The following is a 55753-nucleotide window of genomic DNA, read 5'->3' as shown; positions in this document are numbered from 1 at the left end:
GCGGTCGGCGGGATGAAGCTCACACCGACGCGGTGCTTGGCCAGCATGGCGAAGGCCCGTTCCGGGTCGAACTTGGCGAAGCGGTGGGCCAGCACGGGCGTGCCGTAGTACCAGGCGGGGAACAGCGCGTCGTAGAGGCCGGCGATCCAGGCCCATTCGGCCGGCGTCCACATCACCTCGTTGCCGCGCGGCCAGTGGCCGAGCCATTGCTCCACCGCCGGAATACAGCCCAGCATCATGCGATGGGCATGGAGCGCGCCCTTGGGCTGGCCCGTCGTGCCGGAGGTATAGATCAGCAGCGCCGGATCCTCGGCCGCGGTGTCGACCGTGGCGAAGCGGTCGGAGGCGGCGACGAGCAGCCGGTCCCAGTCGAGGAAGGCGCTGCCATGCGCGCCGGCGCCGATCACGATCACCGTCTTGAGATGGGGCAGGCGGTCGCGCACGGCCAGCAGCTTCGGCAACTGGCTCATGTCGGTGATGACGGCCGAGGCCTCGGCATTGGCCAGCCGGTACTCGATCGCCTCCTCGCCGAACAGGGTGAAGAGCGGCAGGACCACGGCGCCCATGCGGTAGCCGGCGAGATGGCAGATCGTGAGTTCGGCGCCCTGGCTGAGGAACACCGCCACGCGGTCGCCCTTGCCGATGCCGCGAGCGACCAGCGCATTGGCCAGCCGCGAACTTGCGGCCAGGAGTTGGCCGAAGGTCCAGTTGCGCACCGAGCCGTCGCCATTCTCGACGATCATCGCCAGCGAGTCGGGCGCGTGGCGTTCGCACACGGCGCGACCGATGTTGAAGCGCTGAGGTTTGGGCCAGCGAAACTGCCGCATAGCGTCGTCGTAGCCGAGACCGCGAGGGATCATGCCCGGAGAACCTTCATTGGCGAGTGACGCGTTGCACGACGCGGCCGGCCAGCAATTCCTGCGGCGTCGGCGTCCAGATCTCGTTCGGCGGCGTATCGATCACGCGCTGCGCGAACTCGGGCGTGACGCCGCTCGCGACCAGGAAGCGCCGCATGTCGCGGTTGCTTTCGTACAGGTCGTTGGACCCCAGGCCGGGGAAGCTGCCCTGGTGGAAGCCCAGGCGTCCGCCGGGTGAGATCGAGCGATCGTTGCCGCCGAGGAAGGCGATGGTGCAGGCGGACGCGCATCCGGTCTCGACGCGCGTCGCCAGCCGGCGATTGCGGATCATGCGGTTGATCTCGAACGCCGTGCCGATGCGCCCGCCCGGGCCGGCGAGGACCACGCGACGCACCGAGGGATGCTTGTCCAGCGCGCGCCGCACGGCGTCGGCGCTGCCGGTGCCGTAGGCGCCCTCGACGCTGAGCGCCGTGCCGTCGGGACTGACGGTCACGGCGAGCGTGTCGAGCGCCTCGTCGCCGGTATAGATCGCCCACAGTTCGCCGATCGAGGGCACCGCCCGTTCGTAGAACAGGGCGCCGATGCCGGCGATCGACAGAGCCGCAGCGACGAAGATGCCGAGGGCGATCGCGACCGGGGCTCGCCGTCGCGCGGCAATCGCAATCAGGCAGACCTGCACGAAGGCGAAGGCGGAGGCGCCGAGGCAGAGCAGGGCGGGGCCGAGCACGTGCAGCAGGGTCACCTGGCCGGGACCGAACACGGCGAGCGTGATGCTGCCGAACCCGACCAGCAACGCCATCGCCGCCCAGACGCCACGGTAGTAGAGCGTGAGATCGAACGGCGCCGCGCCGTCGCGCCACAGCGGCACGCCCAGCGCCTCGAGATGGTCGATCATCCGGGCGAGCTTGCCGCTGCGGATGCGCTTCACGCCGTCGCGGTAGCCGAGCGAGGCGGCGAGGTCGGGAGGGACGCTGCCGTCGGCAAGCCGCACCTCGCGCAGGCCGATCGCGCGCGCGGCCATCTCGGCGAAGGCGATCAGCGCGCGCGCCACCTCGGTACGTTCGCCACCGGACGCCGTTACCAGGGCGCCGATGGCCAGATGGCCGGCATTCTGCTCCAGCAGGACGGCGCCGAGCGGGGCGGTCTCGCCGTCGATCAGGAAGATCGCCCGCGTATCGCTCGTCGAGGCGAGGGGCGGGAGGCTGGGGAAAAGTCGGGCGACGCCCTCGGCATCGGCGGCGACGGCGCGCCGCACGGCGCCCACGGAGACCCGAGCCTGAGAAAACACGCTGACTTTCCACTCCCTGAGGCGGCTTTCATGGCCGATGACCGGTCTGTATGCTGCGGCACTTCTCGTGGAGCGTCCAGATGTCCCCCGACGATCATGCCTACCCGCCGATCGCCCGCGCCAGGAGCGGGGAGGCCGGCACGACCACCGTGCCGTCGGTCTGCCCGCATGACTGCACGAGTACCTGCGCGCTCGACGTCGAGCGGCTGAGCAGCTCCAGGATCGGCCGCGTCCGCGGCTCGATGCGCAACGACTACACCGCCGGCGTGATCTGCGAGAAGGTCGCGCGCTACGCGGAACGCATCCATCATCCCGACCGGCTGATGAAGCCGCTGCGCCGGGTCGGTCCGAAGGGCTCGAAGCAGTTCGCTGAAATCTCGTGGACGGATGCGCTCGACATCGTGGCCGAGCAGTTCATCGCCAAGGCGCGCCAGCACGGCAGCGAGACGATCTGGCCCTATTACTATGCCGGCACGATGGGGCTGGTGCAGCGCGACGGCATTAATCGCCTGCGCAACGCGATGAAGTACTCGCGCTATTTCTCGACCATCTGCGTGACCCTGTCGGACACGGGCTGGATCGCCGGCGTCGGCGCAAAGCGCGGTGCCGACGTGCGCGAGATCGACGAGCATGCCGAGCTGGTGGTGATCTGGGGCGGCAATCCCGTGAACACCCAGGTCAACGTGATGACTCACGCGATGAAGGCCAAGAAGCGCGGCGCCAGGCTCGTCGTCGTCGATCCCTATCGCACCGGCACCGCCGACCAGGCCGACATCCATCTCGCGGTGCGTCCGGGCACCGACGGCGCGCTGGCGGTCGGCGTGATGCACGTCCTCTTCAAGGAGGGCTATGCCGACTGGGATTACCTGCGCAAGTACACCGACGCGCCGGACGAGCTGGCCGCGCATGTGGCGTCGCGCACGCCGGAATGGGCCTCGAAGATCACCGGCCTGTCCGTCGAGGAGATCGTTTCCTTCGCGCGCCTCTACGGACAGAGCAAGGCGTCGTTCATCCGCTGCCATCACGGCTTCAGCCGCAGCCGCAACGGCGCGGCCAACATGCATGCCGTGACCTGCCTGCCGGCGGTGACGGGTGCGTGGCAGTACAAGGGGGGCGGTGCCCTCTACGGCCACACCGGTATGTATCCCGTCAACAAGACGCTGATCGAAGGGCTCGACATGGTCGATCCGTCTATCCGCGATCTCGACCAGTCGCGTCTGGGGCCGGTGCTCACCAACGATCCCGAGGCGCTGAAGAACGGTCCGCCGGTCACCGGCCTGCTGATCCAGAACACCAATCCGGCGATGGTCTGTCCGGAACTCGAGCTGGTCCACAAGGGCTTCAAGCGGGAAGACCTGTTCACTTGCGTGCACGAGCAGTTCATGACCGAGACGGCTTCCTTCGCCGACATCGTGCTGCCCGCCACCATGTTTCTGGAACACGACGACTTCTACACAGCCAGCGGCCACACTTTCTTCCAGGTCGCGAAGGCGGTGATTGACGCGCCGGGCGAGTGCCGCGAGAACCACTTCGTGATTTCTGAACTCGCAAAGCGCCTGGGTGCCAAGCATCGCGGCTTCGACATGACACCGTGGGAGATCATGGACGAGACGCTCAAGGTCTCGGGCATGTGGGACGCGGAGACCAACTGGCAGAAGGGTGGCCAGGACTTCCACCTGGGCTTCGAAACGTCCCATTTCCTTGATGGCTTCGCCTGGCCCGACAAGAAGTTCCGCTTCAAGCCCGACTGGGCGGCCTATGGACCGCGCGGCAAGGAAATGCCGGTGCTGCCCGACCATTTCGACGTGATCGACAATGCCACCGAGGACAAGCCGTTCCGGCTGGTGGCGGCGCCGGCGCGCACCTTCCTCAACTCGACCTTCACGGAGACGCCCAGCTCGCAGAAGCGCGAGGTCCGGCCGACGGCGCTGTTGAATCCCGACGACTGCCTCGTCCTGGGCATCGTCGAGGGCGAGCGGCTGGAAATCGGCAACGAGCGCGGCAAGACCATCGTCAATGCCAAGCCGCGCGACGGCCAGCAGAAGGGCGTGGTCGTGGTCGAGGGCATCTGGCCCAACCGCAACTTCGAGACCGGCATCGGCATCAATGCGCTGACCTCGGCCGATCCCGGCTGGCCCAATGGTGGTGCGGTGTTCCACGACACCGCCGTCTGGATCCGCAAGGCCCAGTGAGCGAGGGGTTCCAACCAGCGCCCAATCCGAGCATCGCCCAGACGCAGGCCGCTCGGATCGAGGGCCGCGGCCACGTCCTCGTGATCGGCAACGAGAAGGGCGGCTCGGGCAAGTCGACGACGGCGCTGCACATCGCCGTGTCGCTGATGAGGGACGGCGCGCGCGTCGCGACGCTCGACCTCGATGCCCGGCAAGGCACGCTCAGCCGTTACATAGAGAACCGGGCGTCCTATGCCGCGAAGAAGGGCATTGACCTGCCCATGCCGATGCATACGCCGGTGATGATCTCGACGCTGAACGATCGCCGCGAGGCCGAGGCCGACGAGCGTGCGCGGCTGGCGGCGGCGCTGGAGCCCGCGGTCGGGGCGGCCGATTTCGTGATCGTCGATACGCCGGGCAGCGATACCCATCTCAGCCGGCTGGCCCATACCTGGGCCGATACGCTGCTGACGCCGCTGAACGACAGCTTCATCGATCTCGATCTGCTGGCGCGCGTCGATCCCGACACGCTGAAGATCGTGCGGCCTTCGATCTATGCGGAAGCCGTCTGGAAGCAGCGCCAGATCCGCGCCGTCGAGGGGGGGCGGCCGGTCGACTGGATCGTGATGCGCAATCGCCTGTCGTCGCTGGCGGCGCGCAACAAGCGCGACATGGGCAATGTGATCGAAGCGCTGGCCAAGCGGATCGGCTTCCGGGTCGCCGCGGGCCTGAGCGAGCGCGTGATCTACAAGGAGCTTTTCCTGAGTGGTCTCACGCTGCTCGACCTGAAGCGCGGCGGCGGCGGTGGGCCATCCCTGACCCTGAGCCATGTCGCGGCGCGCCAGGAAGTCCGGGATCTTGTGGCGTCGCTCAACCTGCCGGGGGTCGCTCCTGCAGAAGTGGACGCGCCCGTGACAGAAGAAGCCACAGAAGCCCCGCCACCTGCAGAATGAAGAGCAGGCCGAACGACCAGGCGTAGCCGTCCGGCGCGTAGCCCGTCGCGGTGCGCGGCCACAGGTCGACGACTTTGCCGATCGCCCACTGGCCGCCGAAGATCACCGTGAACACCACGAGATTGCAGCTGGTGCTGACCCGACCGGCATATTGCGGCGGGAACGATCGCGCCAGCAGCGGCATGTACTGGATGGGATAGGCGCCGAGGAAGCCGAACAGCAGCCACGCCGCCACCGGGTAGAACCACGGCAGGAAGGCGAGCCAGGCGCAGACCAGGGCGAACAGGGTGCTGATGAAGTTGGCCGAGGCGAAATCACTGATGCCGACGCGGCGGAAGGCGCCGGCCAAAACGCCGCTCAGGGCAAAGCCCGCGGTCATCACCGCCGTGGTGTAGAGCTGGATGTCGGCCCGGGTCTCGGTGCTGGCGAAGCCGCCGACGTCGCGCAGCCAGGGGCCGATCCACAGGGTGATCGCGGCGATGAACGCCATCTGCTGGAAGGTCAGCAGCGGCTGGATGCGCCAGAAGAAGCCATTGGTCAGCACGATGCCGGTGATGCGGAACTGGTCGCGCAGTGTCCCCGAGGCTGGCGGAGTGCCGCGTTCCGGCACCACGGTGAACAGGATCGCGGAGACGACGAGGCAGACCCCGGCCAGCCAGAAGAACAGGCCCTGCCAGCTGATGACGGAGAGCGACCACTGGATCGGCAGGGTCGCGGCCATCGCGCCCAGGCCGCCCGCCATCATGTGGAAGCCGGTGATGAGTCCCCAACGCTCGGGCGGATACCACAGCGTGATCGCCTTGATGGCGGCCATCAGCCCGCCGGCGAAGCCCAGCCCGATCAGCACGCGGGCCACGATCAGCTCGCCGAGCGACAGGCTCAGCCCGAACAGAGCAGAGCCGATCGCCGCCATCGCCAGCAGCACCGCCTGCACGCGGCGCGGCCCGTAGCGGTCGAGCATGACGCCGAGGATCGGCTGGCAGCCGGCGAAGAACAGGAAGAAGGCCGAGGTGAGGAGGCCGAGGTCTCCCGCGCTGATGCCGACATCCCGTTCGAGGTACGGGAAGATCACCGCGTTCACGCCGCGGAAGATGTACGAGAGGAAATAGGCAAGCGCGAACGGAACGAAGACGCGCAGCAGCAGCGTGGCGAAGGTGGGGGCGTTTCCGGTCATGCTTCAATGTTGGCGCGAACGCGCGGCTGCACCATATTGAACGCATCGCAGAGGGTCAAAGGACATGGCCGAGGACCGAAATCGCAACGTCCCGTCTACCGCAGGTGCGAATGCCGTGGATGCGTTCGTGCGCGAAGTCGGCAGGCTGCCGGTCGATCGCGCGCCGGGCGGACGTGGCCGGCTGCTGTTCGCCATGGACGCGACGGCGAGCCGCGAACCGACCTGGGATCATGCCTGCGCGATTCAGGGCGAAATGTTCGTGGCGGCGGATGCGCTGGGCGGGCTCGACGTGCGGCTCGCCTTCTATCGCGGTTTCGAGGAGTTCAAGGTCAGCAAGTGGACGTCCGATGGCCGAGAACTCGCACGCCTCATGACTGCGGTGCGGTGTGCGGCCGGCCGTACGCAGATCGCACGGCTGCTGCGCTACGCCGGAGAGCAGCGCCGCGAGAGCCGGCTCGATGCCGTGGTCTTCGTGGGCGACTGCTGCGAAGAGGATGTCGACGCTATTGGCCACGAGGCGGGCCAGCTCGGGTTGCTCGGCCTGCCGGTTTTCGTCTTCCAGGAGGGCGGGGACCGTACGGCGTCGCGGCTGTTTCCCCAGATCGCGAAGCTGACGCGCGGGGCCTACTGCAGGTTCGACCGGTCGAGCCCGGATCAGCTCAGGCGCCTGCTCGGCGCCGTCGCCGCCTATGCCGCCGGGGGACGCTCCGCGCTGCTGAAGTACGGCAAGGACCAGGGCGGCGTCGCGGCCCTTCTCACCAACCAGATGAAATGACCACGGACCTGCTGGCTGCCGTCGAAGGCTTCTTCGACAAGGAGATCCTGCCGCGCCATCGCGAGTGGGCGGCTCATGTCTCGGCTCGAAAGGGCACTCCCCCGTTCATGGCCGAACTGAAGGAGAAGGCGCGCGCCGCCGGCCTTTGGAACCTCGGTCTGCCGGACCGGATGAGCAACCGCGCTTTTGCGCCGATCGCCGAAATCATGGGGCGTCTGCCGTGGGCGCCCGAGGTGTTCAACGCCCAGGCGCCCGACGTGCCCAACATGATCATGCTGCAGCATGCGGCGACCGCCGATCAGAAGAAGCGCTGGCTGGAGCCGCTGCTGGAGGGGCGCGTGCGGTCGGCCTTCGGCATGACCGAGCCCGACGTCGCTTCGTCAGATGCCACCAACATCGCCACGAGCCTGCGGCGCGAGGGGGCTGAGTGGGTCGTGAACGGTCGCAAGTGGTACATCACGGGCGGCGCCCATCCCGATTGTGCCTTTGTGATCGTGATGGGGGTGTCGCGGCCCGACGCTCCGCGCACCGGCCGGCATTCCTGCGTGATCGTGCCGATGCCGTCGCCCGGGCTGCGGGTTGTGCGGGAGCTGCGCTTCCTGGGCTGGGAGGACAGCATCGCGCCCATCGCCGAGCTGGACTTCAGGGACGTGCGCGTGCCGGCGGCGAATCTGCTGGGCGACGAAGGTGAGGGGTTTGCCGCGGCCCAGGTGCGGCTGGGGCCGGCGCGGCTGCATCACTGCATGCGTGCGATCGGCACCTGCGAGGTTCTCGTCGAACTCATGATGGCGCGTGCCGCCGAGCGCCGGACGTTCGGTCGGGCGGTGCTCGACTACGACTCGACGCAGCAGGCGATCGCGCGCTCCAGGATCGACATCGAACAGGCCCGCCTGCTGGTGCTGCGCACGGCCGAGCGGCTGGACAGCGACGGGCATCAGGCTGTCTGGCGCGACGTCTCGATGGTGAAGGTTGCGGTGCCGGAGATGGCTCAGCGCATTGCCGATCGGGCGATGCAGCTGTTCGGTGCGATGGGCGGGAGCGACGACGCGCCGATCCATCGTGCCTTCGCCGTCGCGCGCATGCTGCGCATTGCCGACGGGCCGGACGAAGTCCATCTCCGGCAGATCTTCCGGCAGGAACGGCCGGCCCGCTGGACCGTCTCGGAGTCGCCCTATATTACGCCGGGCGATGACTGAGAACGGCCGCAAGCGACTCTACACGATCGTATTTGGCCTGATCCTGACTGGGGTCACGCTCGCCGGCCTCGAGGTGCTGGCCTCTTTCGCGGCGCCGTCGTGGCCCGCGCGGGCACTGCGCTCGACGCCGCCGGGCACCGTCCAGTCGAGCGACTTTGCCGGATTGGCCGACAAACCCTGGGTTTTCGAGCCGAACAATTCATGGGGTATGCGCGACAAGGAACGCAGCATCGCGAAGCCGGCGGATGGCGGCTTCCGCAGCGTCTTCATCGGCGACAGCTATCTCGAGTTCCAGCTCACGCGCCTCACCGTCCCGGGGGAGGTCGAGCGGCGCTTCATCGAGGCCGGCCAGCCGAAGGCCGAGATGATCAATCTCGGTATCTCCGCGACCGGCCCGCGCAGCTACTACTACCGCCTGCGTGACGTGGCCTTCGCCCTGTCGCCCGACGCGCTCGCGGTGTTCTTCTTCTCGGGCAACGACTTCGTCTTCGACGGGCAGGGCTATGGTCAGGGTATCCTGCCCGATCTGGTCAGCGAGGCGCCGGGCGGTTCGATCCTCGGGAACGTCATGCCGAACGCCAACTGGCTGCTGGTCAACCGCCTGCGCCTGTCGGAGATGCTGACAACCAACAAGCCGGTGCCGCAGGAGTTCGACACGCTGACGAAGATCGCCCGCCTGCCGGCCGCGGAGCGCACATCGGCACTCGCACGCCACATCAAGCGCTACTATCACCCCGACCTGACCGAGCAGCAGATCGTCGCCATCTTCAGCCGGGATAGGGAAGCGTTCTGGCAGGCTTTCGCCTCCGGGAAGGCCGACGACGAGTCGGTGCAAGGTTGGCTCGTGGACCTGATGACCAAGTCCGAGGTCGAGATGTCTCCCTATTTCGAGGCCACGACCCGGGAGCAGGCGGCACGTCTCGTGAAAGACGTCGATATCCAGGCCACCTTGTCGTGGCTGACGGCGATGGATCGTGCTGCTCGCGAGCGCGGTGTGCCGCTGGTCCTGTTCATCGTGCCGCCGGGCAGCGTCGATCCAGACTATGTCGACTATTGGAAGCCCTGGCCGCGCTTCTATGCCTTTAACGTGATTGCCGACTACAGGCAGGACAGGCTGCTCGAGGCATTGAGCAAGACCTCCATCCGCTACGTCGATCTGCGCAAGGATTTCGAGGGTGTGCGGGGCGCCTACCGCCGCAGCGATGCCCACTGGACGGACAAGGGAGTCGAGATCGCGGCGAACCGCGTCTTCCAGGAACTGCGCCGGCTCGAACGCCGCTAGGCGGCGCCCAGCAGCCGAGCCGTCCAGCTGCCCGGCAGGATCGACCCCAGCCAGACACCGGCCTTGGTTCCGATCGGGAAGGCGATGCGCGGCTTGTTGGCGGCAAGGCCGCGTCGGATGATGGAAGACGCCCGCGATGCGGTCATCATGAAGGGCATGGGAAAGGGCGCCTCGGCGGTGATGCGGCTGACGACGAACCCGGGGCAGATGACACTGACGCCGATCCCGTCCTTCTTCAGCACGTAGCGGATGCTTTCACCCCACACGCGCACCGCGGCCTTGCTGGCATTGTACGAGGCCGAATAGGGGAGGCCGATGAACCCCGCCAGCGAGGAGACGATGCCGATCTGGCCGCGCTTGCGAGCGATCATCGGTTGGAGAAGCGGCTCGACGGTGTTCAGCACGCCGTTGATGTTGACGTCGAGCGTCTTGCGGATGATCGAGAAATCATCGAGCGAGGAATTGTCCTTGTCGATCGAGATGCCGGCATTGGCGATCACGAGGTCGACGGGATGCGCCGCGTCGAAGGCGGTCAACCAGGGCAGGAAGCGCTCGCGATCGGTGACGTCGATCGTGCCCGCGACGACGGTGGCACCTTTTGCCCGGCAGGCGGAGGCGACGGCTTCGAGGCGTTCGGCATCCCGGCCGGTCAGGGCCAGTGCCACGCCCGGAGCGGCGTAGTCGAGGGCCAGAGCCTCGCCGATGCCGCTCGAGGCGCCGGTGAGCACGATGCTGGAGAAGGTCTTCATGTGCGGGCGCCCTACTGTTGGGATTTCGTGCGCCAGCCCCAGGTGCTGGCCATTTCATGCGCCATGCGGGCCGCCATCAGCGAATAGCCGCGGCTGTCCATCAGCTCCCGCTTGGGATGGATGTCGTCGCTGTAGATCGTCACCTTCTCGTCCTTGAAGACGTCGAGCAGGCTGCGGACCTCGATGTTCCGTTCGCGGAGGGCGAGAAGGCGCTGGACGATGTGGGCATAGCGTTGCCCATAGCTGGTGTCGGGCGTCGCACGGCTTTCCTCCGGTGTCAGGATCTTGTCCACGGCGGGGACAGGCTGCAGGAAGAACATCGACCTGATGCCGAAGTCGCGGGCCGTGAGGTCCATGACCCGGATGTACTTCGCGTACTGCGCGATCTGCCAGTCCATGTAGGTGGTGGGAGAGTCCGTGATCTTGCTGGGGAGGCTCATCATGGTCGAATAGGTTTTCGCACCGAAGCCAGCGTTGTCGTCGGCGGGCTTCGAAGCCATGGCGGAAGCGAGCAGATAGGCGGCATGCGAGTGGCTGGTGAGGCCGGTTCCGAGCCAGCCGGCGATGCGGCCCATGAACCAGCTGAGGGCGAGGTTGCCGAAGCCGTCCTTGGCGACGATCGGGTTTACCCCGAGATAGTTGGCGGCCGGCATTTCGAACCGGACCTTGAGGCCGGGCTGGATCAGGTGCTGTTCGTTGTAGCCGTCGAGTGTGACGACGGCGTCGATGAAGTCACCGTAGATCGCCAGCAGGATCAGCTGCTGTGGCTGTTTCCAGGCGCCAAGTCCCCCATTCAGCACGAGGAAGGGCTTCCCGGTCGGGCTGACATAGTGGCGGTTGAGTTCTTCCTCGATGAAGCTCCGACGGCCCGGTTCGACGAGTTGGCTGATCTGCGAGGCGACGGATCCGCCGGCGAGGAGGATGACGAAGCGGTCGGGATTTCGGGCAACCGGATAGTTGTCGCCCAGCATGCCTATGTCGTTGGCGCTGGGAACGCCGCAGGGATCGTCGCGATGATGGACGAAGGCCAGGTAGGGGTGCGGGAACATCGTGTCGATGTACCGGCAGGTGCTGCCGCCGCTCCCGGTGATGTCCTGGATGTAGGTGTTCCGTGACGTGGCGAACAGCTGCTTGGCCGGGGTGTAGTGGCCGTCGCGGATTGTCAGCCATGCCGTCGAGAGAATCTCGAGGCCCACCAGGGCCATGACGAGCCCCACGCCCAGGGCCGCGACCCTGAGGCCCGTTTGCCGTGAGGAAGTTTTGTTCACCATGACAAACGTCGCCTCAATAGCCGATTGAATCGAATTGCCGATCCACTTAAGGGTTTACGGTGCCCACGAACAGGGCAGGGGGCAACTTGATCGCAAGTATGACGGGATACGCCCGGGCGCAAGGATCGGATGATCGGCGGCGCTGGGTCTGGGAAGCGCGCAGCGTCAACGGGCGGAACCTCGAAATCAGGTGTCGCGTGCCGCCGGGCTTCGACCGGCTGGAAAATCCCGCTCGGGTCGCCGTCGGCGGAAAGATGAAACGCGGCAACGTCTCGCTCACCCTCACTGTCACGAGTGAGCGCAGCGCCAAGCCGCTCACTATCAATCGCACCTTGCTGGCGGAGCTGGCAACGCTGGTCGACGAAGTGCGCCGGAGCACCGGCGCGGCGGCGCCGTCGGCGGACGGGTTGCTGCGGGTGCGTGGCGTGATCGAGGAAGAGGACGCCGGCGAGGCGAGCGAAGAGGCGCTGGGGCTTCTGGACAAGGAGCTGCAGGCGACCCTCGATGAGGCGCTGAAGGCGCTCGTCGCGTCGCGCGCCGCCGAAGGCAAGGCGCTGGCCAGGGTCATCGAAGGCCATGTCTCGGAGATCGAGGGCCTGTGCGGCCGGGCGACGGAACGGGCACTGGCGCAGATCGGCACCGTTCGGGCGCGCTTCGAGGCGCAGCTTGCCGAACTGCTGGGCCGCGTGCCCGCGCTTTCGGAGGAGCGCTTCGCCCAGGAAGTGGCACTGCTGGTCGGCAAGGCCGACGTGCGCGAGGAACTCGACCGGTTGTCCGCCCACATCGCGCAGGCGCGCACCTTGCTCGCCGATGCGCGCGCCGACAATCCGGTGGGCCGGAAGTTCGATTTCCTGTGCCAGGAATTCAATCGCGAGGCCAACACGCTCTGCTCCAAGTCCGCGGACATCGAGCTGACGCGCATCGGCATCGATCTCAAGGGCGCCGTCGAGCGCATGCGGGAGCAGGTCCAGAATGTCGAATGAGGTGGATGCCGGCCAGATCCAGCGGCGCGGCCTGATGCTCGTCCTGTCGTCGCCTTCCGGCGCCGGCAAGACGACCCTGTCGCGGCAGCTCCTCGACAACGACAAGCAGATCCAGCTCAGCGTCTCGGCGACCACGCGTGCTCGCCGAACCGGCGAGCGGGACGGCGTCGACTACCAATTCGTCGATACGGCGACCTTCAGCGGCATGATCGAGCGCGGGGAGTTCCTCGAGCATGCGCGGGTGTTCGACCATTTCTACGGCACGCCGAGCGCGCCGGTAGAGGCCGCACTGATGGCCGGCCGGGACGTGCTGTTCGACATCGATTGGCAGGGTACGCAGCAGCTCAAGGAAAAGGCGGGCAGCGACCTAGTGACGGTCTTCATCCTGCCGCCGTCGACGCGCGATCTGGAGCGGCGGCTCATCACCCGCGCCCAGGACTCGATGGAGGTCGTGCAGAAGCGGATGGCCAAGGCCGCCGACGAGATGAGCCACTGGGCCGAGTACGACTACCAGATCATCAACCGCGACATCGCGACCAGCCTGATGGAACTCAAGTCGATCCTGACGGCCGAGCGGTTGAAGCGCGAACGCCAGGTCGGCCTCTCGAACTTCGTCAAGGCGCTCCGCGAGGGGCGGTGATCGGCGCGCCGATGCCCGCCTGTCCCTGCGAGCGCAGGACGAGCTGGCTCGGCCGATAGGGACGGCCCGCGAATTCGGCGATCAGCCGGTCGCTCGCGGTCTCGATCGTCTCCTCGAGGCGGCGCATGAAGCTCTCCTTGTCGAGGCCCGTCTCGATCGCCGGGAGGAATTCGACGGCGGCGCAGCCGGCCTTCTTGCGCCAGTCGCGGCGGTTCCACACGAGCCCCACCGACGTGGCGACCGGCGTCACCGGCAGGCCGAGGTCACGGTAGAGATAGTAGATGCCCGACCGGTAGCGCTCGCGTTCGCCCGGCGCCATCAGATTGCCCTCGGGGTAGATCGCGATGTGCCGGGCGCTGTCGTACGCGCGCTGGGCGAACTGGGCGAGGTTCTCACGCTCGCGGCCGCCGCCGCACGTATCGACGCGGATCATCTGCAGGCGATACAGGATCGCGCCGATCAGCGGGTAGCGGAAGAGTTCCTGCATGGCCACGAAGGCAATGCCGCGGATCCTTGCCGCCAGGAGGATACCATCGCTCTCGCTGTGGTGCTTGTTGGCGAGCAGCGCGGGGCCGCTGGCGGGGAGGTGCTCGAGGCCCCTGTACTCGATCTGCATGCCGCCGATCCAGCGCATGCCCCAGACGACGGCCCGCGCCCAGTGGAAGAGCAGGCCGCGCAGCAGGACCGGGGTGGGAACGGGCACCAGGACGATGCCGACGACCGCGACGAGCAGGGTGCCGACGTAGAAATAGGCGTTGAAGGCAATGGATCGTATCATAAAGTCAATATTAGTGAGCGCTCACTCACTGTCAAGAGCGCCTGCCAGCCTGACAAAGTCATCGACCGAGAGTTCCTCGGCCCGGGCTGTCGGCTTCAGGCCGAGTCGCTCGAGCGTGGCCACCGGATCGGCATAAACACTCGCCAGAGAGCCGCGCAGCATCTTGCGGCGCTGGCCGAAGGCGGCGGCCGTAACCCGCTCCAGCGGTCTCAGATCGGCCAGGCGTGCCGTTTGGGGCCGGGGCGTCAGTCGCGCGACGGCAGACGTGACCTTCGGGGGCGGCACGAACGCCGTCGGCGCGACATCGAACAGGCGGCGCACCTCGCAGACATGCTGGGCAAGCACCGAGAGGCGGCCATAATCCTTCGTCCGCGGCACAGCCACCAGGCGGTCGACGACTTCCTTCTGGAACATCAGGACCATGTCGGCGATGTCGTTCGCGGCATGAAGCCAGCGCACCAGCAGGGCGGTCGACACGTTGTAGGGCAGATTGGCGACGATCCGGAGGGGCGCGGCGCCGAGGTCCCGGGGCTCGATCTTCAGGGCATCGGCTTCGACCAGATCGAGCCGCCCATCGGCCGCAGCCTGCAACTCGAGCAGGGGCCCGAACGCCCGGGCATCGACCTCGACCGCGACGACACGGCCGGCGCCTTCCAGGAGCAGTGCACGGGTGAGGCCTCCGGGACCCGGGCCGATCTCGATAACGGTCCCTTCGCCGAGCGGTGCCGCGGCGCGGGCGATGCGGCGCGTCAGGTTGAGGTCGAGCAGGAAATGCTGGCCGAAACGCTTTCTCGCATCGAGGCCGTGCGCCGCGATGGTCTCCCGCAAGGGCGGCAATGCGGCGACGCCGTCCATGTTCAGTGCCGGCGCCGGCGCGCCATCTCGTCCGCCATGTCGATGGCCGCGAGAAGGCTCGTCGGATCGGCGCGGCCGGTCCCGGCGATATCGAGCGCGGTGCCGTGATCGGGCGAGGTGCGCACGAACGGCAGTCCGAGCGTGACGTTGACCCCGCCGGCGAAGTCGATGGTCTTGATCGGGATCAGCGCCTGGTCGTGATACATGCACAGCGCGACGTCATAGGCCGGCCGCGCCGCGGCATGGAACAGCGTGTCGGCCGGCGCCGGTCCGCTCGCCTCGATCCCCTCGCGCCGCAGAGCCTCGATGGCGGGCATGATGATGCGGCGCTCTTCGTCACCCATGGCGCCCTGTTCGCCGGCGTGCGGATTGAGGGCGGCCACGGCCAGCCGCGGACGCTCGATGCCGAACAGCGTGCGCAACCCCAGGGCCGTGATCCGGCCCGCGCGCACGATCGCCTCCTCACGGAGGGCGCGCACCGCTTCGGCCAGCGACAGATGGATGGTCACCGGCACCACCCTGAGCTGGGGGCATGCCAGCATCATCGCGACGTCGACTCCCCCGGCGAGTTCGGCCAGAAATTCCGTATGGCCGGGATGGCGGAACCCCTCATCCTGCAGTGTCTTCTTCTGGATCGGATTGGTGACGATCCCGGCGACGATGCCCTCCTGGGCAAACCGCACGGCCCGTTCGATCGCCTCGATCGTGGCGGCGGCGTTCGCGACGTCCGGCCGGCCGGGCGTCGAGGGCGCGCCGAGGCGAACCGCGAGCACGGGCAAGGCACCGGAGAAAACCGAAGCGGCTTCCCCGGGACCGGAGATCTCGCGCAAGGGCACGTCGATCCCGAGCCTGCGCGTAAGTGCGGCAAGGCGGTCCGGATCGTCGAGCACGAAGAAAGGACGGCTGCCAGTGCGTCGCGCCTGCCAGGCCTTCAGGCTGAGTTCGCCGCCAACGCCGGCCGGCTCGCCCATGGTCACGGCGAGCGGCGCTGTTGCGGTCATGGCCGATTCATCAGCCGCGGCGTCACGACTTGATGTCGATCGTGGCCTGGCGGCGGAGATCGCGCATGTACCGGCGTCCGGCCGCGTCGAGCTTCTGGATGAGGAGCTGCTGGGAGATCGCGTCGCGGGTCGGCAGGCCGTCGCCGCCGGACTTGCTGCACAGCGCAACCACCTGCAGGCCCTCGGCGACCCGGAACGGGCCGGCCGTGCCGCCGATGGGGAGGCGCGGCAACTGCTCGTACATCTGTGGGTTTGCGGCTAGATCGCCGACCCTGAGACCGTTCAGGTCACCCGACGTGCTGCCCTTGACCTGGCGGGCCTGGACGTGAAGGTCGGAGCATTGGCGGACGCCCGACATCGCCTTCTGGGCCTCGGCGGTCGCCCGGCTGGTTTCTTCCGGTGATGCGTTGGTGGGCAGGGCCAGAGTCATCTGGACCAGGTTGAGCTTCACGTCGTCGGGCCGCGCCGCGGCGAAAGGCCGACGATCGACGACATAGAGGATGTGCCATCCGGATGCCGAGCGGACCGGGTCGGAGAAGGTCCGGGGCTGCACCCTCTCGATCGCCGCCTCGAGCGAGGGATCGAGCGCGCCCGGCAGAACCCAGCCAAGGTCGCCGCCGGCCGCCGCGGAGGCGCCCTGCGAGAATTGCTGCGCGACGGCGGCAAACGGAGCGCCGCGCCGCAACTGCTCCATGATACGGTCCGCGCTTCGCTTCCCTTCCTCCACCGAATCGGCCCGGTCGACCGGCACGAAGATCTCGGCGACGCGGGTTTCGGTCTTGCCGACATTCGAACGCATGCGACTCATCGCATCGTCGACCTCCGCGTCGGAGACGTCGACCTGGGAGCGGACCTTTCGGCGGATGATCTTGGCCCAGGCGATTTGCGCCTCGATCTGCTGCGTGGCGATGTCGGGGGTGATGCCGACGCTTTGCAGGTATTGCCGGAACTGGCCGCGGCCGAGGCCGGCGGCGCGCTCGATTTCCGAATAACGGTTCTGAATCTCGGCATCCGTCGGCTTGACGCCGAGCTTCTTCGAATCCTGTACCTGAAGGCGTTCGTCGATCATCTGCCGCAGCATCTGCGGCGCCATGCGCTGGCGCAGGTCAGGACTGTCCTGGAGGCCCGACGTCTTGATGGCGAACAACACCCGCTGCGACAGGTCGAAGTCGGTAATGGCGTCATCGTTGACGCGGGCCAACACACGCGAGCCCGGGCCGGGCGCGGTCTGCGCTGCCGCTCCTTGAGTCGTCGGCCTTTGGGCGGACGCCGCAGCGGGCAGCAGCAGGATCGTGAGGACGACGAGAGCGCGGGGGAGAGGCGCGAACATTTCACCGGCGGCGTGTGAGAGGGACATTCATTATATTTCCGCAGCACGTTAGCTGCAATGGACGCCACTAAAGACAGAAAATGGCAACACACAGGCACGCTTGACGCTTGGCGGTGGGTACGTTAGCCGAACGGTCGCATAGTTGGGGGCAAAAAGTTCAGGCATGAGAGCGGCCCGCCGTTCGATCAGCGTTGCCGGCGCCTGGGAACGGGTTTGCTCCGGCATTGGCTATCATCTCGACAATATGGGCCGCTGGCTGATCGTGCGGGCCCCCACGATCGGTGCTGCCTATGCCTCCATCCTGGCGCCAGGCACCCCGCGGCTCGAGCCGCGGCCCGGCTGGCGGTTTGCCGAGGAATATTACGACCATCGGCGCTGGTTGGCCTGCCGGCGCGGTGCCCTCTGGGAAGCAGCCCGTGAAAAGGATCTGGCGGTCCCGCTCACCGTGCGCTGGCACGGCGGCACGACGGTGGATGTGACGCTGGGCAACGACAACAGCCTCTGCCTCTATGTCTGCGGCTCCTTCGAGCCCAACGAATTCGCCTTCGTCGATCGCGTGCTGAAGCCCGGCATGGTGTTCATCGATGTCGGCGCCAACGACGGCTATTACACGCTGTTTGCCGCCCGTCGCGTCGGCCCCGCGGGCAGGGTGATTGCCGTGGAGCCGAGTTCGCGCGAGCGCGCGCACCTCCAGCGCAATCTCGGCCGCAACGGCCTCGACAACGTCCAGGTGGTCGCCGCGGCGCTCGGCGCCGAGGCGGGGTTCGTCGACCTGCATCTCGCCCATGGCGTCCACGCCGGCCACAACACGCTGGGCGACTTCGCGCATGACGACGTCGTGCGCGCAAGTTCGGAGCGCGTCCCGCTGGACACACTCGATGCCGTGGTGGCGAGGCAGGGATTGTCGCAGGTCGACATGGTCAAGATCGATGTCGAAGGCGGCGAAGCCGGTGTCGTGGCCGGTGCGCGCAAGGTGCTGGCGACAACGAGGCCGGTGCTCCTGATGGAACTGAACGAGCGGGCTTTGCACGCGCAGGGCCAGAGCGCGGAAACCCTGCTCGCGGTGCTTCGGCAGGAGCTGAACTACCAGATACTCACCTTCTCTCAGGCCGGCGGCTGGCCCGAGTGCGCCGTCGAGGGAGCGCCGCTGTCCCCCAACGTCGTGGCCGTGCCGAAAGAACGTGCCGACTCTCTGCTCAAAGCATAGGAACCCGCGCTCAGCGCGTGTCCGGAGTTGAGCCTGATGTTCCAGGATGTTCGATCAGCTGCGACGTTCATGGTGTCATGGATGCGCGAGCAGGCCCTGCCTCTTTGGGCGACGTCGGGATTCGATGCGGAAGCCGGACGTTTCGAGGAAGGCCTGACATTCGGAAGAGAGCCCCGTCGGCAGGTTCCGATCCGGCTGCTCGTCCAGGCCCGCCAGATTTTTGTCTATGCGCTTGCGAAGCGCCGGCTATGGCATCCCGGCTCGGACGAACTCGTCGAACGCGCGTTCGCCGCGATGAAGAGGGACTATTTCCGGCCCGATGGCCGCGATGGATGGGCGTTCTCGATTGCCCGGGATGGAAGCGTCGTCGATGCCACGCGCGACTTTTATGCGCACGCATTCGTCCTTCTGGCGGTTGCGTCCTACGTGCAGGCAACCGGCAAACAGGAGGGACTGGCCGTTGCCCGCGACACGATCGCCTTCCTGGACCGTGAAATGACAGCACCGCAGGGGGGTGGCTATCTCGAGACCGTGCCCGCGCGGGAAGGGCCTCGCCGGCAGAATCCGCACATGCATCTGTTCGAGGCCATGCTCGCCCTATGGGAGTGCTCGGGAGACCGCCACTTTCTGGAGAGAAGCGGAAAGCTGTTCGACCTGTTCCTCTCGAGGTTCTTTCAGGATCGGCCGGGCGTGCTTCTCGAATACTTCGACACCGCGCTGAGGCCTCTCTCCGGCGCTGGCGCGATCGTCGAGCCGGGGCACCATTTCGAATGGTGCTGGCTGTTGCGTCGTTATGAAAGGGCGAGCGGCGACAGTCGCGTCGGATCGATCGTCGAGAGGTTATACGAACACGCCGGTCGCGCGGGCTTCGACGCGGACGGGCTGCTCGTCGATGAGGTTCACCAGGATGGCGGGCTCGCGAAAGCCTCGCGTCGCTTGTGGCCGATGACCGAGGCGATCAAGAGCGATCTGGCCGAAGCGTTGCGCGGGCGGATGGGCGCCATGGAGAGGGCCGCGGCATCGACGCAGGCGCTCCACCGGCGCTTTCTGGAGCCAGCCCCGAAAGGTGGATGGGTGGATCGCCTCGATCAGGACGGAACGCCGCTCGGCGAGTTCATGCCGGCGACAAGTCTCTATCACCTGGCCGGCGCGGTCGATGAACTCTCGGGATTCCCCGGCGAGGCAGGACGCTGAGGGAAGGCGGTCAGCCGCCCTGGTCCCGTACCGAGACGATCGGATCCTTGACCGGCCACCAGATGTTCAGGGCCGGGTCGTTCCAGACCAGCGTGAACTGGCCCGATCGGTCGTAGTCCGTGGTCTGCTTGTAGTGGAAGATCGCCTGTTCGCTCATGACGACATGACCATTGCCGAACTTGGGCGGCACCAGCACCTGAAGCCGGTTGCTCTCGGACAGGGTGAACGACGTCCACTTCCGGTACTGTGAGGACTGGGGGTCGTTGTTGATCACGACCATGTAGAAGCTGCCCTGCAGGCAGGAGATCAGCTTCCAGGTCTTGTCGTCGCCGTGGATGCCTCGCAGCACATGCCGGCGCGACACCGAAATGTCGTCCTGGATGAAGTGCTGGTCGATCCCGGCCTCGCGGTAGAGGCGTTCGTTGTAGGTCTCGACATACTGACCGCGGAAATCCTCGAAGATCGTCGGCGGCTTGATCAGCCTGACGGAGTCGAGGGGTGTCGCGAAGGTCTCCATGTGAATTCCCGTCGATTTCAGGATTGCGGCAGTGTTTCGAGCTGGCGGTAGACGATCGTCGATCCGGTGAAGTCGATCCCCGCCGGCACGTGGAGAAGATGGGAGAGGGCGGCCCGGACCCGCGGCTGCTTCTCGGGCGGCACGATGAACGCCATGAAACCGGCGCCGCCGGCGCCGAGCAGCTTGCCGCCGAGCGCGCCGGCGGACAGGGCGGCCGAGTAGACATCGTCGATGCTGGTCGTCGTGACGCCGTCCGACAACTGGCGCTTGAGCTGCCAGGCTTCGTCCAGGAATTTCCCGAACGATTCGAGGTCGCCGGAGCGAAGCTGCTTCGCGGCGGGTTCGACCATCGCGTGCATGCGCCGGAGATGGTTGCTCTTCGTGGCGAGATTGGAGACCAGCATCTTGGCGATCGCCGAGGAAAGCCTGGTGGTGCCCGTGTAGAAGAGAAGAAGCCAGTCCTCGAGTTTCTGCTGGTTCTGGCCCGACAGGTCCAGCGGAACGACGTCGATCGCGCCATCGGTTCCAAAGCTGATGACGTTCAGGCCGCCATAGGCGCTGGCCACCTGATCCTGGCATCCCACCGTCTCCTGGAGAATGTCGCGCTCCAGGTGGATCGCGGCGTTGGCGAGATCGCGCTTGTTGATCGTCTGCCCGCGCATCGCGTGGAGGACGTTGATCAGTCCCACGGAAAAGGAGGAACTCGAGCCGATGCCCGAGCGGGCCGGAAGATCGCCCTGGTGATGGATTTCGACGCCCCGTTCGTTGTCGAACTCCATGTACTGCAGTCCCGCCCGAACCGCCGGATGCAGGATCTCGGAGATGGAGTTGACGGTTTCGATGTGGGACCAGACCACCCTGTGGCGGGTCGCGAAGAAGGGGGGCAGATGACGCCCGACGATGTAGCAGTACCTGTTGATGGCCATCGACAGCACGCTGCCACCATGTTCCCGGTACCATTCGGGATAGTCGGTCCCGCCGCCGAAGAACGACACGCGGTAGGGTGTCCTCGACATTGCCATCGACATGTTGTCGCTTGCCGCAGGGCGCTTCATCTTTGGATGCTCTGTTCGGTTCTTCTGGCTATCGCGTCAGGAAACGGTTGCCCTCGACGGCGACACGCTGCCGCCAATAGTCGAGCAGATCGTGCATCGTCTGCTCGAAGGGAATTTCGGGTCGCCAGCCGGTGTGCTGCTCGAACTTCGACGTATCGGGTACCTGGAGATCGGCATCGATGGGGCGAAGCCGGTCCGGGTCGACCTCGACCTTGATTTCCGCACGCTTCGGCGACAGCGCGATGAGATGCTCGAGGATGTTTCCGACGGTGCAGGAATGGGTGCCGCCGATATTGTAGTAGGCGCCCGCGACCGGATCCTTCGTCACGAGAAGATAGTAGGCGCGCACGGCATCGCGCACGTCGGCCACGGTGCGCAGCGATTCCAGGTTGCCGACCTTGACCACCGGCGGAACCAGGCCGTGCTCGATCATTGCAATCTGCTTGGCGAAGGTCGATTCCGCGAACACGTCGCCGCGGCGCGGGCCGGTATGCGTGAACATGCGCGTGGTCATGACCTTCATGCCATAGGCCTCGGCATAGAAGCGGCCGACGAGATCGGTACCGACCTTGGAGATGGCGTAAGGCGAGGCGGGGTGGAAGCTGCATTCCTCGGAGATCGGCAGCTTTTCCTTCGGCACCCGGCCGAAGACCTCGGAGGAAGCGCAGACGTGGATGACGGCATCCGGAGCCGTCGTGCGCAGGGCGTCCAGGACCCGCACCGTCCCGAGGATGTTGGTGTCCATCGTGTCGAGCGGGGAGTCGAAGCTGGTGCGGGGAAAGCTCTGGGCGGCCAGATGGAACACATAGTCCGGCTTTGCCGATTCGACGCAGCGCTGGATGGAGAGAGTGTCTCGCAGGTCGCCGTAGACCAGGCGAACCCGGGAGCCCGAATTGATCGGACCGACGATGGCGCTGAGATTGTCGAGAGGGCTGCGCCAGCGCAGGAGGCCGATGATCTCCCAGTCGGTGTGCTTCAGGATGTACTCGGCAAGGTGCGACCCGACCATTCCAGTGATGCCCGTGATCAGGGCGCGCTTGGCCGACATCTTGAAGTGCCTCTCGCTTGGCTTTGGATCCGTCCGGGCGCCCATGCGGGTCCGGTCGGTGGCCTCAATAGCCGGTCTCGCCTGTGAATGCGACCCCGGGATTACCCCCGGGTCGCCCCACCGGCCGCGGGCCTGCGGCCTCGGGTCAGACGGGTTCCCAGGCGACCATGGAGAAGCACTCGTGGAAGCGGCTGCCGAACTTCAGGCGCTGCACCTTGAGGAACCTAATGGAACCGGCCTTCTCGAGGGCGCGCAGATGAGGCAGGAGACCGCTGAGGTACTTGCGCTGCTGATGATACCGGATGGCCAGGGCGTCGTGTGGCAGGTCCGGATCGTAGAGTTCCAACATGGGTTCCACGTGCACCACCCGCTTCGGGCGCTTCGCCAGGACGAAATCCAGGAAGGGAAGGAACCTGTCGCCGACCTGTTCCAGGGCGCACATGGTGAGCACGGCGCTGTTCGGGGCGAATTCGAAGCTGCTCTCGGGAGCGAAGAAGTCGAACCGCTGGCCGGAGATCTTCATTCCGTGCTGCTCACCCAGCAGGTCGGCGATCTTGACCGCGGCAGGCGCCCAGTCGAGCGCGGTGATCGAAGCCTGTGGGTAGAGTTTAGCATAGGCCGCAACGTTGAAGGCGCTGCCGCTGCCGAATTCGTACAGATGCGACGCATCCGCAAGGTAAGTCCGGAACAGCCAGTCGCGGAAGATTTCGAGAAAGGCCAGTTCGAACCGATCGGTGACTCCCTCGACATAGGCGCCCTGCCAGCGCAGGAGGGCGGTGCCTCCCACGAACCGCGGATTGAGAGCCTCCAGCGCGTGTCCTGACCCGACGAAATCGTCCAAATGATCCTGCCAGGCGTCGCGCCAGATGGAAGCGCGATGCTCCCCGACGACCGTGAATCCGCGAGCGATGTCCTCGGCCACCTTCGTGCGGGCATCTGCCTGGGCCGCCTCGTCGAGAGGGGAGTACAGGAGCGGGGTCTTTTCCAGCAGCGCCTTGGTGCGGTCGTCCAGGCTTCCCGCCGGGATGCCGACCGCGACTTCGAATTCTCTCTGACCCAGGCGCTGATGCGGCGACATTCCCATTTTCCTGTCAACTCGTCGGTTTGCGAGCGTTCCTTAGCACGTCCGGCGGCTCGGTTGACCGAACTGTGCGACAATCTGCCGATCGGCATTTAGGGTCGGCGCAGCGTGCAGGTGACGGAGGAACAGTAAGAGATGACCATTGCAGTGGCGGGTGCAACGGGGCTGATCGGAAGGCACGTCGTCGAGGCGCTTGCTGGCCCGACGGGAGAGCCCGTGGTCGCGACCTACAGGTCGCGCGCGCCCTTTGCCGTCGAAGGCGTCCGGTGGGTCCAGTGCGATCTCACCGATCGGGCCCAGGCGTCGCGAGCCTTCGCCGGTTGCGACACGGTCGTCCTGTGCGCCGGCCGGGTCTCCACGAGCGCCGTCCTGCGGGACGAGCCGGTGGAGTCGGTGCTCGACAATCTGCGCATCGTCACCAACGCCATGGAAGCAGCCGCACGAGGCGAAACGCGCCACGTCGTGCTCGTCAGCTCCTGCACCGGCTATCCGCCCGCCACGGAATTGCTGGAGGAAGAACAATACGAAACCGGCAATCCGCCGGGGCACTGGTTCGGGGTGGGGTGGATGCACCGATACCTGGAAAAGCAGCTCGAATGGTATGTCCGGACGTTGGGCTGGCTGGAGTCCGCCGTCGTCCTGAGGCCGACCCTCGTCTATGGACCGTATGACGATTTCGACCCGCGGACAGGCCATTTCCTGCCGTCGCTCGTCCGGCGCGTCGTCGAACGCGCCCATCCGATACGGCTGGCCGGCGACGGCACCCAGACACGAAACCTGATCCACGCCCGCGACCTCGCCGGTGCCGTAAAGACGGTGCTGCGGCCCCAACGAGGCTTTCGGGCTTTCAATGTGGCCACACAGGACGAGGTCTCGGTCCGGTCGATCCTGCAGGCGCTGCTCGACGCCGACGGCTTCGGCGATGCGCTGGTCGAACTGGAAGGCCAGAATTTGGGGCCTGCGATGCTGCGCGTTTCGGGGCGCCGCTTCATGGAAGCGACGGGCTGGCAGCCGGCAACGTCGATTCAGGACGGCCTGGCCGAGCTGCTCGGCTGGTATCGGGCCAACCGCCATGTTGAATAGTTGCAGGCGTCTCGCTAGGAGAGGCGGCAGTGGCGGCCGGAATGGCCGACTTTCAGGCTGGGGAATGTAGTTTGATGGACAGCGACGAGCGCTACCGCCGACTTTTCCGGACAGCGCTGACGATCAGGCTGGTCGAAGAGCGCATCATCGAGCTGTATCCTTCCGACAGGATTCAAAGCCCCGTTCACCTGTCGATCGGCCAGGAAGCTGTCGCGGTCGGGGTCTGCGATGCCTTGAAGCCGGACGATCTCGTGTTCGCGACCTACCGCTCGCACGGCTTCTACATCGCCAAGGGCGGCTCGCTGCCCAAGATGTTCGCGGAACTCTACGGCCGTGTCGGTGGTGTCTCCAAGGGCAAGGCCGGCTCGATGCACCTGTCGGCCCCGGAAGTCGGGCTGATGGGCTCCTCCGCCGTCGTCGCCAGCTCGATCCCCCATGCGGTCGGTGCGGCGCTCTCGTTCAAGCGCCGGGGCAGCTCGCGCGTGGCCGTCGCAGTATTCGGGGACGGTGCGACCGAGGAGGGCGTCTATCACGAGAGCCTGAATTTCGCGGCGTTGATGAAGGTGCCGGTGCTGTTCCTCTGCGAGGACAACGGCCTCGCCGTGCACAGTTTCAAGAATGCCCGGCAGTCCTACAATCTGCTCGAGCACGCCAGGACCTTCGGCATCGAATGCCGCCGGGTGGACGAGGGGTGGGACATGCTGGCGATCCGCCAGGCCACCCTCGACGCGCTGGCCGTGGTGCGAGCCGGCCGGCCCTTCGTCCTCGAGATCGCGACCGGGCGCTACAAGGAGCATGTCGGCGTCGGCGACGATTTTCATTTCGGGTACCGGAGTGCCGCCGACATCGATGCGTGGAAGGCTCGGGATCCGCTGCTGCTCGACGAGCAACTCGTTGCCGAGCTCAAGCCGGAGATCGATCGCGAGATCGCGGCCGCCGCCGCCTTCGCCGAGAACAGCCCTTTCCCGGGCCGCGACGAACTGCTGACCGACATCATCTAGACAGGGCTTGAAGCATGAACGTCTCTTCGAAAGAGCGTCCGTCGACACAGACGCGCGTCCTGTCCTATGCCGGTGCGCTGCTGGAGACCATGGACGCCGCGCTGGCAGACCATCCCAACGCCTTCATCATGGGCCAAGGCGTCGACGACTTTAAGGGCATCTTCGGTTCGACCACGGGCCTCGCACAGAAGTACGGCGTCGAGCGCGTGTTCGACGTCCCGCTGATGGAAGAAGGCATGACGGGTGTCGCCATCGGGGCGGCGCTGGTCGGGGATTATCCGATCACGACGCATATCCGGGCCGACTTCTCGTTCCTGGCGATGAACCAGATCGTCAACCTAGCCTCCAAGTACAGCTACATGTTCGGCGGCATCATGTCGTGCCCCATGCTGATCCGCCTGGTCGTCGGGCGCAGCTGGGGGCAGGGGGCACAGCATTCGCAGAGCCCGCAGGCGACGTTCGCCCACTATCCCGGCCTGACGGTCGTCATGCCGTCGACCAGCCAGGCGATCCTCGACATGTATCCGCAGATCATCGCCCGGCATCCCGGTCCGGTGGTAAGCATCGAGCACCGGCTGCTCTACAATCTCGACTTCTCGGTCTCCGCCGGTACGCCGTCGAAGCCGATCCCGCTCACCAGCTACGTGGCCCGCGAGGGGAACGACGTGACGGTCGTGGCGACGTCCGTGATGGTGTTGGAGGCGTTGCGCGCGGCCCAGTATGTGGCCGAGAAGGCTGGCATCGAGGCCGAGGTCATCGACCTCAACTCCATCAGCCACCCGGACTGGGAGCTCGTCATCGGCAGCATCCGCAAGACGGGCAGACTGGTCATCGCCGATACGTCGTGGCTCGAGTACGGCGTGGCCGGTGAGGTCTGCCGGCAGGTCATGCTGCGCGATCCCTCGATGCTGCGGCAGGCGCCGGCGATGCTCGGCATGGCCGCGGCGCCCTGTCCGACGGCGAAGAGCCTCGAAGACATCTACTATCCGAGCCAGCACGAGACCGTCGAAGCCATCCTGACCCAGGTCCGCGGCAGCGGCCACGGCATCGAGCTTCCGGTCGAGCGATCGATGACGGAAGGCTACAAGCGCTTCAGGGGACCGTTCTAGCGAAGCGCCGGGCTGGCCGGGTCGTTCCTGTACCAGGCCAGGGTTCGCCGCAGCCCCTCCGCCAGGGACAGCTTTGCCTCGAAGCCGAGCAGCGAGCGGGCGAGACCATTGTCCATCAGGCGCACGGGAACGGTGCTGGGTTTCGACGCGTCGAACGTCACGTGGGCGTCGTCGACGGCATCGACCTCCAGCAACGTCTCGAGGACCTGCCGCACGGCGTAGCCTTGTCCGGCGCAGATGTTGACGGCGAGGAAGGGAAGGTCCGTCGAGACGGCGGCGAGGGTGCCGTCGACGAAGTCGTCCACATAGATCAGGTCCCGGATATCCTCCCCGGTCCCCCAGACCTGGAGCGGGGTTTGACGCTCGGCGACCCGCCGCACCAGGGCGGCCGTCACGTGGCTTACGGCAAAGTCGAACTTGTCGTAGGGGCCGTAGACATTCGAGGGGCGGATGACCACGGTGGGCATCGGGTTCGCGATCTTCTCGGCATAGGTCCGGCAGAGGATTTCGGCGTAGCGCTTCATCCAGCCCGCCGGGAAGTAGACCTCCTCCGGATCGCCGTCGAACATCTCTGCCTCGGTGACGGGCCGGGCGCCCGTGCCCGGGTAGGCAGCGCCGCTCGAGATGAAGCAGACCTTCTTCACCTGCGCCTGGTAGGCGGCCTCGAGGAGAAGAGTGTTGATCAGCACATTCGGCGTCACATGCACGAGAGGAGTCGTCCGGATGACGCCCGCTCCGGAGGTCTGGGCCGAGCAGATGAGGACGACGTCCATCCCCTCGACGACACGGGCGCAGTCTTCGGGACGCCGCAGGTCCGCCTCGACGACCTCGGCGTCCGGAAACGCAACCTGCAGGGGCTTTCGGTGAACCGTCAGGCGCAGCTTGGCCCCCAGGTTGCCCAGCTTCAGGGCCAGATTGGTTCCCAGGAAGCCGGCTCCGCCGGTGATCAGAACCTTTTTGCCCGCAAACTGCATTTCACCCTCGAGACACCGAAAAATCCCTGCTGGAGCAGGGGATTATGCCCGTCAATCCTATTGCAATGCGAAGTGCGCCGCTCTACCTCTCTGGGCGACTTCCACCGACATATCATCCACCACTTTGGCTGGTTTCCGCCAAGGGACCGAGGACAACGGGGCGCAGCGAATGTCGACGCCACACGCCGAAGAAGCCACTGTGCAAGCGACGCCGCCGACGAAGCCGTTGGTCGTCGGGCTGGTCCAGATCAACAATTCCTTCTCCGGCCAGAACTATCTGCCCTATTCGGTCGCCTTGCTGCAGACCTACGTCCAGAAATTCGCAGCCAGGCCCGAGCTCTTTCGGTTCCTGCCGTCGCTCTACAAGCGCGTGCGCATCGCCGATGCGGTCGAGGCCCTGAAGGATGCCGACATCGTCGGCTTCAGCACTTATGTCTGGAATGGCCGGATTTCGCTCGAGATCGCCCGTCGACTGAAGGCGTTGAAGCCGGGCATCGTCATCGTCTTCGGCGGGCCGCACGTTCCGGACCAGCCCGAGTCGTTCATGCGGGCCAATCGCCAGATCGATCTCGCGGTCCACAACGAGGGCGAGCGGACGTTCCTCAAGCTGCTGGAAACGTTCCACGATCGGTCGACGTGGGACACCATCCCGGGCGTCAGCATGGTCAGGGCCGACGACAGCTTCGTCCGAACCAAGAATCTCGACCGGGTTCGCGATCTCGACGAAATTCCGTCGCCGTTCCTGGAAGGCGCCTTCGACGAGATCATGGCGGCGAACCAGACGGAGAGCTGGATCGGTCTGTGGGAGACCAACCGGGGTTGTCCCTTCCGCTGCACGTTCTGCGACTGGGGCTCGGCAACCGCCGGCAAGGTCACCAAGTTCGGCGAGGAGCGGCTCTATCGCGAGGTCGACTGGTTCGCCCAGAAGAAGATCGAGTACATCTTCTGCTGCGACGCTAACTTCGGCATCCAGAAGCGCGACGTCGACATCGCCAACTACGTCGCCGACGTGAAGAAGACGACCGGCTATCCGGTGGCGCTCTCGGTGCAGAACACCAAGAACGCGACGGAACGGGCCTACGAAACGCAGAAGATCCTGTCCGACGCCGGCCTCAACAAGGGCGTGGCGCTGTCGATGCAGAGCGTCGACATGCCGACCCTCGAGGCGATCAAGCGCGACAACATCTCCCTCGGCACCTACATGGAGTTGCAGCGCCGCTTCACGCGCGACAAGGTCGAGACCTATTCGGACCTGATCCTGGGCCTGCCCGGCGAGACCTACGAGTCCTTCGTGCGCGGCGTCGACCAGTTGATGGAGAACGGCCAGCACAACCGCATCCAGTTCAACAACCTGTCGATCCTGCCGAACGCCGAGATGGGCGATCCCGCCTACCAGGCGAAGTACGGCATGGTCACGGTGGAATCCAAGATCATCAACATCCACGGCGAGCGCATCGAACTCGATGACGACGTGCCGGAAGTGCAGGATCTGGTCATTGCCACCGCGGCGACGCCGCTCGACGACTGGCGGCGCACCCGCATCTTCTGCTGGATGACGGCGCTGCTCCATTTCGACAAGCTGTTCCAGATCCCGCTCATCCTCGCGCATGGCATTTCGGGCATTTCCTACCGCGATATGATCGAGGCCTTCATGGCGGCCGATGCCAAACGGTTCCCGACGATCGCAGGGATCAACGCCTTCTTCGAGAGCGAGGCACGGTCCATCCAGGAGGGTGGTTCCGAGTACGTTTTCTCGAAGGAGTATCTCAACATCTTCTGGCCGGCCGACGAGTACATCTTCGTTAAGCTCACGGCGGAAGGGAAGTTCGACGCCTTCTACAAGGAGGCCGGCGAACTCCTTTCAGAGACCGTGCGGGCGCGGAGCGACGGCCTTCCGCTCGAGATCGTCGAAGAGGCGGTCCGGCTGAACCACGCGCTGGTGCACCAGCCCTTCGCCAAGGGCGACATCAAGGTGAAGCTCGACTACGACCTTCTGGACTACTGGAACAAGGTGCGCGGCGGCGAACCCGCTCTGCTGCGCAAGGTCCCGATCGTCGTGGAAGTCGACCGCACCAGCAGGCCCTACGACGATTTCCAGAAATGGTGCCGCGAGATCGTCTGGTGGGGCAACAAGAAGGGCGCTTATCTCTATTCGCCCCGCGCCGTCGAGATCACGCCCGAGCTGGCCGGTCACTACTGACCCTGCGGCCGACGCCATGAAGTATCGTAAGTTGGGCGAGACCGGAATTATGGTCTCGGAGGTGGGGTTTGGCGCCTGGGGCATCGGCGGAAGAACGGCCGGTGCCACGTCCTACGGCGATACGGACGACGCCCAGTCCCTGAGCGCTCTGCACCGGGCGCTCGATCTCGGCATCACCTTCTTCGACACGTCCAGCGCCTATGGGGCGGGGCATAGCGAAGCCCTGATCGGCAGGGCGGTGGCGGGCAGGCGGGACAAGGCCGTGATTGCGACCAAGGCGGGCTACGACGATTGGACGAAGCCTCCGGATTTCTCGCCTGCTGCCATCAGGCGCTCGGCGGAACTCAGCCTGAAGCGCCTCGGGACCGACTATCTCGACGTCCTGCAGCTCCACAATCCTCCCTCGGACGTTCTGACCGCCGGTGAGACCAGGGAGGTGCTCGCCGCGTTGCTCGCCGAAGGGAAGATCCGGTCCTGGGGCGTCTCCGCGAAGAACCCCGCCGGCGCGGTCGAGGCGCTGCGTGTGATGGGAGCCCCGATCGTCCAGGCCAACTTCAACATGATGGACGTTCGCGTCGTCACCGAGGGGCTGCTAGAGGAAGTCTTACGGCGCGGTGCGGCGTTCATCGCTCGGACTCCGCTTTGCTTCGGCTTTCTCACGGGGACGATCGACCGGACGACCGTCTTTGCCGCCGGAGACCACCGGGCGGCGTGGTCGCGCGCCCAGCTCGACAACTGGATCGATGGAGCGCGCGACCTGCTGTCGGCGGTCTCGGCGAACCCGGGACGTGAAGCCGTTCTGGGCGCCCTGCGCTTCTGTCTTTCGTTCGACGGCGTTTCGAGTGTCATCCCCGGGGTGCTTCACCCCGCAGAAGCGGAGACGAATGCCGAAGCGAGCGGGCAGGGGGCTTTACCGGCCGACGTCGTGGAAAAAGTGCTGGCGATCAACGCGCAGAGGAGCTTCTTCGTGTCGCCGGCACGCGCATCCTGACGAAGTCGAGCAGGTTGCCGCCGGAAAACTGATAGCCGGAGATGCCGGCCGCGGCCGCCGCCTGCATGTCGATGTCACGGTCGCCGATCATGAAAGACCCTTCCATGTCGACGTTCCATTCCTTCCGAAGCTTGAGGATCATCCCCGGTGCCGGCTTGCGCAGCTCGGAAACCCGCCGATATCGCTCGACCGCCCCCTCGGGGTGATAGGGGCAGTACTCGAAACGATCCACATGCGCGCCGGCGCTTTGCAGCTCGCTCTGCATCCAGCCATGAAGAGACCTTACGTCGTCCTCGCCATAGTAGCCGCGCGCGACGCCTGCCTGGTTCGTAACGGCGAACACATAGTAGCCGGCATCGTTCAGCCAGCGGATCGCCTCCTTTGCCCCGTCGATCCAGCGTATCTGCTCGGGGCGATGCACGTAGTTATCGTCGTGATTGATCACACCGTCCCGGTCGAGGAACGCAGCCGGCCTGCGCGTGAAGGCCGGCATGACCTGCTGCGAGCGTGCAAAATCGTCGGGAACCCCGATGTCGATGAAGGTGCCTTCCGCGGCGAGCCCCAGGAGTTCGCCCTCCGAGGCGAGCGGAGGGAGAATGTCGTTCTCGAGCGAGCTGGGGACGCTGCGGATCCTCTCGAGGATCCGACGCCGGACGAGATAGATGCCGGCGTTGATGGGGAGCTCGCTTTCCGCCTTGGGCAGGAACCGCGATATGCGGCTCCCGCGGGTTTCGACGCGGCCGTACCGCCCCCCGGCGACACCTCTGGCCAGCGCGAGGTGCATCGTCCAGTCGTCGCGCTCGAGAGCCGGCACGAGGGCCAGCCAGTTGAAGCCGAAGAAGGAATCGCCATTGGCCAGGAAAAAGACCGGATCGAGGGCGTGAGCGGCGTTGGCGAGGGCGCCTGCCGTGCCCAGGGGCGCCGTTTCCACGACCACGTCGATCGACAGACCGCCGACGACCTTGCCCGCATAGTGTCGCACGACTTCGCCGGCATTATGCCCCGCCAGCAGCAGCAATCGCTCGAGGCCGAAACGGTTTGCCTCGTCTATCAGATAGTCGAGAAAGGGCCGGCCTCCGACCTTCAGAAGGGGCTTGGGCATATTCTGGGTGAGCGGACCGAGGCGCGTCCCGAGCCCGCCGACCAGGCAGACGACCTGCCGGACGGTCATGGCACGTCCCAGGCCGCGCGAGCCACGGTCCGTTCCGTCAGGGTCTCGCGGCCCAGGCCCCAGTCGGGATCATTCGTCACGAGGGAAGTGTCGTTCTTCGCATACCGAGCCGCCTTGGCCACGAAGTGGCGTTCGATCGAGGGAGCGAGGATCTCTTCCAGGCCGCGGACGCGGCGCCGGGGATAGTCGAGCCATACCCGCAGATTCATCGCCAGTTCCCGCCGGTGGCGCCTGATCAGATAGTGGTCAAGCCTGAGTTGCCAGTCTTTCCAGATCGTGGTCACGCGCTGGGCATGGGTGTTTCCGTGCACGACCTTGTAGATGCACTCCTCCTGCCAGTGGACCTCGGACGCACCATGCGCGGCCGCGGCATGGAGCGCGATCGAATCGGAATCCAGGCAGAGGACGGTCGGGTCCTTCTGGTAGCCTCGGATCTCGTGCCACCTCGGCGTGGACATCAGGATGAAGTCGCCGCAGGCATTGGTGTGGAGATCCCGCATCTTCCAGTCGATGCTGTGAGTCAGCCGGTCGTTCCTGAGGACGACATGGCGCGCCAGCGCCGCCAGGAGTTCATCATCCGGAAGGTCGAGCCACGACTCGTCCTCCATGCGGGCATCCAGCCTGTCGCAGCGATAGACGCGCCGGTCGTCGAGGTCGAACTGGCCGATCGTCGATACAAGCTTCTCCGAATAGAACGTATCCAGCGCCTTGGGCGTCACAAAACGACCCCTGGCCCGCCGCAGGCCGACATTGGCCGCGTGGTTTACGTGCATCCCGCGTTTCTCCCAGCCGCGCGGGCCACGATGGAATTGCGGGGGCACGACGATGAACCGAACGCTCGCGTGGGATGTGCTGCCGAGGAAGCCATTCAGCAGGTCCGCCAGGAGGGGATTCCCGGGCGGGGGGTTCCACTCCACGACGATCACCTCGGAGGGGATCTTGTAGCTGTCGAGCTGGCGGACGAGGAAGCCCAGGGAGTGTTCAAGGCGCTTTGCGTAATTCGGCGTGTAACCGTCGTTCCGTGCCCAGCCAACGATGCTGAGATAGGGCGGGGCATTCATTCGTTGACACCTGCTCGAACGGCCTAAGTGCCGTCTTGTGGGGCGGTTTGTTATCGATGCGGTAGAATTCCGTCAATTGCGTGCCTGCGTGGCACACCCTGCGGGGTGATCGGTGCCTTGACGTTCCTGCGACGCTAAGTTAGCGGACAGGCCGAAATGGCGGTTTGGCGGGCTATCGGAGCGTTCTGGCAGTTCTGCGAGCAATCTCGGGGCAGGACAAGGCCCCGGCCGGCGTCGCGGCTTATTCGGTCCCCTACCGTGCGGGAGCAATTTTGTGAGTAACTCAGGGATGTTGTTGCGCCTGTCGGGAAGCCTGCGAGAGGCGCTCAGTACGCGGCGGCGGCAAGCGGCAGACGAGTGGGTCCCGGGCGGCAACGGCAGTGAAGCGGAACATCTCTTCCTGCGCGCAACGGCGCTCTTTCGTACTGGTGACGGCGAGACAGCCATACGCCTGCTCCGGCAGGCGATCGAGATCGCTCCTGGTTTTTCGGATGCGATCGAGGCCGAAGCCGAGGCCCTCGACATGGGCGGCGACATGGCCGCGGCGTCCGCGAAATACGAGCAGGCCCGCAGGCTCCGGCAGGCCGGGCGGCCAGGGGCCCCGGACCGGCACTTCGTGCTGCGCCAGCAGGGATCGCATACCGCCGAGATCGTCGCCTATACGAGGGTTCTGAAGTCGCTCAAGAAATTCGCCTTGCCGCACCTCGCGCGCGGGAATGCCTATCTCGCCGACCGGCAGCCCGACCTGGCGCTGGCCGACTATGAACGCACCCTGAAGCTTCACCCCAACTCGCTGGACGCTCTGGCGCTGAAGGGTGAAGCGCTGTCCGCCCTGGGCCGGCACGCTGCCGCTCTCGAGGTCCTCGACAGGGTGATCGCCGCGCGCCCGAAGGACCCGGAAGCCTTGAACGCCCGGGGTATTGCCCATGTGGCGCTCGGACACGTCGAGCAGGCCAACGGCGACTGGCGGCAGCAACTCGCTCTGCTCGGCGGTCGTCCGGCCGCGAGTGCCTATGTTGCCATGCGTCTCGCTGATCATGAGCTCGCGCTGGCCCATCTCGAAACGATGGTCAGGAACGACCGCCGCGATCCCTACTGGACGGTGTATCTGCGCACCGCATTGCTCCGGCTTGGACGGCCCTTGTCCGCCGACGGCTTCGTCGACGGCGATCCCTGGGTCTCGTCGCTGCTGGCGTTGCAGTCTGGAAAGGTTTCCGAGTCGGAAGTGATGGCTCAAGCCGACAGCGCTGCCCGTCGTGCCGAAGCGCTGTTTCAGCTCGGTGTGGCCGCGCATGCCCGGGATCGGTCCGCCGCCCGCTCATATTGGCAGCAGGTCGTGGACACCGGTCAGCCCACGCTCGTGGAATACGCAGCAGCCCGCAACGAGCTGGCGCGTTCCGCTCCCTGAGTGATTGCCCCTCACGCGAGGTATCATGTTTTCCGTCATTCTCTATGGCCGCAACGACACCCACGGCTACAATCTCCACAAGCGGGCGGCCATCAGCTTCAATGCGATCGCCGAGGTGATGTCGGATCCGGACGATGAGATTCTCTTCGTCGACTACAACACGCCCGACGATCACCCGACCTTTCCCGAGGCGATTCACGACACCCTGACGGAGAAGGCCAAGAAGGTCATGCGGGTGCTGAGGATCCGCCCCGAACAGCATGCGCATCTCAGGTCGAAGACGCATCTGGTCGCGCTGGAGGCTCAATCCCGCAACGTGGCACTGCGCCGGTCGAACCCGCGGAACCGGTGGGTCCTCTACACCAACACCGACATGCTGCTGGTGCCCCGCATCGAGGGCGAATCGCTCAGCGATATCCTGGGCGCCGTTCCTGATGGTTTCTACCAGATACCGCGCTTCGAACTTCCGGAAATGCTGTGGGAAGCTGCCTTCGACCGCCGGGATCCGGCCGGCAATCTCGCCAAGCTGCGGGACTGGTCGGTCCGCTACCACCTGAACCAGGTCGTCCATAACTTCATGCCCATGAAGTATGATGCCTTGGGCGACTTCCAGGCAGCGCTTCGCGAGGACATGTTCGCGATCCATGGTTTCGACGAATCGATGCTGCTGGGCTGGCATTGCGACTCGAACCTGGCCGCGCGCCTTGCCCTGTATCGTGGGCGCGTCGACACGCTGATCGACAAGGTCTTCGGCTATCACTGCGATCATACCCGCGTTGCCGCCGCCAACAACAAGGGCCGGCAGACCCGGATGAACGACCAGGATCAATACATCTGGAACGTGTCGACGCCTTACGTTCCGGAGCAGGCCGAGAACTGGGGTTGGCCGGACGTCGAGATCGAGGAAGTGAGGCTCGACCGCGAGACGTCCTACCAGCGCTTCACGGCAGGACTCGATGCGGCCTTGAAGCCGGCCACGGTGCCGTACACGTCGACCAGCCTGGAATGGTTCCTCTACGACGATCTGACCTACGATATCGACCACACCTTGCCCTTCGTGGCCGATCAGATGCTGACCTATCCGCGTTCGACGTCGGTGATGATCGTGGGAGCCCGCGGTGAGTTCGTCGAGCGGTTCCTCACGGCGTGGCGGGCCATGGGATTCACCGGTCCGGTTCTGGTGCCGAACGAGTGCGAAGGCCTTCCGTCGGATCTGGAGGGAGAGGAGAGGGGCGCCTTCGAAGATCTGCTTCCGAGGGCGGAGATGTTCATCTTCGAGTTCGGCCTGGCAACGCAGGATGCGGAGGAGCCCATCCGCATAGGACGGCAGGCCGGTCCGTTGGATACCAAGCGCCTCAAGGTCGTCGCGAAGCTCTTCAAACAGGCGGCTTCGATGGAGGCGGAAACGCGGCCTCCGGGTCGGCGGACCCCGCGTCGCTTCGTCGGCGTGAACGTGATCTACAACAAGTTCTGGCCGCTGTTCACGGACTATGTCGGCGCCAACATCAACCCGTTCTGCAGCCAGGTTCTTGCCGGTTTGCCGCGCGTCGATCCGAGCCTTCGCGGCAAGGTTCTGCGCTTCCGGGGACGTCGCGCGATATAGTTGATCGGCTTGCCCGGCCTCAGTTCTCCGGCTTTCGATCGAACTGCACGAGAAGGCGATTGATGTACTTCTCGCGGGGCGTGCCCTGAAGTTTCGTCGGGACGAGGCGGATTCCCAGGGGACCCCTTTCGAGGTCCGCCGAGTTGGTGTTGGGGCCAAGCCCGTATCGGGCCCAGATGATCAGCCTGTCGGTGCGCGTCGGAACGATGCCGCGATGCAGCGCGAGCGTGTTCACGAGGAACATGGAGCCGGCCGGCCCGGTGAGCTGTACGGCGGCGTTCCTGAAGTGCTGCTCGCAGGCGCTGGAAAACTCCTCGCCCATGTCGTCGACGAAGCTGCGCTCGACATCCATCTTGGAGCGCCACCACGGCACCGACTTCAATAACTTCTTCATCCCGTCGACCGAATGCGATCCGGGGATCACCTCGTGTGGTCCGCCGTCCGGGCCGACGTCCGTGAGGTAGAGGAACAGCGTCAGGAACCGCCAGTCATCGGTATCCCTGTGGAAGAACTGCACATTCGTCATCTCGGGCTTTTGGGCGGGGAACGTCCACCAGGCATTGAGCGAATAAAGCGTTGGAACACAGCCGAGATACTGCTCGATGAGATCGATCAGCGCGGGATCGTTGAGGGCTTCCAGCAGGCCCGGTGCCTTCAGGACGAAATCCGAGTTGTAGCCTGCCATCGGGAAGTCCGAGCGCACGTCAGCGAGGGACCGCATCGCCCCGTCGAAAGAGAAGACATGCGCTCCCTTGTGAACGGGCAGTGTTCCGAAGTAGTCGCGAAGCTGGGCGGCATTTTCGAGCAGGCCCGGAATCTTGACATGCGAACGCTCCCTCAGTTCCGGCAGCAGTGCGCGGAAATTGGATTGCGGCGCCGCTGACTTCAGCTCGGCCTCCACCTTCTGCCGGTCCCGGACGATCACTTCCGCGATCTCGTCCCACTTGTGCCGAGGCGTGCTACGGCGAATTGCCGTGATGGCTCTGCCGGTAAGGTCGGTGAAAACAGTCATTTGATGAGCCTGTCTCGCATTGCTCGCAGGAGAAAATTCCAGTGTGAGTGTGCGGCTTAAATGCCAGCAACTCAACAAACCCGAGGGCACATGAAAAAGCCCGCACGATGCGGGCTTTGACGTTCAGTGATGCTGAAACGCCGGCTCTACCGGCCCGATCCGAGATACAGAAGGTCGGCGACCTCTTCGAACTTGTCGGCGGGCAGCGTCCGCCACAGGTCGAGAACGGTCAGACGCTGACCCTCCCGCTTGCAGCAGTCGGGCGAGATGTCCTTGTACTGCGGCCAGCCGGTCGCGACGATCAGCAGGTCGCACTCGCGCACCGCACCCTCTATCGAGGAGGCGCCGACCACCTTGTCGCCCAGCACGGCGAGCGCGGCATCCTGCGCCAGCGGATCGTGCACGGTGACCACATAGCCCGCATCGGCGAGCTTGGCGGCCAGCTTCACGCTGTGGCTCTCTTCCACCACCGGCGTGTGCGGCTTGTAGGAGAGGCCGAGGATGGCGATGCGCGTGCCCGCCTTGGCGAACTTCGAGACGAGAGTGGAAAGGCGCTCGACCTGGAAGTTGTTGATGCGGTCGGTTGCCTCGGCCACGTCGGCGCGCGCGCCGATCTTGCGGGCGAAGGCGGCGAACGCCACGTTGTCGCGCGGGAAGCAGGGGCCGCCATAGCCCATCGCCCCCTTGAGGTACTTCGCGCCGATGCGGGTGTCGGCGCCCAGAGCCTTGGTCACGGCGTCGACGTCGGCGCCCGGAATCCGGTCGCAGATGTCGGCCAGCATGTTGGCGTAGGAAATCTTGGTGGTGACGTAGGTGTTCACCGAGATCTTGGTGAGTTCGGCATTGACGAAGTTCATGCGCTGCACCGGCGGCTTCGTCTCGCACATCTGCAGGTAGATGGTCTGCAGCATATCGCCGGCCTTGGCATCGCTCTCGCCGATCAGGATCGAGTCGGGGAACAGCATGTCGCGCACGACGCTGCCCAGCGCGATGAACTCCGGATTGTAGCACAGGCCGAGGTCGGGGCCGACCTTGCGGCCGGAGGCGGCCTCCAGGGCGTCCTTGATCTCGGTGCCGGTGGTGCCGGGCATCACCGTGCTGGTGATGACGACCATGTGATAGCCCCGCTTGTTCTTCAGGGCCTTGCCGAGCGTCTCCATGGCCTGGAGCACGAAACGGTTGGAAAAGAAGCCGGTGCTGTCCGACGGGGTCGGGACGATCACGAAGCTGGCGTCGCTCTTCTGGATCGCCTCGTTGGCGTCCATGGTCGCCGACAGGCGCTCCTTGTTCGCGGCGATCAGTTCGTTGAGCTGCGGTTCGACGATCGGCATCTTGCCGGCGTTCATCGAGTCGACCAGCGTCTTGTTCACATCCAGGCCGATGACGGTGAAGCCGCGGCTGGCGAGCACCGCGGCGAGGGGGGCACCGAGCTTGCCGAGACCGACGACCGAGACGCGAGGCAGAGTTCCTATGGTCATTTCCATGTCCGTTTTGAGGGCCGGTACTGATACTGGCGCTTGCGTCCCGATGCCACCCCGATTTTGCAGGGGCGCGGCGGCCAAACACAGCTTGCGCGGTCCCGTCGCAGGGGCGAAATATCGGGTCAAGTCAGGCGCCAGGCGCAGGGGATGTGGATGAAAGTGGAGTTTTTGGCCTTTCCGAAGGCCTTTGCCGGCAATGTTGCGGTGTTCGTCGGGGCCGAAAAGCAGCTGCTTGCGACGGCGGAAGCCGTCGACACGGCGGCCGACGGGGCCGTGACCCGCGCCCTGGAGGCAGGGCGGTTCACCGGAGCCAAGGGCCAGACCCAGACCGTCCTGGGCCAGTCCGGTGAAGTTGCACGCCTGCTGCTGCTGGGCGTCGGCAAGGGGCAGGACCTCGATGCACGGGCAGCCGAGGAGCTGGGCGGCGTGGTCGCGGCCGAGGCCAATGCCGCCGGCCATACCGCCGTGACCGTGGTCGTCGACCCGGTCAAGGGAAGCCGCCTGTCGCCGGCCGAGCTGGCTGCCCATCTCGCGCTGGGCGTCCGCCTGCGCAGCTATCGTTTCGACAAGTACAAGACCAAGGACAAGCCCGAGCAGAAGCTGTCGCTCCAGCGCCTCACCGTCGTCCTGGCCGCACCCGCCGAGGCCCGGAAGGCCTATGCCCAGCTCGAGCCGGTGGTGGACGGCGTGTTCCTGGCGCGCGATCTGGTGAGCGAGCCGCCGAACGTTCTCTATCCGGTGGAATTCGCGCGCCGTGCCAAGGAGCTCACCAAGCTTGGCGTAAAGGTCGAGATTCTGGGCGAGGCCGAGATGAAGAAGCTCGGCATGGAGACGCTGCTGGCGGTAGGGCAGGGCAGCGGCCGCGACTCGCAGCTCCTCGTCATGAAGTGGATGAACGGCCCGAAGGGGCAGGCCCCCGTCGCCCTGATCGGAAAGGGCGTGTGCTTCGATACCGGTGGCATCTCGCTGAAGCCGGCCGCCGGCATGGAAGACATGAAATGGGACATGGGCGGCGCCGGCGCCGTCACCGGCGCCATGAAGCTGATCGCCGGCCGCAAGGCCAAGGCGAACGTCGTGGCGGTGTGCGCGCTGGTCGAGAACATGCCCGACGGCAATGCCCAGCGTCCTGGCGACGTCGTGAAGTCGATGTCCGGCCAGACGGTCGAGGTCATCAACACCGACGCCGAAGGCCGGCTGATCCTGTGCGACGCCATGTGGTACGCGCAGGAGAAGTTCAAGCCGCAGGCGATGGTCGAGCTGTCGACCCTGACCGGCGCGATCATCGTCGCGCTGGGCCACGAGCGCGCGGGTCTGTTCTGCAACGACACGGAGCTGTCCAACCGGCTGCGCGCGGCGGGGTCGGGGATTGGCGAGAAGCTGTGGCGCATGCCGCTCGGGCCGAAGTACGACAAGCTGATCGACTCCGAGATCGCCGACATGAAGAATGTCGGCGGCGGGCGCGACGGCGGCTCGATCACGGCGGCGCAGTTCCTGCAGCGCTTCGTTAAGGAGGGTGTCGCCTGGGCGCATATCGACATCGCGGGCGTCGCGTGGTCCAGCAAGGGCGACACCACAAGGCCCAAGGGCGCGACGGCCTTCGGCGTGCGCCTGCTCGACCGGCTGATCGCCGAAAACTACGAGCGCTGATCCGCCGATGGCGACCGAGGTCAACTTCTACCATCTGACCCGATCGTCCCTGGAAGACACGCTGCCGCGCCTGCTGACCAAGACGTTGCAGGCGGGGGAGCGGGCGGTTGTGTTGCTCGGTTCGCCGGAGCGGGTGGATGCGTTGAATACCCATCTCTGGGTCTACGATCCGGACGGGTTCCTGCCGCACGGTGCGGCACGCGATGGCGAGGCCGATCGCCAGCTCGTCTGGCTGACGCATCTCGACGAGAACCCGAACGGCGCGAATTTCCTGTTCGTCGCCGACCGGGCGAAGTCGGAGAAGGTCGGCGACTACAAGCGCTGCTTCGAACTGTTTGATGGCCGGGACGACACGGCCGTCGCCGACGCGCGCGATCGGTGGAAGACCTACAAGACCGCGGGCCACACCCTGGCCTATTGGCAGCAGACCGATACGGGCGGCTGGGAGAAGAAGGCTTGAGCTAACGCCTGTCGCGCGGCCTCAGATAGGCCTGCCAGGCCGCGGCGAGACGCTCGCGCAGGGGGATCGGACCTTCGGGCCGGTAGAAGTCCGGCGGATCGGACTCGAAGCGGGCCATGTAGCTTCGATAGTCGAGCGGCCGGGCGCGGTCGCCCTGGGCCTGGCCCGCGAGGATGTCCAGCCCGTGATCGACGTCGATGACGGGCTTCAGCCTGTCGCGGCAGCCGAGCAGAAGTTCGGCGGCGGCATCGGGCACGTCCCAGGCCGACAGGATCGCCGCCAGCTTGGCCACTTTCTCGGCGTTGAGGCCCGCAAGCCTTGCCGGACCGTTGGGACCCAGAAGATCGAGCGCGTAGTAGGCTTCGCCCTGGAAGGGGCGACCGGAATGCGTCTCGGCCGGGGTTGGCCACACGTACCGGGCCGGCAGAGCCCGCGAGGAATAGGTGCGCACGTCCAGTCGGAACAGATCGAAACCGTGGCGGCGCATGAAGCGGTCGGTGTTGTGGAAGGAATGCTCGTCGGGAGCACCGTCGCCCACGAAGTTCACCTCCATCTGCACGGCCAGCAGGTTCGCCGGCAGGCGCCCCTCGAAGCTTTGAAGGATCTGCCAGTCGATGCCGTCGGTGTCGATCTTCATGTAGTCGAGGTCGGTCCAGCCGCGCGCCGCGAGCAGGTCGGGCACCACCACGGGCTTCGCCGGATCCGCGAGCCCGGTCAGTTCCCAGGCATTGTGCCGAAGCTGCTCCTCGGTGGAGGCCGTCCGGAGCTTCGCGTCGCGGATCGCGCGCGTGCGCATGAAGCTCATGCGATCGCGCATCATCATGATCAGCGGCGCCGCCGGACCGGCCGACAGGTCGATCGGCTGGTCGGCGCGGGGGCTCACGAAGGCCGCCACGTAGGACACGTCGGGATTGCGTTCCTCCGCAGCGAGCCGCCGGCATTCGCTGTCGCTGGCGTCGATGCCCAGCGCCTTCAGCCGGTCGCCGAAGGCGCGCCACTTCGGATCGAGGCCGCCGGAGCAGCCGATATCCAGGAGCGCGAACCGTTCCGCCTTCAGCCCTCGGGCGACGAACGCCGGGAACGACATCGCGATGCCGGCCTCAGACCGTTGCCACGGGAGTCGCGGGCGAGCCGACCGCGCCGGGAAGGCGGAGCGGCGGCGCCGTCAGCAGGAAGCGCGAGCGCTTGCTGTCGCGCAGCCAGAGCGCCAGATCCTTCAGCCACCAGATCTCGCCGAGATTGAGCCCCAGCTTGAACAGGCAGTGGTTGTGGAGCGGCAGCGACGGGTGGTCGGCCTTCTCGGGGCCGGGCTTCGCCGGCACGGCCTCGACGCCATAGTTGTCGGCGATCAACGCCGAGATCTGGCTGTCGGTTATCCACTGCAGCAGGCGCTTGTCGCGACCGTCGAGCACGCAGCACATCGCATGCGCGCGCGCCGGGTCGACGTTCTTGTTCATCTTCACGATCTCGTCGGTGAAGCCCGTGTACAGCAGCAGCATGTCGCCGGGTTCGACCACCACCTTGTCGGCGTCGAGCACGCGCTTGAAGTCGTCGTAGCTCACATATTTGTGGTCGCGGCCATAGTGCTTCTCCAGGTCGACCAGCACGGCGCGGCCCTGGATCGCCTTGGCCGCCATGTTCTCCACGCCGAGCTTGTGGGCGTAGGACAGGTGACCGCAGCCGTCGCGGCCGGCGTCGGGCTGCGGCCCGACCACGTCGGAACCGGCCTTGAATCCATTGTAGTAGAGAGGCTCGGGCACGCCGTCGCCATCGGCGTCGAACATGCCGCCGACATGGGCCAGCGTGTCCCACTGGGTCGAGTACTGCAGAGTCAGGATCACCCGGTCGTCGCTCGCCACGTCGACGAATTGCGGGTTGAGGCTGTTGGTCAGGAAGTTGAAGCGCCAGCCATTCTCGTCGCCGGTGGGCGACAGGACGGGCGGCAGGCGGCGGGGGTTCAGGACGTTGCCACCCGGAAAGTCCAGCGGCAGACTGAGACAGAACGATATGCCTTCCTTCACCTCGGCGATGCCCTCGAGCACCTTCTTCGGCGTGATCAGGTTGAGGCGGCCGAGCTGATCGTCGTCGCCCCAGTCTCCCCAGGTCGAACCTTCGGGGCGATGCTTCCAGCGCTTCATGATGCGTTTCTCCCTCTTGCCGGCGGGGACACTACAAGGGCCGCCGCAGCACGTCATCACATGCGCATGGCTCCCCCGCGCATTTCCGCAAACGTCCGCGATGCGGATCGCCTATGATGATCGGGACGAGGTTCCCATGGCTGCTGCCACCGTACCGCCGCTTCAGCATGATTTCAGGGTGATCAGCCTGATCGGCGTCGCCCATGGGGTGAGCCACTACTACCAACTCGCCTTTGCGACCATGTTGCTGATCGTCCGTCAGGAAGCGGGTCTGAGTTACGCCGACGTCGGCCTGCTGGCTGGCATCTTCTATGGGGTCTCCGGAGTGGCGCAGACGGCAGCCGGCTTCGCGGTGGACCGTTTCGGCGCCCGGCCGATCCTCGCCGGCGGTCTTCTCGTCGTCGGGCTTGGCCTGGCCTGCATCTCGGTCGCGCATTCCTTCCTGGGCTTCGCCGGTATCGCGGTCATCGCGGGGCTGGGCAATTCGGTCTTTCATCCGGCAGACTTCGCGCTGCTGAACTCGTCGGTGAACGCCAACCGGCTGGGCCGCGCCTTCAGCATCCACGGGCTCGGCGGATCGCTCGGCTGGGCGGCGGCGCCAGTGATGTATTTCCTCGACAGCATGTTCGGCTGGGTGGGGGCGGCACTGATCGGCGCGTTGCCCGGAATCATACTGTCGGGACTGGTCTTCGTTCATCGTGAGCAGTTGGTCGATCACAGGGTCAAGGTGCGTGCGGCCGCCGCGCTGGCCGGCGGCAGGCCGGGGCTGGCGCTGTTCCTGCAGCCGGCGCTGCTGCTCTGCCTCGCTTACTTCGCGCTGATCGCCGCCAACACGGTCGGCATCCAGCAGTTTGCGGTGCCGGCCTGGAGCAGCATGTTCGGCGTCACGGAGAACTATGCCGCCTTCTGCCTGATCGTGTTCATCGCCGGCTCGGCCGCGGGTATCCTGGTGGGCGGCTATTTCGCCGACCGTGTGCGCCGGCACGATCTGGTGGCGGCGTTTGGCCTCCTGGCGGCGGCCTGCCTCACTGTCCCGATCGCCACCCAGACCGTGCCACCGACCTTGCTGCCGGTCCTGCTGGCGTTGGCGGGGGCCGCCGGCGGCATCACCAATCCTTCGCGCGACATGATCGTGCGCAATGCGACGCCTCCCGGCGCTTCGGGCAAGGTCTTCGGCTTCGTCTATTCGGGCCTCGATATCGGCTCGTTCGTGGCGCCGCCGCTGTTCGGCGTGCTGATGAACAGCGGCCTGCCGGCGGTGATATTCTGGATCGCCGTCGGGCTCTACACGTTCAATGCCGGCATGGTAATGCTGATCCGGAACAGCAGCGCCCGCAGGCCGGCCTACCCGGCCGTAGCCGAGTAGAGGTCAGGCGGCCGCTTCCAGCGCTTCCTGGGCGGTCAACCAGCGCCTCTCGGCGTTCTCCACCTCGCGTTCGAGGCGGGCCTTTTCCTTCTGGAGTTCCGTGACGACGCTGGCGGGGCCGGCATAGATCGCGGGATCGGCCAGTTTCGCGAGCACTCCGTTCAGCTGTTCGGTGAGGCGGGCCAGCATCTTCTCGGCACTGTCGACCGCCTTCTTCAGCGGGGCCTTGTTGCTGCGGTTGTCGGCGGCCGCCTTGCGCTGGTCCTTCTTGCTGCCGGCATCGGCCGCCTTTTCGGCCTTGGGCGGCCGCGCTCCGCGCTCCTTCAGGAGCTTGGCCTGATACTCGTCGATGTCGCCGTCGAACGGCTTCACCGTGCCGTTCTGGACCACCCACAAAGCGTCGGCGACCATCTTCACCAGATGCGTGTCGTGGCTCACCAGCACGACCGCGCCTTCGAAGTCGTTGATGGCGTCGACCAGCGAGGCGCGCGCATCCATGTCGAGATGGTTGGTCGGCTCGTCGAGCAGCAGCAGGTGCGGGGCGTTGCGCGTGGCGAGCGCCAGCAGCAGGCGGGTCTTCTCGCCGCCGGACATGACCCCGACCTTGAGCGTGGCGCGGTCGCGCGAGAAGCCGAAACGGCCGAGCTGGGCACGGACCTTGGCCTCTCCTGCGCCGGGACCGAGGGCGCGGTTCATGTGGTCGAACGGCGTCCCCTCGTAGTCGAGGCTCTCCTCCTGATCCTGCGAGAAGTATCCGACGCGCAGCTTTGGCGTCTTCTTCATCTGGCCTTCGCGCGGCTCGAGCCGCTGCGAGATCAGGCGGATGAAGGTCGACTTGCCGTTACCGTTCTGGCCCAGCAGGGCGATCCGGTCCTCCATGTCGATGCGCAGGTCGAGGTTGCGCAGCACCAGCGGCCCGTCGGGGTAGCCGACGGAGACGTCGTCCAGCGTCTCGATCGGCGAGGCGAGGATCTCGGGCGAGGGGAAGTTGAACGAGATGCGCTCGTCGATCGGCACCGACGCGACCGGTCCCAGCTTCTCGATCATCTTCATGCGCGACTGGGCCTGACGCGCCTTGCTGGCCTTGGCCTTGAAGCGGTCGACGAAGGCCTGCATGTGCTTGCGCTGCGCGGCGACCTTGGCCTGTTGGGCGGCGTCATTGGCGAGGCGTTCGGCGCGGGTGCGCTCGAAGAAGTCGTAGTTGCCGGTGTAGGCGACGAGCTTCTGCTGGTCGATGTGCACGATGTGGTCGCACACGTCGTTCAGCAGGTCGCGGTCGTGGCTCACCATCAGGACGGTGTTGCGGAAGCGCTTCAGATATTCGGTGAGCCAGATCATCGCCTCGACGTCGAGGTGGTTCGAGGGCTCGTCGAGGATGAGGAGGTCCGGGCTGCTGAACAGCGTGCCGGCCAGCGCCACGCGCATGCGCCAGCCGCCGGAGAACTCGCCGCAGGGGCGGGACTGCTTCTCGTTGTCGAAACCCAGGCCGTTCAGGATCGACGCCGCCCGCGAAGGGGCAGCCGCCGCGCCGATTTCCTCGAGACGGGCATGAATCTCGGCGAGGCGCACGCCGTCCTGGCAGGTCGCATCCTCGGCCAGCAGCGCGCTGCGCTCGACGTCGGCCGCCAGCACGGCGTCGATTACGGAGATATCGCCGCCGGGCGGGTCCTGCGGCACCGAGCCGACGCGGGTGCGGCCCATCAGGTTGATCTCGCCGCTGTCGGCCTCGATCTGGCCCTGGATCAGGCGCAGCAGCGTCGACTTGCCGGCGCCGTTGCGGCCGACGAGACCGACCTTCCAGCCGTCCGAAAAGGCCGCCGAGGCGCGGTCGAAGAGCACCCGCTCGCCGTGGCGAAAGGAGATGTCACTGATGTGGAGCATGAGCGGCGGGCATTTACCATGCGATTTGGCCGCAAACCAAGCTCAATGGCCGCGCTTGCCGGGTCCAAACCCCGCGTCTATAAGGCGCGCCCAAGCATTGAAATCACTGCCTCCACGAGGGAATTCATGGCCGTCGAACGTACTTTCTCGATCATCAAGCCGGATGCGACCCGCCGGAACCTGACCGGCAAGATCAACGCCCGGTTCGAGGAGAAGGGCCTGCGCATCGTCGCCCAGAAGCGCATCCAGATGAGCCGCCAGCAGGCCGAGCAGTTCTACGGCGTCCACAAGGCCCGTCCGTTCTTCAACGACCTGTGCACCTTCATGACCTCGGGTCCGGTCGTGGTTCAGGTCCTGGAAGGCGAGAACGCCGTCGCCAAGAACCGCGAGATCATGGGCGCCACCAACCCGGCCAACGCCGACGCCGGCACGATCCGCAAGGACTTCGCCGAGTCGATCGAAGCCAATTCGGTGCATGGCTCGGACTCGCCCGAAAACGCCGCGATCGAGATTGCCTACTTCTTCGCGGGCTCCGAGATCGTCGGCTGACGCGAGGCGTACCGGAACGAAAAAAGCGGCCCAATCGGGCCGCTTTTCTTTTGGAAGGTTTCTGCCCGGAGCGTCAGCCCAGGACGGCAAAGCCGATCAGGAGGGCGATCGAGCCGCCGATGCCCACAACGAGGCCCAGCAGCGGCAGGTGCGCGATCAGGCCGAGGGCCATCGCCACCAGAAGAACGATGATCCAGAGGAGCGTGAACGTCATCAGCTTGCTGAACGCGGAATAGGTCGCCGCGTGAGCCGGGTAATCATCCTTTGCTTCAGCCATATCTCTTCCCCGCTTGAAAACGTTGGCGATCTTATATCGGACTAGGTTTCTCGGGAAAAGAGCAGCGTGGCGTCGCAGGCGACGCCCGTGACCGCAATCTTGTCACCGTCGATCGCGATCCGGCCTTCGCCGAACCAGCGCACGACCAGCGGGTAGAGACGATGTTCCTGGCGCAGGATGCGCGCCGCAAGGGTTTCCTCGGTGTCGTCGGCCAGGACCGGGACCGCGGCCTGGGCGATGATCGGGCCCGAATCGAGATCCGGAGTCACCAGGTGGGCGGTGCAGCCGCTCACCCGGACCCCGGCCTCCAGCGCCTGGCGTTGCACATGCAGGCCCTTGAAAGCCGGCAGCAGGGACGGGTGGATGTTTATCAGCCGGTCTTTCCAGCGGGTAGGGAACCACGGGCTGAAAATGCGCATGAAACCGGCCAGGACGACCAGTTCGACACCGTGCCGCTCGAGTTCGGCGGCGACGGCGCGGTCGAAGGTTTCGCGATCGGGGTGGTCGCGGTGGGAGACAATGGCCGTGGGGATGCCGGCTGCCGTGGCGATCGCCAGTCCCGGCGCGATTTCCCTGTTGCTCACGACGCAACCGATCTCGGCCGGATAGTCGGGAGCCTTCGCGGCGTCGATCAGCGCGGCCAGGTTGGTGCCGCGGCCGGAGATGAGAACTCCGACCTTCAGCTTCGCCATAGGCTCTCGGCATGGTCGACGACGCAGTCGGCCTCGTCGGTCGGCGCCTTCTCGATCACGCCGATCTCGCTCACCGTCTCGCCGGATTCCGTCAGCGCCTGGGCGACGCGCGCGGCATCGTCCTTCGCGACGACCACGATCATGCCCAGGCCGCAGTTGAAGGTCCGCAGCATGTCGTCGGTCGGGACCTGGCCCACGTCGCGCAGCCACTGGAAGACGCGCGGCGGTGTCCACTGGCGGGCGTCGAGGCGGGCACGCGTCCCGTCGGGGAGGCAGCGCGGTACGTTGCCGGGCAAACCGCCGCCGGTGATGTGGGCGAGGCCCTTGATCGCGCCAGTGGTCCGGATCACCTGAAGGAGCTGCTTCACATAGATGCGCGTCGGCTCGAGCAGGGCCTCGCCCAGCGTCGCGTCGGCGAAGGGGGCGCGGTCGGCGTATTTCAGGCCGCTGCGCTCGACGATACGGCGCACCAGCGAATAGCCGTTGGAGTGCGGGCCGCTCGACGCGAGGCCGAGGATGACGTCGCCGGGCGCAATGTCGGTGCGGGGCAGCAGGGCGTTGCGTTCGGCCGCGCCGACGGTGAAGCCCGCGAGATCGTAGTCGCCGTCGGCATACATGCCGGGCATCTCCGCGGTCTCGCCGCCAACCAGCGCGCACCCCGCGCGGCGGCAGCCTTCGGCGATGCCGGCGACGAGGCGTCGTCCGACATCGACGTCGAGGCGGCCGCTGGCATAGTAGTCGAGGAAGAACAGCGGCTCGGCGCCCTGTACCACGATGTCGTTGACGCACATCGCCACGAGGTCGATGCCGACCGTGTCCGGTACGGCCGCTTCGATCGCGACCTTGAGCTTGGTGCCGACGCCATCGGTGCCGGAAACCAGGATCGGATCGGTGAAGCCGGCCGCCTTGAGGTCGAACAGCCCGCCGAAGCCGCCCAGCCCGCCCATCACGCCGGGGCGGTTGGTGCTCCTGGCCAACGGCTTGATGTGCTCGACCAGGTCGTCGCCCGCGTCGATGTCGACGCCGGCGTCCTTGTAGGTGAGGGGGGGCCGATTGTGGCCGGGGGCGTCAGGCTTCAAGCCGGGCTCATTCATGCTATTACGGTGCGCGAACATAGCCAAAAACCGGACCCCCGCAATGCCGATAGGCCGCGTCTTTTCCACGATAGCTGCCGTGCTCCTGGCCGTTCTCGCCGCAAACGTCGCCCTGGCGCAGTCCCCGGGAGGCACCGGGTTTGACGTCACCGGGGTCGACGTCGACGTGAGCGGGGCCGACCCCGTGCAGGCGCGGGCGCAGGGAATCCGCGAGGCCCGGCGCAAGGCGTTCGGTCTCCTCGTGAACCGGTTGGTGCCGGGGGAGGATCGTGCACGGCTGCCGCAAGTCGACGACACGCAGCTCGAGACCATGGTGCGCGGCATAGAATTCGTGCGTGAGCGTCCGGTGCCCGGCCGCTACAGCGCCACGCTGAACGTCGTTTTCGTGCCCGATGCCGTGAAGTCCTACCTGAGCGGCGCAGGCGCCCGGGTGGTCGAGACGGTACCGCGGCCGGCGCTTGTGATCCCGTTGTGGAAGGGCCCCGCCGGGGTGGAGCCTCTCAACGACCGCAATGCCTGGCGCGAGGCCTGGCAGCAGCTCGACAGCGCCGGCAGCGCAGTTCCGGTCACGCTGATTCGCGGCGACCCGACCGATCAGGGCGCGCTCTCGGCGGAGCAGGCCTATGTCGGCGACGTTTCCGCGCTGGCCCGGCTCAACGAGCGCTATCGGGCGCCGACGATCATCGTGGCCACCGTCGAGGGCGACAAGTCCAGCGGCGGCCTCACGGTTCGCGGTATGCGGTACGATACCCAGACGGGTGCCCGCAGCGAGATTCCACCGATCCCGGTCGCGAGTGCGGCCGATCTGCCGGCGGCGGTGAAGTCGATCCACGCCAAGGCCGACCAGGACTGGCGCAGCATCGGCACGGTACGGCGCGATACGCAGGATTCGCTGGATGTCGTCGTGCCGATCCGCGCGCTCGGCGACTGGGTGCAGGTGCGGCAGCGGCTCGGCGCCATTCCGGCCGTGAAGTCCGTGACGGTGAAGACGCTCGAATCCGACCGGGCTGAGCTGCGGCTCGATTTCTTCGGCTCTCCCGAGGAACTGCAGCGCACGCTTGCCCAGGCGGGTCTGAACCTGTCCCAGGATATGGGGCGCTGGCAATTGCAGCCGCGCTAGTGAGCGCCGGGGGAGTCTGATCGAATGGGTCAAACCGCTACGGGGCGCTGGGTCTTCTGGGGCGCGGCAGCCGGGGCCTTCCTGCTGCTCATGTGGCTGCTGAACGACATTCTGCTGCCGTTCGTCGTGGGCATGGTGGTGGCCTATTTCCTCGACCCGGTCGTGGTGCGGCTGCAGCGCGCCGGCCTGTCGCGCACGATGGCGACCACCGTAGTGACGATCGTCGCGGCGCTGGTGGGTGTGGGCGTCGTGATGGCGATCCTGCCGCCCTTGTTCGGGCAGGTGCAGTCGTTGATCACCAATGCGCCCGAATATGTGATGAAGGCCATGAGCCGCATCCAGCCGCTGCTCGAGCCGCTGCGGGTCCGGCTCGGCCTCGAACCCATCAGCATGCACGACCTGCAATCCGAGGCGACGCAGTGGGCAGGCAAGGGCTTGGCCGTCGCGGGAGGCATCGCGGGGGCGCTCGCCGAGCGTGGGGTGGCGATCATCAACCTGCTCGGCCTTCTGTTCATCACTCCGGTGGTGACCTTCTACATGCTGCGGGACTGGGAGAAGCTGGTGGCGGCAATCGACAATTCGTTGCCGCTCGAACACGCCGACACGATCCGCAAGCTCACCGCAGAATCGAATGCCGCCATTGCCGGCTTCGTCCGTGGGCAGGCCCTGGTCTGCCTGGCCCTGGGCACCTTCTACGGGATCGGCCTCACGCTGGTGGGATTGCAGTTCGGCCTCGTGATCGGACTTGTCGCCGGCGCCATTTCCTTCATTCCCTTCGTCGGCACCTTCGTGGGCGGCGTGATGGCGCTCGGCATGGCGCTGGCGCAATTCCCGCCGGACTGGATCGGGGTCGTCAAGGTCGCGGCGGTGTTCGTGGTGGGCCAGATGCTGGAGGGGAATTTCCTCTCGCCCAAGCTGGTCGGCGACCGCGTCGGCCTGCACCCGGTCTGGATCATGTTCGCGCTGCTGGCCGGCGGTTCGCTGTTCGGCTTCACCGGCGTGCTCATCGCCGTGCCAGTGGCAGCGATCCTGGGTGTGGTCGTCCGCCACTTCATCGCCCGCTATCGCGAGAGCGCTCTCTACCGCGGCGGCGCTCCCAGTTGAGCCGGACCATGGCCAACCAGCTCACCCTGGACCTCGCGCTGCCGCCGCCGACTTATGCGCGGGAGGATTTCGTCGTGGCCGAGGGGAATCGCGAGGCGCTGGCGTGGATCGACCGGTGGCCGGACTGGCCCGCGCCAGCCCTGTCGCTGAACGGCCCGACCGGTTGCGGCAAGACTCATCTCGGCCGCATCTGGGCGGCGCGCAGCAGCGCGATCGTCATGACCGGCGCCGACCTCGACGGAATGAATGTGACCGATCTCACGAGCCTCGCGGCGACATCGCCGGCGATCGTGATCGAAGGGGCGGAGCGCGCGCCCGAGCGCGGGCTCTTCCATCTCTACAACCTGGTGCGCGAGCGTGGCGGCCACATTCTTCTGATCTCGGACGAACCGCCCGCACGCTGGTCGATCGCCTTGCCCGATCTCGCCTCGCGGTTGCGTGCCGCCCCCGCCACAGCGGTCGCGCCGCCTGACGACGAACTGCTGGGCTCGATCATCCTGAAGCAGCTATCGGACCGCCAATTGCACGCGGGCGCCGGCGTCGTGCAGTATCTCGTCTCGCACATGGAACGGTCGGCCGATGCGGCGCGTCGGGTCGTGGCCGCGCTGGACGGGCGAGCGTTGACCGAGCGGCGAGAAATCGACCGTCGCCTTGCAATGGACGTGCTGGCCGATCTCGCCGGTGCGTCGTGAGAGGGAGGAAGCGATGAAGACGATCCTCGCCGTTTGCGCGTTCATTCTCGTGGCGACGACGGCCTCGGCGCAGCAGGGTACGGTCATGGGGACGTGGCTCTCGGAGTCGGGTGTCGCCCAGATCAAGATCGGACCCTGTCCGGATGCCACAAGCGGCCCGATCTGCGGTTTCGTCGTGAGCCTCATCAACCCCAAGGGGCCGGACGGCGCCGCCGTCGCGCCGGATGCCGCCACCGATTATCTCAACGAGAATCCGACACTGCGCGCCCGCAAGGTGATCGGGATGCCGCTGATCTGGGGGTTCAAGCAGGCCGCCCAGCCCAACACCTTCGAGGACGGCGAGGTCTATAACGGCGAGGACGGCAAGACCTACAGCGCCAACATCAGCCTGCAGCCGGACGGCAAGCTGCGCCTGCGCGGTTTCGTCGGCACGCCGATGTTCGGCAAGACGCAACTCTGGACGCGTGTGAATTAGGAGAGGAACGCAAATGGACATGGGCATCAAGGGCCGCAAGGCCATCGTCTGCGCGGCGAGCAAGGGACTGGGGCGCGGCTGCGCCGAAGCGCTGGCGGGCGAGGGCGTCGATCTGGTGATCAACGCGCGCACCAAGTCGGAACTCGAGGCGACGGCCGAGGAGATCCGCAAGACGTACGGCGTGAAGGTCACGGCGGTCGCCGTCGACGTCACGACCGATGACGGCCGCAAGCAGGTCCTGGCGGCCTGTCCCGAGCCCGACATCATCGTCAACAATGCCGGTGGCCCGCCGCCGGGCAACTTCCGCGACTGGAACCGCGAGGACTGGATCAAGGCGCTCGACGCCAACATGCTGACGCCGATCGAATTCATCAAGGCGAGCGTCGACGGCATGATGAAGCGCGGCTTCGGGCGCATCGTGAACATCACCTCGAGCTCGGTGAAGGCTCCGATCGACATTCTGGGCCTCAGCAATGGCGCCCGCTCGGGCCTCACCGGCTTCGTGGCCGGCGTCGCGCGAACGACGATCCGTCATGGCGTGACGATCAACGGCCTGCTGCCGGGTCCCTTCGACACGGACCGCCTGCGCGGCACGACGAAGGCGCGCGCGGCGAAGGCCGGGCGCAGCTTCGAAGAGGAGTACGCCACCGCCGCCAAGGCGCATCCTGCCGGCCGCTTCGGCACGGCCGAGGAGTTCGGCATGATGTGCGCATTTCTGTGCAGCGTTCACGCTGGCTACATGACCGGCCAGAACATCCTGATGGATGGCGGCCAGTACCCCGGCACCTACTGAGGCGTCAGCGCGGGTCCAGATCGCGCGGCCGGACGAAGGCCAGAAGCTCGCAGGCTCCCGGAGCCAGGGCGCTCCAGGGGCCCTGGCGAAGAACGAGTGTTGTCAGGGCTCCTGTGGGATATTTTTCCCGCAAACGTTGCAGCGCCTCGTCAGGGCCCTGTCCGGCCAGGGCGACGGCGAATTCGCCGATGCCTTCGTTGTGACCGATCAGCAGGACGGTCTCGACACCCTCGGGCAGGGTCTGCAGGCGATCCAGAAGCTCGCTCTCCGAGGCGAGGTAGAGCTGCTTCTCCAGGGAAATCGGCGGCGTGGGACTGCCCAGTGCCTTCACGAGCGGCGCCAGCGTCTGGCGCGTCCGGGCGGCCGTCGAACATAGGATCAGATCGGGGCGAGGCGCCTTCCCGACCATGTGCGCGGCCATGGTCCTGGCCGCGCGTTCACCGCGATCGTTGAGCGCGCGGTCGTGGTCGCTCTGGTGCGGGATGTTCCAAGCGGATTTTGCATGGCGCAGGAGGAGAATGTTCTTCACATCCGTCATTCCAATAAAGCCAACAAGAACAAAGGTTTAGTTAAATGCCATGACAGGGTCATGTGGAGACGCTACCGTTCCTGTGCATAATTTCAGGGAGAGTGCCCCCGCAGGGGTCCACATGGACGCGCTCAACTCGGCCGATCCGGCTTCGCTCGAAATACCACCCGACAGTCCCCGACGCTTCATCAATCGCGAACTGTCGTGGCTGGCCTTCAACACGCGCGTGCTCGAGGAGGCGACCAACAAGCGCCATCCGTTGCTGGAGCGGGTGCGATTTCTGTCCATTTCCGCGGCGAACCTCGACGAGTTCTACATGGTCCGTGTCGCCGGGCTCGTCGACATGCTGCAGACGCGCTCGACCCTGCTCAGCGACGACGGCATGACGCCGGCCGAACAGCTCGTGGCGATCCGCGACCGCGCCTCGACCCTGATGGCCCATCAGCAGGATGTCTGGGCGTCGCTGCAGGACGATCTGCGCCAGGCCGGCATTGCCGTGCTGGATTCGGACGAACTCACGGAGGCCGAGCGCAGCTGGCTCGACACCTACTTCATCGACCAGGTCTTCCCGATCCTGACGCCGCTGGCGATCGACCCGGCGCATCCGTTTCCGTTCATCCCCAACGGCGGCTTCTCCGCCATCCTGAAGCTGCAGCGCCGCGACGACCGCCGGCCGCTGATGGCGCTGCTGCCCCTGCCGCCGCAGGTCGACCGCTTCGTGCGCCTGCCGGGCCCGGACATCCGTTTCCTGCCGCTGGAAGACCTGATCGACATCTACCTGCCGCGCCTGTTCCCCGGCTACGAGGTGATCGAGCGCGCCTTCTTCCGGGTGATCCGCGACAGCGACGTCGAGATCAACGAAGAGGCCGAGGACCTCGTCCTGCTGTACGAGAGCGCGCTGAAACGCCGCCGCCGGGGAGACCTGATCTCCATCTCCGTCAACAGCGCGATGCCCGCAGAGCTGCGCGACTTCCTGTTCGACCAGCTCGAGATTCCGGAGCAGACCCAAACCGTTCATGTCTTCCATCTCGACCGCATGCTGAACATCGGCGACGTGAAGGCGGTGATCATAGACGATCGGCCCGACCTCACGTTCGAGCCCTACAATGCGCGCTTTCCCGAGCGTATCCGCGATTTCGGCGGCGACTGCTTCGCGGCGATCCGCGCCAAGGACATCGTCGTTCATCATCCCTACGAGAGCTTCGACGTGGTGGTGCAGTTCCTGCGCCAGGCGGCGCGCGATCCCGCCGTCGTCGCGATCAAGCAGACGCTCTATCGCACCAGCGCCGATTCACCCATCGTCAAGGAACTGATCGCGGCGGCCGAGGCGGGCAAGACCGTGTCTGCACTGGTCGAGCTCAAGGCCCGCTTCGACGAGGAGGCCAACATCCGCTGGGCGCGCGATCTCGAGCGCGCCGGCGTGCAGGTGGTTTACGGCTTCATCGATCTCAAGACGCACGCCAAGGTCTCGATGGTGGTGCGCCGCGAGGCGCAGTCGATCCGCACCTATGTGCATTTCGGCACCGGCAACTATCACCCGATCACGGCGCGCATCTACACCGACCTGTCGTTCTTCACCTGCGATCCGGCGATGTGCCGCGACGCCGCGCGCCTGTTCAACTACATGACCGGCTATGCGCGCCCCGAGCAGATGGAGAAGATCGCCTTCGCGCCGGTGACCTTGCGGCCGACGCTCTACGACCTGATCGATGCCGAGATCGCCAACGCCAAGGCCGGCAAGCCGGCGGCGATCTGGGCCAAGCTCAACTCCCTGGTGGATAGCGCATTGATCGATCGCCTCTATGCGGCGTCGAACGCCGGTGTCCAGATCGACCTGGTCGTGCGCGGCATCTGCTGTCTCAGGCCCGGCGTTCCGGGGCTCAGCGATCATATCCGGGTCAAGAGCATGGTCGGTCGCTTCCTGGAGCATGCGCGCATAATCTGCTTCGGCAACGGCCGGACGCTGCCGTCGATGGAAGCAAAGGTCTTCCTCTCCTCCGCCGACTGGATGCCGCGCAACCTCGACCGTCGCGTCGAATTGCTTTGTCCGGTCGAGAACCAGACGGTGCGCGAGCAGGTCCTCGACCAGATCATGGTGGCCAACCTGAAGGACGACGGCCAGAGTTGGTTGATGTCACAAGACGGTAACTATCGCCGGCCCCAGACCGGTAAGGAACCTTTCATCGCCCATCACTATTTCATGACGAACCCGTCGCTCTCCGGGCGCGGGAGCGCGTTGAAGCTGAGCGGCGCAGTCCCGCGACTGGTTCTGAGCTCCTGAACGCGCCAGCGGCGTCGGGTCGCGCCCAATATGGCGCTGTAATCCGCCCCGGATTCGGCTAGAGGGAGCGCGCATGGACGGCTACCCGACCGCAGGCGCCTCTGTCTCGCACACCCCTCTTCGGACGGGCCGCGTGGGCATCATCGACGTCGGCTC

The 55753-nt window shown here is 66.0% G+C and carries 52 protein-coding genes (2 of these 52 only partly in view); 27 read left to right on the top strand and 25 right to left on the bottom strand.

The window, feature by feature from the left end; translation table 11 throughout:
• Together Q7V45_RS22400 and Q7V45_RS22395 are read right to left on the bottom strand one after the other, a co-directional pair.
• Positions 1-860, bottom strand: the 5' portion of a protein-coding gene (locus Q7V45_RS22400) for an AMP-binding protein (RefSeq protein WP_304856282.1). The gene continues 784 nt to the left of window position 1, outside the view; 860 of the gene's 1644 nt are visible here — the first part of the coding sequence; its start codon is at positions 858-860; its stop codon lies off the left edge, out of view.
• Between the two features lie 13 nt (positions 861-873).
• A complete protein-coding gene (locus tag Q7V45_RS22395) occupies positions 874-2145 on the bottom strand; it encodes a hypothetical protein (protein ID WP_304856279.1) in 1272 nt (423 codons plus the stop codon).
• A gap of 80 nt (positions 2146-2225) precedes the next feature.
• Here Q7V45_RS22395 and Q7V45_RS22390 point away from each other — a divergent pair, with 80 nt between their 5' ends.
• Both Q7V45_RS22390 and Q7V45_RS22385 read left to right on the top strand, forming a co-directional pair.
• Positions 2226-4337 (top strand): molybdopterin-dependent oxidoreductase, encoded by a 2112-nt coding sequence (locus Q7V45_RS22390; protein ID WP_304856277.1) that lies wholly within the window; start codon positions 2226-2228, stop codon positions 4335-4337.
• Entirely contained in the window at positions 4334-5269 is a 936-nt protein-coding gene (locus tag Q7V45_RS22385) for a division plane positioning ATPase MipZ (RefSeq protein ID WP_304856274.1), read from the top strand. Before Q7V45_RS22390 ends, Q7V45_RS22385 begins: the two co-directional genes overlap by 4 nt.
• Here Q7V45_RS22385 and Q7V45_RS22380 read toward each other — a convergent pair.
• The gene (locus tag Q7V45_RS22380; protein ID WP_304856271.1) at positions 5187-6443 is read right to left on the bottom strand and encodes an MFS transporter; all 1257 of its coding nucleotides are present in this window, start codon (positions 6441-6443) and stop codon (positions 5187-5189) included. The two genes, Q7V45_RS22385 and Q7V45_RS22380, sit on opposite strands and share 83 nt — an antisense overlap.
• Before the next feature lie 127 nt (positions 6444-6570).
• Between Q7V45_RS22380 and Q7V45_RS22375 the strand changes: the two genes are divergently transcribed.
• Genes Q7V45_RS22375 through Q7V45_RS22365 form a run of 3 tightly spaced genes read left to right on the top strand, consistent with a single transcriptional unit; the run spans position 6571 to position 9696 of the window.
• Positions 6571-7218: a VWA domain-containing protein gene (locus Q7V45_RS22375; protein WP_304856269.1), complete on the top strand. Its 648-nt coding sequence runs from the start codon at positions 6571-6573 to the stop codon at positions 7216-7218.
• Positions 7215-8414, top strand: a complete 1200-nt coding sequence (locus Q7V45_RS22370; RefSeq protein ID WP_304856267.1) for an acyl-CoA dehydrogenase family protein — start codon at positions 7215-7217, stop codon at positions 8412-8414. Before Q7V45_RS22375 ends, Q7V45_RS22370 begins: the two co-directional genes overlap by 4 nt.
• Complete coding sequence (locus Q7V45_RS22365) at positions 8407-9696, top strand: hypothetical protein (RefSeq protein WP_304856265.1); 1290 nt, start codon at positions 8407-8409, stop codon at positions 9694-9696. Before Q7V45_RS22370 ends, Q7V45_RS22365 begins: the two co-directional genes overlap by 8 nt.
• On the opposite strand, the gene Q7V45_RS22360 is transcribed toward Q7V45_RS22365, so the two are convergent.
• Both Q7V45_RS22360 and Q7V45_RS22355 read right to left on the bottom strand, forming a co-directional pair.
• A complete protein-coding gene (locus Q7V45_RS22360) occupies positions 9693-10445 on the bottom strand; it encodes an SDR family oxidoreductase (RefSeq protein ID WP_304856263.1) in 753 nt (250 codons plus the stop codon). The genes Q7V45_RS22365 and Q7V45_RS22360 overlap by 4 nt on opposite strands.
• An 11-nt stretch (positions 10446-10456) precedes the next feature.
• The gene (locus tag Q7V45_RS22355; protein ID WP_304856261.1) at positions 10457-11716 is read right to left on the bottom strand and encodes a hypothetical protein; all 1260 of its coding nucleotides are present in this window, start codon (positions 11714-11716) and stop codon (positions 10457-10459) included.
• A 98-nt stretch (positions 11717-11814) separates the two neighbouring features.
• Between Q7V45_RS22355 and Q7V45_RS22350 the strand changes: the two genes are divergently transcribed.
• Together Q7V45_RS22350 and gmk are read left to right on the top strand one after the other, a co-directional pair.
• Complete coding sequence (locus tag Q7V45_RS22350; protein WP_304856259.1) at positions 11815-12699, top strand: YicC/YloC family endoribonuclease; 885 nt, start codon at positions 11815-11817, stop codon at positions 12697-12699.
• A complete protein-coding gene (gene gmk, locus Q7V45_RS22345; protein WP_304856258.1) occupies positions 12689-13339 on the top strand; it encodes a guanylate kinase in 651 nt (216 codons plus the stop codon). The genes Q7V45_RS22350 and gmk overlap by 11 nt, the downstream gene beginning before the upstream one ends.
• Here the strand turns inward: gmk and Q7V45_RS22340 are convergent.
• The 4 genes from Q7V45_RS22340 to Q7V45_RS22325 are packed head-to-tail and all read right to left on the bottom strand — an operon-like array spanning position 13314 to position 17330.
• Positions 13314-14117: a 1-acyl-sn-glycerol-3-phosphate acyltransferase gene (locus tag Q7V45_RS22340; protein WP_304856257.1), complete on the bottom strand. Its 804-nt coding sequence runs from the start codon at positions 14115-14117 to the stop codon at positions 13314-13316. The genes gmk and Q7V45_RS22340 overlap by 26 nt on opposite strands.
• A gap of 21 nt (positions 14118-14138) precedes the next feature.
• On the bottom strand, positions 14139-14972 hold the full coding sequence (rsmA, locus tag Q7V45_RS22335) for a 16S rRNA (adenine(1518)-N(6)/adenine(1519)-N(6))-dimethyltransferase RsmA (protein ID WP_304856255.1): 834 nt from the start codon (positions 14970-14972) through the stop codon (positions 14139-14141).
• A gap of 2 nt (positions 14973-14974) precedes the next feature.
• Positions 14975-15973 carry a 4-hydroxythreonine-4-phosphate dehydrogenase PdxA gene (pdxA, locus tag Q7V45_RS22330; RefSeq protein WP_304856252.1) on the bottom strand — a complete coding sequence of 333 codons (999 nt, stop codon included), beginning with the start codon at positions 15971-15973 and terminating at the stop codon, positions 14975-14977.
• A 22-nt stretch (positions 15974-15995) separates the two neighbouring features.
• Positions 15996-17330 carry a peptidylprolyl isomerase gene (locus tag Q7V45_RS22325; protein ID WP_304856250.1) on the bottom strand — a complete coding sequence of 445 codons (1335 nt, stop codon included), beginning with the start codon at positions 17328-17330 and terminating at the stop codon, positions 15996-15998.
• Positions 17331-17466: 136 nt separating this feature from the next.
• Here Q7V45_RS22325 and Q7V45_RS22320 point away from each other — a divergent pair, with 136 nt between their 5' ends.
• On the top strand, positions 17467-18510 hold the full coding sequence (locus Q7V45_RS22320; RefSeq protein WP_304856248.1) for an FkbM family methyltransferase: 1044 nt from the start codon (positions 17467-17469) through the stop codon (positions 18508-18510).
• 36 nt (positions 18511-18546) lie between these two features.
• Entirely contained in the window at positions 18547-19704 is a 1158-nt protein-coding gene (locus Q7V45_RS22315) for an AGE family epimerase/isomerase (protein ID WP_304856246.1), read from the top strand.
• A 10-nt stretch (positions 19705-19714) separates the two neighbouring features.
• On the opposite strand, the gene rfbC is transcribed toward Q7V45_RS22315, so the two are convergent.
• The 4 genes from rfbC to Q7V45_RS22295 all read right to left on the bottom strand — a co-directional run bounded on the left by rfbC (position 19715) and on the right by Q7V45_RS22295 (position 23402).
• The gene (rfbC, locus tag Q7V45_RS22310) at positions 19715-20221 is read right to left on the bottom strand and encodes a dTDP-4-dehydrorhamnose 3,5-epimerase (RefSeq protein ID WP_304856244.1); all 507 of its coding nucleotides are present in this window, start codon (positions 20219-20221) and stop codon (positions 19715-19717) included.
• 17 nt (positions 20222-20238) lie between these two features.
• Positions 20239-21276, bottom strand: a complete 1038-nt coding sequence (locus Q7V45_RS22305) for a hypothetical protein (RefSeq protein WP_304856242.1) — start codon at positions 21274-21276, stop codon at positions 20239-20241.
• Positions 21277-21304: 28 nt separating this feature from the next.
• Positions 21305-22324 carry a GDP-mannose 4,6-dehydratase gene (locus tag Q7V45_RS22300; RefSeq protein WP_304856241.1) on the bottom strand — a complete coding sequence of 340 codons (1020 nt, stop codon included), beginning with the start codon at positions 22322-22324 and terminating at the stop codon, positions 21305-21307.
• 145 nt (positions 22325-22469) lie between these two features.
• Positions 22470-23402 (bottom strand): class I SAM-dependent methyltransferase, encoded by a 933-nt coding sequence (locus Q7V45_RS22295; RefSeq protein ID WP_304856239.1) that lies wholly within the window; start codon positions 23400-23402, stop codon positions 22470-22472.
• A 138-nt stretch (positions 23403-23540) separates the two neighbouring features.
• Here Q7V45_RS22295 and Q7V45_RS22290 point away from each other — a divergent pair, with 138 nt between their 5' ends.
• The 3 genes from Q7V45_RS22290 to Q7V45_RS22280 all read left to right on the top strand — a co-directional run bounded on the left by Q7V45_RS22290 (position 23541) and on the right by Q7V45_RS22280 (position 26598).
• The gene (locus Q7V45_RS22290; RefSeq protein WP_304856237.1) at positions 23541-24488 is read left to right on the top strand and encodes an NAD(P)-dependent oxidoreductase; all 948 of its coding nucleotides are present in this window, start codon (positions 23541-23543) and stop codon (positions 24486-24488) included.
• A 74-nt stretch (positions 24489-24562) separates the two neighbouring features.
• A complete protein-coding gene (locus Q7V45_RS22285; protein WP_304856235.1) occupies positions 24563-25489 on the top strand; it encodes a thiamine pyrophosphate-dependent dehydrogenase E1 component subunit alpha in 927 nt (308 codons plus the stop codon).
• Positions 25490-25503: 14 nt separating this feature from the next.
• Positions 25504-26598 (top strand): alpha-ketoacid dehydrogenase subunit beta, encoded by a 1095-nt coding sequence (locus Q7V45_RS22280; protein ID WP_304856233.1) that lies wholly within the window; start codon positions 25504-25506, stop codon positions 26596-26598.
• On the opposite strand, the gene Q7V45_RS22275 is transcribed toward Q7V45_RS22280, so the two are convergent.
• A complete protein-coding gene (locus Q7V45_RS22275; RefSeq protein WP_304856230.1) occupies positions 26595-27572 on the bottom strand; it encodes an NAD(P)-dependent oxidoreductase in 978 nt (325 codons plus the stop codon). The two genes, Q7V45_RS22280 and Q7V45_RS22275, sit on opposite strands and share 4 nt — an antisense overlap.
• Before the next feature lie 169 nt (positions 27573-27741).
• Here Q7V45_RS22275 and Q7V45_RS22270 point away from each other — a divergent pair, with 169 nt between their 5' ends.
• Both Q7V45_RS22270 and Q7V45_RS22265 read left to right on the top strand, forming a co-directional pair.
• The gene (locus Q7V45_RS22270; RefSeq protein WP_304856228.1) at positions 27742-29772 is read left to right on the top strand and encodes a B12-binding domain-containing radical SAM protein; all 2031 of its coding nucleotides are present in this window, start codon (positions 27742-27744) and stop codon (positions 29770-29772) included.
• Positions 29773-29803: 31 nt separating this feature from the next.
• A complete protein-coding gene (locus tag Q7V45_RS22265; RefSeq protein ID WP_304856226.1) occupies positions 29804-30763 on the top strand; it encodes an aldo/keto reductase in 960 nt (319 codons plus the stop codon).
• Here the strand turns inward: Q7V45_RS22265 and Q7V45_RS22260 are convergent.
• Positions 30717-31934, bottom strand: a complete 1218-nt coding sequence (locus tag Q7V45_RS22260) for an HAD-IIIA family hydrolase (protein ID WP_304856223.1) — start codon at positions 31932-31934, stop codon at positions 30717-30719. The two genes, Q7V45_RS22265 and Q7V45_RS22260, sit on opposite strands and share 47 nt — an antisense overlap.
• Positions 31931-32995 carry a hypothetical protein gene (locus Q7V45_RS22255; protein WP_304856221.1) on the bottom strand — a complete coding sequence of 355 codons (1065 nt, stop codon included), beginning with the start codon at positions 32993-32995 and terminating at the stop codon, positions 31931-31933. The genes Q7V45_RS22260 and Q7V45_RS22255 overlap by 4 nt, the downstream gene beginning before the upstream one ends.
• A 289-nt stretch (positions 32996-33284) precedes the next feature.
• Here Q7V45_RS22255 and Q7V45_RS22250 point away from each other — a divergent pair, with 289 nt between their 5' ends.
• Both Q7V45_RS22250 and Q7V45_RS22245 read left to right on the top strand, forming a co-directional pair.
• Positions 33285-34403: a tetratricopeptide repeat protein gene (locus Q7V45_RS22250; protein ID WP_304856218.1), complete on the top strand. Its 1119-nt coding sequence runs from the start codon at positions 33285-33287 to the stop codon at positions 34401-34403.
• Positions 34404-34428: 25 nt separating this feature from the next.
• Positions 34429-36006, top strand: a complete 1578-nt coding sequence (locus tag Q7V45_RS22245; protein WP_304856216.1) for a hypothetical protein — start codon at positions 34429-34431, stop codon at positions 36004-36006.
• Between the two features lie 19 nt (positions 36007-36025).
• Here Q7V45_RS22245 and Q7V45_RS22240 read toward each other — a convergent pair whose 3' ends face one another.
• Positions 36026-37108 carry a hypothetical protein gene (locus Q7V45_RS22240; protein WP_304856214.1) on the bottom strand — a complete coding sequence of 361 codons (1083 nt, stop codon included), beginning with the start codon at positions 37106-37108 and terminating at the stop codon, positions 36026-36028.
• A gap of 56 nt (positions 37109-37164) precedes the next feature.
• Positions 37165-38496, bottom strand: a complete 1332-nt coding sequence (locus Q7V45_RS22235) for a UDP-glucose/GDP-mannose dehydrogenase family protein (protein ID WP_304856212.1) — start codon at positions 38494-38496, stop codon at positions 37165-37167.
• A gap of 156 nt (positions 38497-38652) precedes the next feature.
• Between Q7V45_RS22235 and Q7V45_RS22230 the strand changes: the two genes are divergently transcribed.
• Both Q7V45_RS22230 and Q7V45_RS22225 read left to right on the top strand, forming a co-directional pair.
• Positions 38653-40146, top strand: a complete 1494-nt coding sequence (locus Q7V45_RS22230) for a leucyl aminopeptidase (protein WP_304856209.1) — start codon at positions 38653-38655, stop codon at positions 40144-40146.
• A gap of 7 nt (positions 40147-40153) precedes the next feature.
• Positions 40154-40606, top strand: a complete 453-nt coding sequence (locus tag Q7V45_RS22225) for a DNA polymerase III subunit chi (protein ID WP_304856207.1) — start codon at positions 40154-40156, stop codon at positions 40604-40606.
• 1 nt (position 40607) lies between these two features.
• On the opposite strand, the gene Q7V45_RS22220 is transcribed toward Q7V45_RS22225, so the two are convergent.
• Both Q7V45_RS22220 and Q7V45_RS22215 read right to left on the bottom strand, forming a co-directional pair.
• The gene (locus Q7V45_RS22220) at positions 40608-41693 is read right to left on the bottom strand and encodes a hypothetical protein (RefSeq protein WP_304856206.1); all 1086 of its coding nucleotides are present in this window, start codon (positions 41691-41693) and stop codon (positions 40608-40610) included.
• A 13-nt stretch (positions 41694-41706) separates the two neighbouring features.
• A complete protein-coding gene (locus Q7V45_RS22215; protein ID WP_304856205.1) occupies positions 41707-42744 on the bottom strand; it encodes a cyclase family protein in 1038 nt (345 codons plus the stop codon).
• Between the two features lie 136 nt (positions 42745-42880).
• On the opposite strand from Q7V45_RS22215, the gene Q7V45_RS22210 reads away from it, so the two are divergent.
• Positions 42881-44110, top strand: coding sequence for an MFS transporter (locus tag Q7V45_RS22210; protein ID WP_304856204.1), 1230 nt, complete (start codon positions 42881-42883; stop codon positions 44108-44110).
• Between the two features lie 3 nt (positions 44111-44113).
• On the opposite strand, the gene Q7V45_RS22205 is transcribed toward Q7V45_RS22210, so the two are convergent.
• Positions 44114-45991 (bottom strand): ABC-F family ATP-binding cassette domain-containing protein, encoded by a 1878-nt coding sequence (locus Q7V45_RS22205; protein WP_304856201.1) that lies wholly within the window; start codon positions 45989-45991, stop codon positions 44114-44116.
• A gap of 126 nt (positions 45992-46117) precedes the next feature.
• Between Q7V45_RS22205 and ndk the strand changes: the two genes are divergently transcribed.
• Positions 46118-46540: a nucleoside-diphosphate kinase gene (gene ndk / locus Q7V45_RS22200; RefSeq protein WP_295136508.1), complete on the top strand. Its 423-nt coding sequence runs from the start codon at positions 46118-46120 to the stop codon at positions 46538-46540.
• Positions 46541-46613: 73 nt separating this feature from the next.
• Here ndk and Q7V45_RS22195 read toward each other — a convergent pair whose 3' ends face one another.
• From Q7V45_RS22195 to purM, 3 genes are read right to left on the bottom strand one after another with little or no spacing between them, the layout of a single operon-like run.
• Positions 46614-46817: an aa3-type cytochrome c oxidase subunit IV gene (locus tag Q7V45_RS22195; protein WP_304856198.1), complete on the bottom strand. Its 204-nt coding sequence runs from the start codon at positions 46815-46817 to the stop codon at positions 46614-46616.
• A gap of 41 nt (positions 46818-46858) precedes the next feature.
• Positions 46859-47509, bottom strand: coding sequence for a phosphoribosylglycinamide formyltransferase (gene purN, locus Q7V45_RS22190; RefSeq protein ID WP_304856196.1), 651 nt, complete (start codon positions 47507-47509; stop codon positions 46859-46861).
• Positions 47497-48588, bottom strand: a complete 1092-nt coding sequence (gene purM, locus Q7V45_RS22185; RefSeq protein WP_304856194.1) for a phosphoribosylformylglycinamidine cyclo-ligase — start codon at positions 48586-48588, stop codon at positions 47497-47499. Before purM ends, purN begins: the two co-directional genes overlap by 13 nt.
• Positions 48589-48682: 94 nt before the next feature.
• On the opposite strand from purM, the gene Q7V45_RS22180 reads away from it, so the two are divergent.
• Genes Q7V45_RS22180 through Q7V45_RS22160 form a run of 5 tightly spaced genes read left to right on the top strand, consistent with a single transcriptional unit; the run spans position 48683 to position 52787 of the window.
• Positions 48683-49723, top strand: a complete 1041-nt coding sequence (locus Q7V45_RS22180; RefSeq protein ID WP_304856191.1) for a DUF2066 domain-containing protein — start codon at positions 48683-48685, stop codon at positions 49721-49723.
• A 24-nt stretch (positions 49724-49747) separates the two neighbouring features.
• A complete protein-coding gene (locus Q7V45_RS22175; protein ID WP_304856189.1) occupies positions 49748-50827 on the top strand; it encodes an AI-2E family transporter in 1080 nt (359 codons plus the stop codon).
• An 8-nt stretch (positions 50828-50835) separates the two neighbouring features.
• Positions 50836-51519 carry a DnaA ATPase domain-containing protein gene (locus Q7V45_RS22170; RefSeq protein ID WP_304856188.1) on the top strand — a complete coding sequence of 228 codons (684 nt, stop codon included), beginning with the start codon at positions 50836-50838 and terminating at the stop codon, positions 51517-51519.
• A gap of 13 nt (positions 51520-51532) precedes the next feature.
• Complete coding sequence (locus Q7V45_RS22165; RefSeq protein WP_304856187.1) at positions 51533-51994, top strand: DUF2147 domain-containing protein; 462 nt, start codon at positions 51533-51535, stop codon at positions 51992-51994.
• A 13-nt stretch (positions 51995-52007) separates the two neighbouring features.
• Positions 52008-52787: an SDR family oxidoreductase gene (locus tag Q7V45_RS22160; protein WP_304856183.1), complete on the top strand. Its 780-nt coding sequence runs from the start codon at positions 52008-52010 to the stop codon at positions 52785-52787.
• Positions 52788-52791: 4 nt separating this feature from the next.
• Here Q7V45_RS22160 and Q7V45_RS22155 read toward each other — a convergent pair whose 3' ends face one another.
• Positions 52792-53316 (bottom strand): histidine phosphatase family protein, encoded by a 525-nt coding sequence (locus Q7V45_RS22155; protein ID WP_304856181.1) that lies wholly within the window; start codon positions 53314-53316, stop codon positions 52792-52794.
• Between the two features lie 121 nt (positions 53317-53437).
• Here Q7V45_RS22155 and Q7V45_RS22150 point away from each other — a divergent pair, with 121 nt between their 5' ends.
• Entirely contained in the window at positions 53438-55597 is a 2160-nt protein-coding gene (locus tag Q7V45_RS22150) for an RNA degradosome polyphosphate kinase (RefSeq protein ID WP_304856179.1), read from the top strand.
• 133 nt (positions 55598-55730) lie between these two features.
• A protein-coding gene (locus Q7V45_RS22145) for a Ppx/GppA phosphatase family protein (protein ID WP_304856176.1) crosses the window boundary here: on the top strand, positions 55731-55753 show its 5' end (the start). It continues 1423 nt past the right edge of the window; only the first 23 of its 1446 coding nucleotides appear in the window; it begins with the start codon at positions 55731-55733; the stop codon falls past the right edge of the window.

This window comes from Reyranella sp. (genome assembly GCF_030651995.1).
Lineage (GTDB): Bacteria > Pseudomonadota > Alphaproteobacteria > Reyranellales > Reyranellaceae > Reyranella.
Note: the sequence above shows the minus strand (reverse complement) of the source record. Positions and strands in the feature narration are given on the sequence as shown.

Excerpts from the sequence above, each read along its gene's own strand:
- Q7V45_RS22380 (WP_304856271.1), bottom strand. The coding sequence starts at position 6,443 with ATGACCGGAAACGCCCCCACCTTCGCCACGCTGCTGCTGCGCGTCTTC.
- Q7V45_RS22350 (WP_304856259.1), top strand. The coding sequence starts at position 11,815 with ATGACGGGATACGCCCGGGCGCAAGGATCGGATGATCGGCGGCGCTGG.
- Q7V45_RS22235 (WP_304856212.1), bottom strand. The coding sequence starts at position 38,496 with ATGACCATAGGAACTCTGCCTCGCGTCTCGGTCGTCGGTCTCGGCAAG.
- Q7V45_RS22245 (WP_304856216.1), top strand. The coding sequence starts at position 34,429 with ATGTTTTCCGTCATTCTCTATGGCCGCAACGACACCCACGGCTACAAT.
- Q7V45_RS22290 (WP_304856237.1), top strand. The coding sequence starts at position 23,541 with ATGACCATTGCAGTGGCGGGTGCAACGGGGCTGATCGGAAGGCACGTC.
- Q7V45_RS22165 (WP_304856187.1), top strand. The coding sequence starts at position 51,533 with ATGAAGACGATCCTCGCCGTTTGCGCGTTCATTCTCGTGGCGACGACG.
- Q7V45_RS22195 (WP_304856198.1), bottom strand. The coding sequence starts at position 46,817 with ATGGCTGAAGCAAAGGATGATTACCCGGCTCACGCGGCGACCTATTCC.
- Q7V45_RS22280 (WP_304856233.1), top strand. The coding sequence starts at position 25,504 with ATGAACGTCTCTTCGAAAGAGCGTCCGTCGACACAGACGCGCGTCCTG.
- Q7V45_RS22295 (WP_304856239.1), bottom strand. The coding sequence starts at position 23,402 with ATGTCGCCGCATCAGCGCCTGGGTCAGAGAGAATTCGAAGTCGCGGTC.
- Q7V45_RS22285 (WP_304856235.1), top strand. The coding sequence starts at position 24,563 with ATGGACAGCGACGAGCGCTACCGCCGACTTTTCCGGACAGCGCTGACG.
- rfbC (WP_304856244.1), bottom strand. The coding sequence starts at position 20,221 with ATGGAGACCTTCGCGACACCCCTCGACTCCGTCAGGCTGATCAAGCCG.
- Q7V45_RS22260 (WP_304856223.1), bottom strand. The coding sequence starts at position 31,934 with ATGACCGTCCGGCAGGTCGTCTGCCTGGTCGGCGGGCTCGGGACGCGC.
- Q7V45_RS22355 (WP_304856261.1), bottom strand. The coding sequence starts at position 11,716 with ATGGTGAACAAAACTTCCTCACGGCAAACGGGCCTCAGGGTCGCGGCC.
- Q7V45_RS22150 (WP_304856179.1), top strand. The coding sequence starts at position 53,438 with ATGGACGCGCTCAACTCGGCCGATCCGGCTTCGCTCGAAATACCACCC.
- Q7V45_RS22175 (WP_304856189.1), top strand. The coding sequence starts at position 49,748 with ATGGGTCAAACCGCTACGGGGCGCTGGGTCTTCTGGGGCGCGGCAGCC.
- Q7V45_RS22220 (WP_304856206.1), bottom strand. The coding sequence starts at position 41,693 with ATGTCGTTCCCGGCGTTCGTCGCCCGAGGGCTGAAGGCGGAACGGTTC.
- Q7V45_RS22370 (WP_304856267.1), top strand. The coding sequence starts at position 7,215 with ATGACCACGGACCTGCTGGCTGCCGTCGAAGGCTTCTTCGACAAGGAG.
- Q7V45_RS22210 (WP_304856204.1), top strand. The coding sequence starts at position 42,881 with ATGGCTGCTGCCACCGTACCGCCGCTTCAGCATGATTTCAGGGTGATC.
- Q7V45_RS22315 (WP_304856246.1), top strand. The coding sequence starts at position 18,547 with ATGTTCCAGGATGTTCGATCAGCTGCGACGTTCATGGTGTCATGGATG.
- Q7V45_RS22365 (WP_304856265.1), top strand. The coding sequence starts at position 8,407 with ATGACTGAGAACGGCCGCAAGCGACTCTACACGATCGTATTTGGCCTG.
- Q7V45_RS22320 (WP_304856248.1), top strand. The coding sequence starts at position 17,467 with ATGAGAGCGGCCCGCCGTTCGATCAGCGTTGCCGGCGCCTGGGAACGG.
- Q7V45_RS22390 (WP_304856277.1), top strand. The coding sequence starts at position 2,226 with ATGTCCCCCGACGATCATGCCTACCCGCCGATCGCCCGCGCCAGGAGC.
- Q7V45_RS22270 (WP_304856228.1), top strand. The coding sequence starts at position 27,742 with ATGTCGACGCCACACGCCGAAGAAGCCACTGTGCAAGCGACGCCGCCG.
- Q7V45_RS22325 (WP_304856250.1), bottom strand. The coding sequence starts at position 17,330 with ATGTCCCTCTCACACGCCGCCGGTGAAATGTTCGCGCCTCTCCCCCGC.
- pdxA (WP_304856252.1), bottom strand. The coding sequence starts at position 15,973 with ATGACCGCAACAGCGCCGCTCGCCGTGACCATGGGCGAGCCGGCCGGC.
- Q7V45_RS22340 (WP_304856257.1), bottom strand. The coding sequence starts at position 14,117 with ATGATACGATCCATTGCCTTCAACGCCTATTTCTACGTCGGCACCCTG.
- Q7V45_RS22275 (WP_304856230.1), bottom strand. The coding sequence starts at position 27,572 with ATGCAGTTTGCGGGCAAAAAGGTTCTGATCACCGGCGGAGCCGGCTTC.
- purN (WP_304856196.1), bottom strand. The coding sequence starts at position 47,509 with ATGGCGAAGCTGAAGGTCGGAGTTCTCATCTCCGGCCGCGGCACCAAC.
- Q7V45_RS22230 (WP_304856209.1), top strand. The coding sequence starts at position 38,653 with ATGAAAGTGGAGTTTTTGGCCTTTCCGAAGGCCTTTGCCGGCAATGTT.
- Q7V45_RS22250 (WP_304856218.1), top strand. The coding sequence starts at position 33,285 with ATGTTGTTGCGCCTGTCGGGAAGCCTGCGAGAGGCGCTCAGTACGCGG.
- Q7V45_RS22305 (WP_304856242.1), bottom strand. The coding sequence starts at position 21,276 with ATGAAGCGCCCTGCGGCAAGCGACAACATGTCGATGGCAATGTCGAGG.
- Q7V45_RS22360 (WP_304856263.1), bottom strand. The coding sequence starts at position 10,445 with ATGAAGACCTTCTCCAGCATCGTGCTCACCGGCGCCTCGAGCGGCATC.
- Q7V45_RS22225 (WP_304856207.1), top strand. The coding sequence starts at position 40,154 with ATGGCGACCGAGGTCAACTTCTACCATCTGACCCGATCGTCCCTGGAA.
- gmk (WP_304856258.1), top strand. The coding sequence starts at position 12,689 with ATGTCGAATGAGGTGGATGCCGGCCAGATCCAGCGGCGCGGCCTGATG.
- Q7V45_RS22205 (WP_304856201.1), bottom strand. The coding sequence starts at position 45,991 with ATGCTCCACATCAGTGACATCTCCTTTCGCCACGGCGAGCGGGTGCTC.
- Q7V45_RS22300 (WP_304856241.1), bottom strand. The coding sequence starts at position 22,324 with ATGTCGGCCAAGCGCGCCCTGATCACGGGCATCACTGGAATGGTCGGG.
- rsmA (WP_304856255.1), bottom strand. The coding sequence starts at position 14,972 with ATGGACGGCGTCGCCGCATTGCCGCCCTTGCGGGAGACCATCGCGGCG.
- Q7V45_RS22160 (WP_304856183.1), top strand. The coding sequence starts at position 52,008 with ATGGACATGGGCATCAAGGGCCGCAAGGCCATCGTCTGCGCGGCGAGC.
- Q7V45_RS22215 (WP_304856205.1), bottom strand. The coding sequence starts at position 42,744 with ATGAAGCGCTGGAAGCATCGCCCCGAAGGTTCGACCTGGGGAGACTGG.
- Q7V45_RS22255 (WP_304856221.1), bottom strand. The coding sequence starts at position 32,995 with ATGAATGCCCCGCCCTATCTCAGCATCGTTGGCTGGGCACGGAACGAC.
- Q7V45_RS22170 (WP_304856188.1), top strand. The coding sequence starts at position 50,836 with ATGGCCAACCAGCTCACCCTGGACCTCGCGCTGCCGCCGCCGACTTAT.
- ndk (WP_295136508.1), top strand. The coding sequence starts at position 46,118 with ATGGCCGTCGAACGTACTTTCTCGATCATCAAGCCGGATGCGACCCGC.